Here is a 57,671-nt window from a genome sequence, read left to right on the forward strand (position 1 = left end):
AACGGCAAAATGACCAGCACCAACAGCAAACTGCGCAGAGCCGGTTGTGAGCGGGCAATGTAATACGCCATGGGGTAACCAATAATGGCACACCATAAGGTCGTAATGGCCGCCACCTTGATTGAGTTCAGATAGGTGGCGATATAAAGGTTATCGGTAAACAACAGCGCATAGGTGTTCAGGTGCAAGCTTAAGGTAATGGCTTGATCCTGGATTTGCGCAAACGAGGTATAGGGCGGAATACCGAACCGCAAATCGGCAAAGCTGATTTTCAATACCAATAGAAATGGCACCAGCAAAAACAGACCCATCCAGATGAATGGCGGCAATATGGCCATTCGCCTGGATAAAAGCCGACGCGACCAATCAGTGAACTTGCTCATGAAGGCAACACCGTCGCACTGTCATCGGACCAACTGACATACACCTCGTCATCAATAGCCGGCGCTTCAGCCTGAACCATCATGACGCCCGGCACGTTCGCCTCCACCATAAAACCGGAGTCCAGGCGAATTTGATAGCGCGCATAACTGCCCATCCACGCCACATGATTCACATGGCCATGCGCCCAGTTTCCTTCGGTTTCCGGCTGCGTGACATTCACCCTAATATTCTCAGGACGAATAGAAATATGCACATCCATACCCAAGGGTTCGCTAACCCCGTGTGCGACAACCAGCGGGCGGCTCAACTGCTCGCTTTCAATGACCACATGGTCGGGCTCATCTACCACTATGGTGCCGTTGAACATATTGGTTGAGCCGATGAAACCGGCCACAAACCTGGAGTTTGGAAACTCGTATACCTCTTGCGGAGTGCCGCATTGAACAATTTGGCCCTCGGTCATGACCGCCAAACGAGATGCCATGGTCATCGCCTCTTCTTGATCGTGCGTCACCATAATGCAGGTCACCCCCACCTGTTCCAGAATCTTCACCAGCTCAACCTGGGTTTTCTGGCGGATTTGCTTATCAAGCGCTGACATGGGTTCGTCGAGCAACAAGAGCTTTGGGCGTTTGACCAGGCTGCGCGCAAGTGCAACACGCTGCTGCTGGCCACCCGATAATTGATTGGGTTTACGGCGCGAATATCCCGCCATCTGCACCAGATCGAGCGCGTCAAACACGCGCTCGTGAATCTCGTGGCGTGGCACCCCCTCTTGCTTCAAACCGAATGCCACGTTCGCCTCTATTGTCATGTGAGGAAACAACGCATAAGACTGAAACATCATATTCACCGGGCGTCGGTAAGGCGGTAACAATGTGATGTCTTCGTTATCCAGGAAAATACGGCCCGAAGACGGCTCCTCGAAGCCCGCCAGCATACGCAGCAGCGTCGACTTTCCACACCCGGAACTACCCAGTAATGCAAATATTTCGTGGCGCCGTACCGACAAATTCACCGACTGAACGGCCACGGTATCGCCGAATATTTTGACGATATCTTCTACACGAACGAATTCTTCGGCATCGCCGGCCCACACTGCGTTGGTATTTCGATTGTCTGTCATGATTAGCGACCGGATTTAAGCTCGGCCCACATACGGGTTTGAATACGTTTTGATTTTAATGGCAAGGGCTCAATGACATACAAGGTGCGCGAGACCTCGGGCGGCGGATAGATCATGGGGTTGTTGGCTACCTCAGGGACAACAAATTCGCGTGCGGTTTTATTTGCATTGGGATAAAACAGTTCGTTAGTGATCGCCGCATGTACCTCCGGTGTTTCAATGTAATTAATGAACGCCATCGCTTCGTCGAAATGAGGTGCGTCTTTAGGCACTGCCATTGTGTCGAACCAGGCCGGCGCCCCCCCTTCCGGAATGAAATACGCAATTTCGTATGGACGATTGGCTTCTTTAGCGCGTTGACTGGCGATCATAATGTCGCCCGAATAGCCAAAAACCAGACAAAGATCGCCGGTTGCCAACTCATCGATATAACCCGATGAGCTGAATTGGCGAATAAAAGGACGAATTCCTTTAAGCAGATCAAGCGCAGCGCGAAAATCGCCGGTATCGCCACTGTTCGGATCCAGCCCCAGGTAATGTAACGCCGCCGGGAACACCTGAGCAGACTCATCCAGAATGGATATACCACACGACTGCAGCTTGCGCGCGTTTTCGGGATCGAACAACAGATCCCAACTGTCAAGCTTCACATCGGGCCCAAGCACTTCTCGCACACGGGTCACATTCACGCCTAAACCGTTGGTGCCATACCCCCATGGAACCAGATACTGGTTGCCCGGATCAATTTCCGCCAGCAATGCCATGATGTCTGGATCGAGATGCTTCCAATTGGGAATTTGCGATTTGTCGAGCTTGCGAAACAAACCGGCCTGCAATTGGCGGGCCGCATAGTGCGTAGACGGCACAACGATGTCGTAACCTGATTTACCTGTTAATAATTTGGCTTGCAGCGCGTCATTGCTATCGTAAACATCGTAGCGCACGCGAATACCGGTTTCCCGTTCAAAACCCGGTAAGGTATCAGGTGCAGTATATTCAGCCCAGTTATAAACGTTTACAACGCGCTGCTGGGCGTGCGCTGGTAACAACCCCCACAAACCCATGCACAACATGGCAAACGACAACAGCCCTTTCAATCGCATTGGTATTCACCCCGGCGAAATTTGAAATTGAAACGCGTGATCATAGCTTTTTTTTGGGGGCCATTCAGGACGCCGGTGCTATGCGTAATAGGCGTTGCTTAATGCCTGCCAAAAAATGTCACCCTGAGATCCGGCAACTTTTAACAAAGAGCGACGCAGGCGTAGCAGGTTCCGTCGACGCAACGACGCCGACATTGAACGAAAACGCCCCCGATCAAAATCGATGAGCCATACTTTTCCGCTTGAATCCAACAGAATGTTAAAGGCATTCAGATCGGCGTGCCAAACATTTGCATCATGAAATTGTTTCAAAACCGACGCAACTCGCGCGGCATTCTCGGGCTGTAATTGCATCGCTAAAGGCGCAGCATTCTCAATTCGCGCCACAACCAGCGCGGCCCGATAGCTTAAGCCCCGGCGCCAGTAACCGGCCGCCAATGGCTCGGGCACCGGCAAACCAAGACACATCATTTTATGCAGTATTGCGAACTCCGCCATGGAACGGGTGGCTTGAGGCCCTTGCCAAAAATAGCGATCTGCACTTATTTTGGCAACCCAACCGCCACGCCGATAATGGCGCAAAACAGCCGAGCCGAAAGGCCCTTGAACGAACCAGGCCGATTGACGCCCCCCTTTTTGTACCGCCTGAGCATGCAAAAGAGGGTTATTTGGGTCGAAAAGCAAACCATTAAATACCTTGGGATCTGCGCCACCCTCTTCACCATCAGGCATTAAACTCGTTGCAAATCGCAAACATCCCTGAGCCACAGAGATATCGATCCATGGCTTTAAACGCCCGTTCATGCCAATACCCGCAATGACGACAACGGCGGCGTATTCAATACGCCACGCAATGCCAGCAACCCAGCCAACAACGTTGCCAAAAGGCCCAAGCCGACCCCAAGTACCCAAGGCCACCAGGAAAAAATAAAATCAATCGACAATACGTAGTGTGCCAAAAGAGCCGCGACAGTCACCGCACCTGCAGCCGCCAACAAACCCGATAATCCACCCAACAACAACAGTTCAATTCTCATCGAACGACGCAGTTGCCCGGCATTGGCACCTAACATGCGTAAAACAGCCACTTCATGAAGGCGCTCCTCGCGAGTTGCGAAAAACGCGGTTGCCAAGACCAGCACACCGGCCAACAAGGTAAACACAAAAAGAATCTGGACGGCTCGAATAACCTGATCGAGAATCCGTTGCACTTGCGCCAACATAACGCCCACGTCAAAAACCGTAATGTTCGGGAAAGCCTGCACAAGCTCTTGCATCAACCCGACCCGGTCAGGCGGCAGATAAAAGGAAGTCAGATAAGAAGCGGGCTTATCCGCCAGCACGGACTCCGACATCAACGCAAAGAAATTTACATCAAAGGAGTCCCACTTCACTTCGCGCAGACTGGTAACGCGAACATCCACCAGTTCTCCGGCAATGTCGAATTGCAACTGGTCACCCACTTTCAGACCCAGCGTTTGCGCTACTTCATCTTCCAGAGACACTTCGGCTTTGGCCGGATCCAGCCATTGTCCACTGACAATACGATTACTGTCGGGCAAGTTGTCGCGATACGATAAATTGAATTCACGCTCAGACAAACGCCGCGCCCGACCACTCTCAAATTGATCGGGATCAACCGCCGAGCCATTGATCGCTACCAAACGCCCTCGTATCATGGGGGCCAGTGCCTCATTGACCAAACCCTCTTCACGCAACATGGCCTGCACGCCATTAGCCTGATCAGGCTGAATGTTGATAAGGAAAGTATTCGGCGCATCGGCCGGCACGGTATTTTGCCAACCTTGCAATAAATCAGTGCGCGTAATAGTAAGCAACAACAAAACCATCAGGCCTAGCGACAATGCACTGACCTGTGCAACCGTTAAGCTACGACGACGCGCCAGCCCTGCAAGGGCAAATCGCAGTATAGAAGGAGCGCCGGCATAATGGCGCAAACGCTCCAGCAGCCATAGCCCCAGCCAGGAAAGTGCGACGAAAAGCACAAGTGCCGCAAGAAAACCACCCACAACCGTCAACGTAAGGCGCGCATCACCCGACACCCAATACGTTAGCCCTACAAACGCCGACAAACCCGACAAGTAAGCCAGACTGCGATAGGAACTAAAACGGGGGGCTTGATCACGCAAAACCCGGGCGGGCGACACACGCCCCAATTCGAACAGCGGCGCCAGTGCAAAACCCAAAAGCAAAATAAGCCCCGCTATTGCGCCTTGTAAAGCCGGCCCCCATGAGGCCGGCGGCAATACCGTATTGAACACCGACGCAATCGTCATGACTAATAGCAAATGAACGGCATAACCAACGACAACACCAATTAAAGAAGCACATGCTGCAAGCAGCACAAACTCACTGCACAACAACCCACGCAACTGACTAGCGCTCCCCCCCAGGCAACGCATAACGGCAAAACCATTTTGATGCCGAAGCTGAAAACGCCGCGTCGCCAATGCGACCGCAACCGCTGCGATCATGACGGCAAGCAATGCAACCAACAACAAGAATTGCTGTGCTCGTTGAAGCGAACTACGAATTTCGGGGCGCGCCTCATCAATACTTTTCAAGCGTTGCCCCCGCTCAAGACGGGGTGTCAGCCACGCCTGAAAGGCCTCAACGTCAGATGGTGAGCCTGCCGCCAACAAGCCATAACGGGCGCGGCTACCCAAACCCAACAAACCGCTGGCATCAAGATCGAGCGTACTCATCATGATTCGAGGCGCCACATTGACAAACTGCACGCCGCGGTCAGGTTCGTAGGTAATGACACCAGCGATTGTTAATTGCAGATCCCCAAGCCCAACCTCATCGCCAATGTTCAAATTCAGCAAGCCCAAAATTTGCGGATCGACCCATGCTTGCCCAGACGCAGGTGCTGCGGAAACGATTTCTGAAGGGCCATTTGCACTCGTACGCAACGTTAACCCGGGCACCAAAGGATAATCGGGCGAAACCGCTTTCACCGAAGCCAGCTTTAACCCCGCCTGGGCACTGGCCATTGATGGAAACGACACCGTCTGGGCAACACGCAGCCCTAAATCGGTGGCTTGTGATTTTATTTGCGCGGAAATCGGCGAGTCGGCCTCCAGTGCCAAATCTCCGCCGAGCATTTGAGTGGTGTTGCGCCCCAGAGCCTGACTCACGCGATCAGTGAGAAATCCTACACTACTGATGGCCGCCACGGCGACAATCAGCGCCATGACGATCATTCGTAGCTCCCCCGAGCGCCAATCCCTAATCAACGCTCGATAACCCAGCCCAAAACCGGATAACCACCCGGCACGACGCAGTCCCACCATGCTTTTGACCTTTTCTATGTTTCCCGCAACCGGGAAATTGCTTCATCAATGCGATCAACCGCCCAAATCTCCAAACCTTCGATGGGTTGGCGCGGCGCATTGGCACGAGGAATCAACGCTTTGCCAAACCCCAGCTTGGCTGCTTCACGCAAACGTTCCTGCCCGCGAGGCGCCGGACGGATTTCCCCCGCCAGCCCGACCTCTCCAAACACCACCAATCCGTCGGGCAACGGTCGATTACGCAAGGAGGACAAAATCGCCAGCAAAACCGGTAAATCGGCGGCAGGCTCGGTGATTTTGACCCCCCCCACCGCATTGACGAATACATCCTGGTCGTGCGTCGCCACCCCTGCATGCCGGTGCAGAACTGCCAGCAACATAGCTAACCGCGTACTTTCCAGACCCACGCTCAAACGTCGCGGACTGGAAATATGGGTTGTATCTACCAATGCCTGAATTTCAACCAACAGCGGGCGCGACCCTTCCTGAGTGGCCATGATGCAAGTACCGGAAACCGCCCCGTTGTGGCGTGATAAAAACAACGCCGATGGGTTGCTGACACCTTTCAAGCCTTTGTCGGTCATGGCAAACACACCCAACTCATTCACGGCACCGAAGCGGTTTTTGAATGCCCGCACCAAACGATAAGCCGAATGCGTGTCGCCTTCGAAGTAAAGCACGGAATCAACAATATGTTCCAGCACACGCGGACCCGCTAACGCACCTTCCTTGGTAACGTGGCCAATGAGCACCAGTGTTGTACCGGTTTGTTTAGCTAAGCGCGTTAATTGCGCAGCACATTCCCGCACCTGCGATACAGACCCCGGCGCCGCCGACAATTCTGCACAATACAACGTTTGAATTGAATCGATCACCGCAACTTTCGGACGCGCCTGGGTTAACGTAGCCATAATGGCGTCGAGACGAATTTCCGCCAGCAAATTCACTTTTCCCGTTTCCAGCTCGAGACGGCGCGCGCGCAAAGCAACCTGCTCCGCAGACTCCTCGCCCGTAACATACAAAACCGGGACATTGCGCGATAAAGAGGCCAGGGTTTGCAGTAGCAAAGTAGACTTACCGATTCCCGGATCGCCCCCGATAAGTACCACCCCGCCAGGCACCAGGCCCCCACCCAGCACGCGATCAAACTCGTTAATCCCTGTAGGTTGACGCGGCAATTCACGCGCCTCAATGTCCGACAGCGCCTGGACCGGACTGGCGCCGGCCAATGGAGCGAACCGATGTGCGTCGGCCGGCGTTTGAACCACTTCATCCAGGGTGTTCCAGGCGTTGCAATGGGGGCACTTACCTTCCCACTTCAACGAGGTGCCGCCGCACTCCGAACAAACATAGGTACGTTTTGTTTTTGCCATGCGTGCCCCGTTTAACGCCCGGCCACGCTGCTGCCCCCGTCGACACCCAGAATCTGGCCGGTGATGAAGCCGGCGTCATCCGACAGCAGAAACTGCACGGCCGCTGCGACGTCGGACGGCTGCCCCAGGCGCCGCAAGGGTACTGAACTTAGCGCACGTACTTCAGCCTCGCTGCCAACCGGGTTGTGCTCTCGAAATGTGTGGGTTTCCACCGCTCCGGGAGACACTGCATTCGAGGTAATTCCGTATTCAGCCAATTCCAGCGCCCAGGTTTTTGTACAGGCAATAAGCGCATTCTTGGCGGCGGCGAAACTCGTTTGATTGGCTGAACCATGCGCTGCCGTACCGCAAATATTAATAATGCGCCCTTCACGGCGCGCCTTCATGGAGCCGACGAAAGCCTGTGTAACCTGAACCGCCACCCGCACAATGAGATCGTAAACGCTGTACAGCGACTCGAGTTCAACTTCACCCAAAGGCTCCGCCCGAATACCGCCTACATTGTTTACCACGCCATCAATGGGATATTTTTCACGTATGACGCGCAAAACCTCTTCGGTTTCACCTGCGTTCGACAAATCGCAAGCATATAGGTAACCGGGAAAATCAATATCGTTCACATGGCGCGCCAAGCCCACTACATGACACCCCTGATCAGCCAGGCGCTGGCTAATAGCCCACCCAATCCCTCGTGTCGCGCCCGTAACAAGTACACATTTATCTTTCACTGGCCGTCCTTTTCCAAATTACTTTCGACAACGATTCTGGCAACCCTTGGTGCCACTGCGCATAATAGCTCGTAACCGATCGTACCGGCGGCTTGCGCCACCTCGTCAACCGAAGGCCCGTTTTCGCCCCATAGAACGACCGGGCTTCCTACCACCGAATCAGGCATATTGGTTAGATCAACCGCCAGCATATCCATGGACACCCGACCCAACAAACGGGTTCGCACACCGGCAACGCAAACCGGGGTGCCGGTTGTAGCATGGCGCGGATAACCGTCGGCGTAACCACAAGCGACAATACCCACCATCATTGGTTTAGACGCTCTGAACATTTGACCATACCCTACTCCTTCCCCCGACTCGACGCGGCGCACACTGATGAGCTCTGAGCTAAGCGTCATGGCCGGCTTTAAGCCCAGCGCATCGGCACTTTGACTCACAAACGGCGTAGAACCATAAAGACAGATCCCAGGTCGGACCCATTGTGCGTTTGTATCCGGCAAAGCCTGCCAAACAGGCGGCGTAAGTGTTGCGGCGGAGTTGCAAACACTATCAGGCCCCGGTAAATCTTGCGTCATGCGTTGGTACTCCGCAAGCTGTTCTCCGGTGTAAGCACTGACTTCATCAGCTCGCGCAAAATGGGTCATTTTCCCAAGTTGAGCCAAGCGACCGCGGCTGCGCAACTGCTGCGCCTGTGCCCATGCCGCCCGAAACTCGGCCGGCTCGAAACCTAACCGATTCATCCCAGTGTCGAGCTTAATATAAGCGTTTAACGCGCACTTTGGCGCAGCGCGCTCCAACATGAGCAATTGCTCATGACAATGCAACGTTGCGTCCAGCTTGTATTGTTCATACAGCGGAATATCGGTTGGCTTAAAAAAGCCTTCAAGCATAAGAATAGGCCCCTGCCACCCCAACTCGCGGCATTGAATGGCCTCATCAAGGTCGAGCATCGCCAAGCCATCGGCCTGACTGAACGCCTGAACCGCATTGGTAATCCCATGACCGTAAGCATTGGCCTTGATCACCGCCCACACGAAAGGTCTTTTGCGGTTATTCTGACTACTGATACTATTGAGTTGGTGTGTAACCACACCTAAATTGTGACGTAATGACGGCAGAGATATCGTTGCCGTAATCGGACGTGGCATAACTTCCCCCTAATACCGAAAGTCTAATCCAACTCCGGTCGGTTCGCTCGGCCACTTGTAAAATTTGTCAACGACATTATGCCGGTCGACCACTACGAAAACTTTCCGGTTGCTTCTTTGCTCGTGCCACGGCATTTGCGACCCGCAGTCATCAATATTTACCGATTTGCACGCAGCGCAGACGATATCGCTGATGAGGGCAATGCAAACGCAGAAACACGACTGGCTCAATTAGACGCTTACCGCAGGCAACTAAGCGCCATTCAGGAAGACGCACGCCCCCTTAACGCATCGGTTGCTATCGCCGACATCTTTCTTCCCCTGAAACAAACAATTCAGACTCACCAACTGTCTATTGAGCCTTTTTTTGATCTCCTTTCGGCATTTTCGCAAGATGTTCAAAAAACGCGTTACGCCGACGATCAAGAGTTACTCGACTATTGTTCACGCTCAGCCAATCCGGTGGGCAGGCTGATGTTGCAGCTGTACCAGGCCGATACCCCTGCCAACCGCCCCCTTTCCGACGCAATTTGTACCGGCTTGCAGCTCACCAATTTCTGGCAAGACGTAACAATCGACTGGCGCAAGGAACGTATCTATTTACCACAAAGTGCCATGCAATCATTCGGCGTCACCGAAACCCACATTGCGCAAGGTCGCTGCGACGAGGCCTGGCAAGGACTTATGCAAGAGCGCACCCAACAAGCTCGCACTATGCTAAATAGCGGTTTCCCACTGGTGCACAATTTGGGGGGGCGCCTGGGTCTGGAACTAAAGTTCGTCATTCTGGGGGGCCTGCGCATACTTGAGCGCCTGGAACAATTAAACTACAACGTATTTAGCCGGCGTCCCACTCTGAACAAGGGCGACTGGATTCTTTTACTTGGCCGCGCCATAAGCCGCCGGGCCTCTACTTGATACCATTATTTATACATGAGTCCTGACGAATACTGCCAGAACAAAGCCGCCCAAAGCGGTTCAAGCTTTTACTATTCATTTTTGTTTTTGCCAAACGAAAAAAGGCGTGCCATTACAGCGCTCTACGCGTTCTGCCGCGAGGTGGATGACGTAGTTGACGATTGCACGGACACCGGGGTGGCCCGGCAAAAACTCGCTTGGTGGCATCAGCAGGTCTCCGCGCTCTTCCAAGATCGCGCCGACCACCCCGTCATGCAAGCACTCCTGCCACATCGCGACCGTTGCCAGCTCACTGCCGAACGCATGCACGCAGTTATCGAAGGCATGGAAATGGATCTGGACCAAAGCCGCTATCTTGATTGGCCAGGTCTTAAAAAATACTGTTGGCACGCGGCCAGCGTGGTTGGCCAGCTTTCTGTCGGTGTATTCGGCTACAACAACCCGGCTACCCTTGAGTATGCTGAAAAGCTCGGCATCGCATTCCAATTAACGAATATTATCCGCGATGTAGGCGACGATGCCCGCCGCGGCCGTATTTACCTGCCCGTTAACGAATTGCAAAAGCACGATGTAAAAGCCGCCGAGATCCTGAATGGAGAATATTCGGATCGCTTCAATGCGCTGATGCGCGATCAAACCGAGCGCGCAAAAACTTTTTATCGGGAAGCATTGGCCGCACTACCAGACGAAGACCGTCGCAATCAGCGTCCGGGTCTGGCGATGGCGGCAATTTACTATGCGTTACTGCTTGAAATTGAACGCGACCAATGGCAGGTGCTACATCAGCGCATTTCCCTTACGCCCATCCGTAAACTTTGGCTGGCTTGGAAAACCTGGGTCACGGGCGGGCGTCGCCTGGCAAATCAGCTAAACAAATGAATGTTGCAGTTATCGGTGCGGGCTGGGCTGGTTTAAGCGCGGCTCACACCCTGAAAAAAGCCGGTTGCGCGGTCACCGTTTACGAGTCCGGGCACCAACCTGGCGGGCGAGCCCGATCTGTTCAAAGCCCCGATTTATCCAAGCCAGTCGACAACGGTCAGCATATTCTTCTAGGCGCCTATACGGAGACCTTGGCATTGATGAAGTCGTGCGGAGTCGATGCCGCTGAGCATCTTCATCGCGAGCCCTTATACCTTGGCACGCCAAACAACACGTTTCGTTTGCGCCCGCCCCGGTTTCCCGGCGGGCGCGCTGGTATGCTTTTTGGCCTACTGGGCGCGCTGGGCTTGTCGTGGCAAAGCAAATATCATCTTGTTCGCTCGTTGTATCAGCTCGAGCGCAAGCACTGGAAAATTTCACCCGACACGCCAACCCTAAGCCAATGGTTACGCAACCAAAAACAAACACACGCAGCGTGCAAGTACTTTTGGCACCCCCTTTGCCTGGCGGCACTCAATACCCACCCCGATGAAGCAGACGCCCAGATCATGGCCAATGTGCTTAAAGACAGCTTGGGTAACCGACATAAAGGTGCCACCGATGTCCTGATTGCCAACGACCTTTTGACATCGTTATGGCCAACCCAGGTATGTCGCTCACTTAACCTTCATCTAAGTACACCCATACGCCGAATGACGCGCAGCAAAAACGGATTTTGCCTGAATGATCGTTATGAACATGCTGCTGTCATTCTGGCAACCTCTGCTCACAGTGCAAAAAAATTACTTGCTGACTTACCGGAATGCAATGACGGCAAAACGCTACATACCCAACTGTCGACATTCGAATACAGACGCATTGCAACCCTGTGGATCGAGCTGACGCAACCCTGGGAGAGTCTCCCCCCCCGTCCGATGCTGATGCTGGAAGATGACCCCAAGCAACACGCCTACGGGCAATGGCTGTTTAATCATGCGCATATCAAAGGCAGCCGTAACCGTAATTTACTGGCCATTGTTACAAGCGACGCAAACGTACTTGAGTCCTTACCCCGCGAGAAAGCGGTTCATTATTTATTGAATCAACTCGCCACTGAAACAGGCGATGCCTGCCCCATGCCGACGATACGCGGCCATACATTCGTCGTAGAAAAGCGTGCAACCTTTGCCGCTACACCGAATCTTGCGCGACCTGCCGCCCAAACACCATGGCGCGGCTTATGGCTGGCCGGCGACTGGACGGACACAGGGTACCCGGCGGTGCTGGAGGGCGCGGTAAGAAGCGGATTAACCGCCGCCAAACACGTATTGGTCGGCAGAGTTCAGAGCTGTCTTTAGAAAAAACGCTGGGCCGACCACAGCCCAAGAAAGGTCAGGGTTAACGAACCTGCCAGGCTAACCAGCGCGTAGCCCAATGCGGGAAAATACTCGCCCCGGGAAATAAGACCCACCGTTTCCGCTGAAAACGTTGAAAACGTCGTTAAACCACCCAACAAACCGGTGATAAGAAAAAGACGAAGCCATTCGGGTGAATCGGCAAAATGCATCAACACGCCAAGAAGCAAGCCAATAGCATAAGCGCCGATAAAGTTGGCGGCTAATGTACCCCAAGGCATAAACGCGCCCGCGTGATTCAACCACAGCCCCAACAACCAACGCGCGACAGCGCCAAAAGCCGCCCCCAAACCAACCGCAACAATATTGCTGAATGTCAGGGGCGTAGCCATTCGGCGATCCTTAATAAATTTTGGCGTGATCCTGAATGTATCGGCGTACCGCTTCAAGGCTACAATCCATCACCTCCACTTTCTGCGGCAACGAACCAAGATCGCGCAAGTGCTCTGGTGCCGGTGCGGGTTGGCCAATGGCTTCTTGTATTGTCTCACTGAACTTGGCCGGCAAAGCGGTTTCCAGTACCAGCATAGGAACACCGGGCTCGACAAAGGCACGCGCCACTTTCACCCCATCGGCTGTGTGAGGGTCAATTAGAACACCCGTGCCCTCATGAACCGCCTTAATGGTGGCCAGACGATCAGCATGAGTGCTAACCCCGCTGGCAAAGCCATAGCGAGACTCAAACTCCGGTTTCAAATTGCTAAGGTCAAAGTAACCCTTTTCACCCAGCTCTTTCCATAGTGCCGCAACTCGTGCTCCGTCTTGTCCGACAAGGTCGAACACGAAACGTTCGAAATTGGACGCCCGGGAGATATCCATGGATGGGCTGGAAGTGGCATGGGTTTGTGCAGCTGAACGGGGCCGGTATACCCCGGTGCGGAAAAATTCTTCCAAAACATTGTTTTCGTTGGTGGCCAACACCAAACGCCGAATCGGCAAACCCATTTGACGCGCCAGATGCCCAGAAAGAATGTTACCGAAATTGCCCGAAGGTACGGCAAACGAGACTGGCTGATCAGGGCCGGTCGTTACGCGCAACCAACCCCAGAAGTAATAAACTACCTGAGCGGCAATGCGGGCCCAATTAATAGAGTTAACGGCACCCAAACGGTACTGAGCCTTGAAATCGAGATCAGACGACAACGCTTTCACGATATCCTGACACTCGTCGAACACCCCCTTCACAGCCAGATTATGGATGTTTTCGTCTTGCAGGGAATACATCTGGGCGCGCTGGAAGTCGCTCATTCGGCCATGCGGCGAAAGCATGAACACGGCCACCCCTTTTTTGCCACGCAAAGCATATTCGGCAGCCGACCCGGTATCACCCGACGTGGCGCCCAGGATATTCAGACTGGTTCCACGCTTTTCAAGCACATATTCGAAAACCTGGCCCAGAAACTGCATGGCCATATCTTTGAACGCCAGCGTTGGGCCCTGCGATAACCCTAATAAACTCACACCGTGATCAAGCGGCTTGACCGGTACAATATCAACCGAACCAAAATTCTCAACGGTATAGGCCGCTGCGGTTAGCCTGGCCAAATCGGCCGGCGGAATATCATCGATAAACAAACCCAGAACCTGAGCAGCCAACTCGGAATATGACAGTGACCGCCAAGACTCAAGCGTTTGTGCCGATACCTGCGGCAATTGCTCAGGCAAAGCCAGGCCACCGTCAGGTGCCAGACCTTCAAGCAAAATGTCGGAGAACGGTTGGGGCGTCATGCCGCCCCGGGTTGAGCGATATTTCATAGCAGGCTTTCCACCCTTAACCGAATAACGTTTGAACGTACAAACGGCAGATTCTGGATTTCCTCAAGCGCGAGGTCGATATTGCCCTCACGCGCTTCATGAGAAAGGAAAATAATGTCGGCATCAGCCGGACCATGAGGCTCCTGAAACATGGAACCAATGGATATTTCGTGATTTGCCAAAATACGGGCCACTTCAGCCAATACGCCCGGACGATCGTCTACGCGCATGCGCAAATAGTAAGACGACACCACATCGGCCATGTCGAGTACCGGCGTATCAGCCATAGATCCAGGCTGGAATGCCAAATGCGGCACCTGATGGCCGGGATCAGCAAATTGCAAGCGCGTCACGTCGACCAGGTCGGCTACCACGGCTGAGGCTGTAGGCATTTCGCCCGCCCCTTGTCCGTAATACAACGTGGGCCCCACGATATCGCCTTGCACCTGCACGGCATTCATCGCACCTTCGACGCTGGCCAGGAGGCGTTCGATGGGAATCAAGGTGGGGTGCACACGTAATTCGATACCCTGACTGGTGCGACGCGTAATACCCAGGAGCTTGATGCGATAACTCAGACGTTCAGCATGTGCGATGTCTTCCTTGGCCAAAGTGGTGATGCCCTCTGTGTGCACTTTACTGAATTGCACGGGAATGCCAAACGCGAGCGAAGCCAGCAAACTCAGCTTGTGCGCGGCGTCTACCCCTTCGATATCGAAAGTAGGATCGGCTTCCGCGTAACCCAGGCGCTGAGCGTCGGCCAGCGCCTCGTTGAACGACAGGCCCTTAAGCCGCATTTCCGACAGAATATAGTTCGTGGTGCCGTTGATAATACCGGCCAACCATTGAATTCGATTGGCGGTTAAGCCTTCTCGAATAGCCTTGACAATAGGAACTCCGCCGGCCACCGCTGCTTCGAAAGCCACCATAGTGCCTTTCTTATGCGCAGCGTCGAAAATTTCATTGCCGTGTTTGGCAAGCAAGGCTTTGTTGGCTGTCACCACGTGTTTGCCCTGAACAATGGCTTCCATTACCCACTCACGCGCAACGGTTTCACCACCTACAAGCTCAACCACGATGTCGATATCGGGACGACGCACGATTTCAAGCCCATCTTGCGTTACATAGACTTGATCGCCAACCAAGGCCCGGGCTTTTTCGACATTGCGAACGGCTACCGCCACCACTTCTATTTTGCGACCGGCACGACGAGCGATTTCCTCTGCATTCTGAACCAGAACCTTCCAGGTACCACCACCAACAACACCCAGCCCCAGCAAACCCACTTTTACAGAATTCATTTAATCAACCCATCTTTACGAAACATTTCTTTAATGCCGCGCACCGCCTGCCGGGTGCGTTGCTCGTTTTCTATCAGTGCGAAGCGCACGTAATCGTCGCCGTACTCGCCAAAGCCAACGCCCGGCGAGACGGCCACCTTGGCTTCGGCAAGCAGCTTCTTGGAAAACTCCAGCGACCCCGATGAACGATAGGCTTCCGGTATTTTGGCCCAAATATACATTGACGCTTTTGGAATATCGACCATCCACCCCGCGTCATGCAAGCCTTTGGCCAGCACGTCACGGCGGCTGCGATATTGCTCAACCACCTCGTGCACACAGTCTTGCGGCCCTTCCAGCGCCGTAATGGAGGCAACCTGAATGGGTGTGAAAGTGCCGTAATCGTGATAGCTCTTGATGCGCGCCAGCGCATTCACCAGTTCGGCGTTACCCACCATGAAGCCCACACGCCAGCCGGCCATGTTGTAACTTTTACTCATGGTGAAAAACTCAACGGCAACGTCGCGAGCGCCTTCGACCTGCAAAATGGAAGGCGCAACATAACCGTCGAAAGTAATATCGGCATAAGCCAGATCATGCACCACCAAGATATTGTGCTCTTTGGCCAGCGCAACAATACGCTCGAAAAACGACAGTTCGACACACTGGGCTGTTGGATTGCTGGGGAACCCCAGAATCATCATTTTGGGCTTCGGAATACTTTCTTTCACCGCCCGTTCAATTTCCTCGAAGAAATCGAGGCCCGGCGTCATGGGAACAGAACGAATATTGGCCCCGGCGATCACCGCGCCGTAAATATGAATCGGATAACTGGGATTTGGCACAAGAACCGTATCACCGCGCTCGAGCGTGGCCAGCATCAAATGCGCCAACCCCTCTTTGGAGCCAATGGTCACGATGGCTTCGGTGTCCGGGTCGATTTGAACGTCGTAACGCCGCCCGTACCAGTCGGAAATAGCCTTGCGCAAACGCGGGATCCCTTTTGAAACGGAATAGCCATGTGTATTGGGCCGCGACGCAACCTCGACCAACTTGTCGACAATGTGTTTGGGCGTCGGGCCGTCTGGGTTACCCATCGACATATCAATAATATCCTCGCCACGACGCCGCGCCGCCATTTTGAGCTCGCCGGTAATGTTGAACACATAGGGCGGCAGGCGCTCGATACGAGGAAAATTCGTCATGATGAATCCTTGTTTTTTCTTAAGGGGTCAGATAAAGCAAATAACCTAGTAGTTTAGCCGATTGGATACTGCAATAAAAGCGAAACACGTTTGCACTGCGGGTTTCAGATTGCGATATGATCATTGGTGAATAAAGGAGTTTTTTGTGCAACTGCAAGCTGAATCGAATCCGGCACTGAATACCGTCACGGCCTATGGTGAGCGCTTCATTGAAATTAATGCGGTGTCCTACAAACATGCCGTGTATTTTGCCCCGGAAGGCCCGGTGAATACTTGGCAGGTCGGCAGTATTGCCGACATCAACGGCGCCTCGCTGCAGGCCATAGCCGGGGTGGAAAAACGCAAGCTGGACCCGCTTGACTTTCTTGACGGGCGTACCGGCCTAAGCAAAGCTGATAACGCACCCGAAGTACTGCTTATCGGAACGGGGCAAACCCAACATTTTCTGCCGTCACACATAACCCAACCGCTGCTTGACATTGGCATTGGTGTGGAAACCATGAGCACATACGCCGCAGCGCGAACCTACAATATTTTAATGAGCGAGGGGCGCCGTGTTGTTGCGGCGCTTTTACCACTGGAGCAAAAATGAGCGAAGTCACTTTAGGTAAAGCCATTCCCAAATTTTCCGCCGAAAGCACCGACGGCGTAGTCGACAATGCACGCCTGAAAGGCAAATGGACTGTGCTTTATTTTTACCCGAAAGACAACACACCGGGTTGCACCACGCAAGCGCAAAATTTTCGCGACCAGCTCAATGAGTTTGCGGCGCTCGACTGCCAAATCATCGGTGTTTCGCGCGACTCTCTTAAATCGCACGGAAATTTTATCGATAAGCAATCGCTGCCCTTCCCACTCGTTTCCGATCCTGAAGAAACACTGTGTGAATTGTTCGGGGTCATGAAACTAAAGAATATGTACGGCAAACAAGTACGCGGAATCGAACGCAGCACCTTTCTAATTAACCCTAAAGGCATACTTGTTCAGGAATGGCGTGGGCTGAAAGTGCCCGGGCATGTCGATCAAGTTTTACAGGCGGTGAAAGACGCCGCTTAAATCGCTCAAACTCAGCTTGTCGTTGCGAACTTTCGCATTTAACCATGCAGTTACTCCGGAGCCACTCCCCTTATGCCACTGCCAAAGTTGCCCTCCCGCATGGGAACTGTCGTTAGCGCCACCGAAACACCCTCAGCAAAATCTGCACCAGAGAGCAAGCCGGCCGCCCAGGCAGCCCAACCCGCCGCACGCCGCACGCAAAAAGCGCCTGCGGCGCCGGCCGCAACAAAACGTGCGGCCGATAAGCAGCCCGCCACCGGGCCCAAGCTGGCGGTGGTTAGCAGTAACGGTAGTCGCAAAAAGCGGCTACCCGAGAATCAGCGGAAACTTTTCGTACTCGATACAAACGTACTACTGCATGACTCGAACTGCATTTTCAAATTCGAAGAGCACGACATTTTCCTGCCCATGCTGGTTCTGGAAGAGCTCGACCACCAAAAGAAAGGCATGTCGGAGGTGGCGCGCAACGCGCGGCAGGTTAGCCGATACCTGGACGGCCTGGTAAGTGAACAAGGCAAACTCGATAAAGGCGTCCTGCTTGATAAGTTGGGCAATGTCGACGCACTGGGCACGCTGCACTTTCAGACGACGGCATTAAGTTCCGATCTGCCTATTTCCCTGCCCATCGGCAAAGCCGACAACGTCATACTAAGCGTTGTTCATGCTTTGCAAGCACGCCATCCAAAACGCGAAGTGACGTTGGTTTCGAAAGACATCAACATGCGTCTTAAAGCCCTCTCGCTGGGCTTGCGCGCGGAAGACTACTACAACGATCGCGTCATTGACGATTCCGACCTGCTGTACGAAGGCGTCATGCCGTTGCCCGATAACTTTTGGACCAAACACGGCAAAGATGTTGAGTCATGGCAACAAGGCGGCGTGACTTACTACCGCATAAAAGGGCCGCTTTGCTCGCAATTCATGGTGAATGAGTTCGTTTACTTCGAAGGCGAACTCCCCCTCTACGCCCAGGTCAAAGAGGTCAATGGAAAAAGTGCGGTACTCGCCACAATTCGCGACTATAGCCACGGCAAAAATAACGTGTGGGGCGTCACAGCCCGCAACCGTGAGCAAAACTTTGCGCTGAACCTGCTCATGAACCCCGAATGTGATTTCGTGTCATTGCTGGGCCAGGCTGGTACAGGCAAAACACTGCTTGCGCTGGCTGCAGGGTTAACCCAAACACTGGAAACCAAGCGCTATACGGAAATTATTATTACCCGCGCCACCGTGCCGGTTGGCGACGATATCGGTTTTCTCCCGGGTACGGAAGAAGAAAAGATGCTGCCTTGGATGGGCGCACTGGAAGATAACCTGGAAGTGCTTCATTTAGGCTCCGGCAATGCCGACAACAATCTGGATTGGAGTAAAAACCCAACCATGGAGCTCATTCGTTCGCGCATCAAGGTCAAGTCAATGAATTTTATGCGTGGGCGTACTTTCCTGAACAAATTCCTCATTATTGACGAGGCACAAAACCTGACTCCCAAGCAAATGAAAACCCTGGTTACCCGTGCGGGCCCAGGAACCAAAATTATCTGTTTAGGTAATATTGCGCAAATTGACACGCCCTACTTAACCGAAGGTAGCTCCGGCCTCACCTATGTGGTTGATCGCTTCAAAGGTTGGCCGCACTCCGGCCATATCACGCTGCAACGGGGAGAGCGCTCACGGCTGGCCGACTACGCCAGTGAAGCGCTCTAAAACCACTGGGTCGATAAATGAACGCTCAAGGCCGCCTTCACCACAAACCGATCGGTATCACTATGGGTGATGCGGCCGGCATCGGGCCTGAAATCATTGCCAAACTGTTCAGCCAACCATTGTCCGCACCGGCAGTGGTATACGGCGATGCCGGTGTTTTGAAACGAACGATCAAGCAGCTCGGACTCAACCCCTCACTTGCCGTGGTCGAGCTTGATGATATTGAATCTTTTTCACCTGGTCACAACCTTCAAGTGATCTCTCGCATCGCGCCGCTACCGGAATCCATACAAGCCGGCCAAATAAACGCTGACGCCGGGCGCGGCGCATATGAATATTTATGCCATGCTATTGACGACGCAAACTCAGGGCAGTTAAGAGCCATTGTGACGGCACCCTTGCACAAAAAGGCCATGCAGTTAGGCGGTGCCGATTTTCCCGGGCATACAGAAATTCTCGCGCAACGCACCGGAACCAAGCACTTTGCCATGATGCTGGCCAATCATGAATTGCGGGTTATTTTGGTCACGATTCACATACCGCTCAACCAGGTCAGCGCTAGCCTGACCCAAGAACGGGAACTGCAAACCATACGCCTGGCGCACGACGCCTGCAAGCACGCTGGGGTTGCCCACCCCCGCATCGCCGTTGCCGGCGTTAACCCGCATGCAGGCGAAAATGGACGTTTTGGCCAAGAAGAAAAAGAAATCATCACGCCCGCAATTCAGCAAGCACAGCGCGAAGGTATTAACGCCGGCGGCCCTTTCCCGGGCGATACCATTTTTATGCGGGCCCGACGCGGTGAGTTCGATATTGTGGTTGCCCAGTATCACGACCAAGGCTTGATACCCGTGAAATACCTGGGCGTCGACCACGGTGTGAATGTTACTGTAGGGCTCCCCTTCATTCGCACCAGTGTCGATCATGGCACTGCATTTGATATTGCCGGTAAAGGGGTGGCCGACCCCAGCTCGCTCAAAGCGGCTTTCAACTTAGCCGTTACCATGACGCCACCGAACTTACATTGACGCCGCTGAAAAATTCAGAAAACGCGTGCTGGAACCCTGGAAAGTTAAACGCGTGGTGCCAATTGGGCCGTTACGTTGTTTGCCAACAATGATTTCAGCTGTACCTTTGTCGGGAGAGTCGGGGTTATAGACTTCGTCGCGGTAAATAAAGAGAATCAAATCGGCATCTTGTTCGATCGCGCCCGACTCACGCAAGTCACTCATCACCGGGCGCTTATTCGGCCGTTGCTCAAGGCTTCGATTCAACTGTGACAGCGCAATCAGAGGGCAATTAAGTTCTTTGGCCAAACCTTTCAGCGATCGGCTGATTTCCGAAATTTCGGTTGCCCTGTTTTCACCACTTCCACTGGCCGACATCAACTGCATGTAGTCGATCACGATTAAGCCCAATTGACCGCATTGGCGAGCCAGCCTGCGTGAACGGGCACGCACCTCCATTGCACTTAGTGCTGGGGTTTCATCAATGTAGATTTGTGCTTCCTGCACCTGTTGCACCGCATGCGTAAGACGAGGCCAGTCTTCAGCCGTAAGCTTACCGGTACGCATACGATGCTGATCGAGCATGCCAACGGAACCGACCATACGCATGGCCAACTGTACCGCCCCCATTTCCATTGAGAACACGGCTACCGGTAAACCCTGCTCAATCGCAACATGTTCAGCAATATTCATCGAAAACGATGTTTTACCCATTGAAGGACGACCTGCAACGATGATAAGGTCTCCCGCCTGCAAACCTGAAGTCATGCGATCCAGGTCGACGAACCCGGTAGGCACACCAGTAACGTCGGAGTCTCCTTCACGATGATAAAGCTCGTCGATACGCTCCACAACTTGTGTAAGCAGGGGCTGAATTTCCTGAAAACCGGCTGCACCACGTGAACCTTCCTGCGCAATCTGGAAAACACGTGCCTCGGCTTCATCGAGTAACTGACGCGCTTCTTTACCTTGAGGGCTAAATGCCGCGGCGGATATTTCATCAGCTACCGACACCAATTTACGCAGCATCGATCGTTCGCGAACAATTTCGGCGTAGCGTCGGATATTGGCCGCCGAAGGCGTGTTGTGTGCCAACGCATTCAAATAGCTCAAGCCGCCGAGCTCTTCAGCTTTGCCGGCGCTGGCAAGCGACTCATGCACCGTCACCACGTCGGCCGGTCGTGCCAGGCTGATCAGACGCGTGATGTGCTGCCAGATAAGACGGTGATCGTAACGATAAAAATCATCATCACCCAAAAGATCAGTCACACGATCAAATGCCGCATTGTCCAGCAACAGACCGCCCAGAACGGATTGTTCTGCCTCGATTGAGTGCGGCGGCACACGTAAAGCCTCCAACTGAGGATCAAGCACCGAACCGGAGGTTTCCATATTTGCCATTAATTCATGTACCCAAAACAAAAAAGCCGGCTTGCGCCGACTTTTAACTGAAGCTCACGGCACCGCCCAAAAGGCAAATTTACCACGAGCTTCAAAATAGGCAGAATGCGCTGCTTAAGCCATTTCACCTTGAACATTAATGGTGATATCGGCAACGACGTCGGCATGCAATACGACCTGAGCGGGGAACTCGCCCACCGCTTTGATAGCGCCGTCGGGCAAGCGAACCTGCGACTTCTGAACACCCTCGAAGCCGGCTTCAACCAACGCCGCGGCAATGTCCATGGTAGTAACAGAACCGAACAAACGACCGTCGACACCCGCTTTTTGCGCAATGTTTAATTGATAGCCGTTCAGCTTCTGGCCTACGGCCTCGGCTGCAGCCAGGCGCTCGGCCTGCTGCTTTTCCAGCTCGGCACGACGCTCTTCAAACTCTTTGAGCGCAACCTGCGTTGCACGACGGGCGATTTTCTGGGGAATCAGGTAATTGCGTGCGTAGCCGTCGCGGACACGAACGACATCACCGAGGTTACCCAGGTTACTGACTTTTTCGAGCAGAATAACTTGCATAATGATGACCTCGGATTACTTGTGGTTATCGGTATAAGGCAACAAGGCCAGGAAGCGCGCACGTTTGATAGCTGTGTCGAGCTGGCGCTGGTAGTGCGCTTTGGTACCGGTTAAACGGGCAGGAATGATTTTGCCGTTTTCCTGAATGAAGTCACGCAGCGTATCGAGATCTTTGTAATCGATCTGTTCGGTACCCGCCACGGTAAAGCGGCAGAACTTGCGACGCTTGAACAGCGGGTTCTGCTGCGAAAATTTACGTTTTTCTTTGCCTTTCTTAAAGTAAGCCATAATGTGCCTCTTGAATGTTCGGGCGATCCGCCCTCGCAATTTTGTTGGGGCGCCGGCCAACGGGCCATACGCCGAGTGAATACCAGATCAGACTACAACCGTTCGATCGCCGGGATACCGCCTTGATGCCTGCTGAATATGCAGAACCAATTTGGTTGAACCTTTTCGGGCGGGAGCTAAAAACCCCTGTGCCTGCAAATGTGTGCCCAACGGTGTGTCGTGCAACATTAAAGCCGTATCACCCAAAGCCACCGCTGAAATCAACATGTTGATTTGGCGATCGTTGCCCGCCTCATTCACAACCGATTGATGCTCCAGCTGCATTTCCAGAACAGGCACACCCGCCGGGGTATGACGCAGTGGTGCAACTTCAATCACACTGCCCTGCAAGGAAACGTGGTTCACCCTGAAACCTGACCTGCGATCCGTTTACTCAGCCGATGCGTCGGAAGACGTATCGCTGGTTGTTTTACGAGCCTCTTCACGCTCGACCGACTTCATCATGACGGAAGGCTCAGTTTCAGCATTCTTGGTCTTGATGGCCATGTGGCGCAAAACAGCATCGTTGTAACGGAACGAATGCTCGAGTTCGTCGAGCGTGGGCTGATCGCACTCGATATTCATGCACACATAATGTGCCTTAACCAACTTCTGAATGGGATAGGCCAACTGACGACGGCCCCAGTCTTCCAGACGGTGAAGCTTGCCACCGTTGCCGGTAACCAAAGACTGATAGCGCTCGATCATGGCGGGCACTTGCTCGCTTTGATCGGGATGCACAATAAACACTACTTCGTAGTGACGCATACGATTTACTCCTTGTGGATGGCTTTTACGAGCAACGCGCCCGTAAAAGGGTCAGCCCGCCGACAAGAAGCGCAGTACGCAACCTTGCCGATCGAGCAAGAAACCGCTAATCATAGCATAAAAATGACAAAAGACCTGAAAAATCAGCCTTCTACCACAGCATAGGCGGAGTGATTATGAATGGACTCAAAGTTTTCCGCCTCAACACGGAAACGCTGCACGCCAGGCAAAGCCTGTAATTGAACAGCGACATCGCGCACCAAGTCTTCAACAAATTTGGGGTTTTCATAGGCGCGCTCGGTGACGAACTTTTCATCACCACGCTTCAATAACCCCCACAACTCACATGACGCTTGCTGCTCAACACGCTGAATGAGGTCGTCTACGCAAATATGGTCAACATCGTCGTAAACAACGTCAACCGTAACGTGGGAGCGTTGATTATGTGCCCCATATTGGGAAATTGCCTTGGAGCAAGGACATAAACTGGTAACCGGGACTTGAACCGTAAGATAAAACTGGACGTCTTCGCTGGTGGCAACCGCCTTCCAGGTCACTTCGTAATCCATTAGACTTTGAACTTCAGAAACCGGTGCTACTTTTTTCATAAAGTACGGAAACCGCGCACAAATGTCACCTTTTTCTGCATTAAGCAATGGCAGCATCTCTTGCGCCATTTCGCAAAACAAAGCCGGAGTCATGGCCGTGGAATGATATTGCTCAAGCAAAGCCACGAACCGCGACATGTGAGTGCCTTTTTCTTCCGCCGGCAGTGCAACTGTTAGCTCCCATTGGGCAACTGTAGGCAACGCTGCACCAGCAGCCTGAACCAACATAGGGTGGCGAACGCCGCGTACCCCTACACGTTGAATAGGCATGCTTCGGGTGTCAGCCGAGCTTTGGACATCGGGCATTACCGCTGCGGAATCTGTTATTGAGTTCATAATTCAACCTGTATTGACCCGAAATCGGGTGTGTGTTTAGTGAATCTGACGTTCATTATGGACCAGTTCGCCAAAAATCGGCAAAAACCCGCACGATTTATCCGGGAATGAGGCCTAATTAACGTGACACGACTTTGTCCTGGACAAAAAGTAAATCCGCAAAGCGTGCACGAATACTGTTTTCAATGCCAAAAGCATCTAAACCTTGCTGCTTCAATAACGTTTTCTGGTCGCCATGGTCGATAAACGCATCGGGCAAACCTAACTGTAAAACAGGACAAGACACCCCTTGTGAACCGAAAAACTCGGTGACAGCACTGCCTGCCCCACCCATAATCGCGCCTTCCTCAACCGTAACGAATGCGTCGTGCGTTGCTAATAATTCATTCAACAAGTCGGCATCAAGGGGTTTGACGAAACGCATATCGACCACTGTCGCATTCAAGGCATGGCCCGCCACAAGCGCCGCATTTGTAAGGGTTCCGAAACCTAAAATGGCAATTCGCCGACCTTCGCGCAACACATTTGCTTTACCCAGTTCAACGGCGTCGAATCCCGACGCTACCTCAGCGCCGCATCCTGCACCTCGAGGATAACGAACCGAAGACGGCCCGTTATATTCATAACAAGTATTCAACAACAAGCGTGCCTCATTCTCGTTAGAGGGCGTTGTTACGACCATATTGGGAATACAGCGCAAATACGCGATATCGTAGTTCCCGGCATGCGTCGCACCATCGGCCCCAACCAGGCCGGCACGATCAAGCGCAAAGGTGACATCCAAATTTTGCAGGGCAACATCGTGGATAAGCTGATCGTACCCGCGTTGCAGAAAAGTTGAATAAATAGCCAAAACGGGTTTCAGGCCCTCACAGGCCAAACCGGCCGCAAAAGTAACAGCATGCTGCTCAGCAATACCCACGTCGAAATAACGGCGAGGAAACCGGCGATGAAACTCAACCATCCCGCTGCCTTCACGCATGGCAGGCGTAATACCCACGAGTCGTGAATCCTGCTCAGCGCGATCGCACAACCACTGACCGAACACCTGAGTGAAAGTTTGCTTCGGCGGCGTAGCCGGCTTTTGCACCCCAATGGAAGGGTCGAATTTACCGGGGCCATGGTAAAGCACCGGGTCGGCTTCCGCCAATTTGTATCCCTGCCCTTTACGGGTGACGACATGGAGAAACTGCAACCCGCCCAATGAGCGTAAATTCTCAAGTGTCGGCAAAAGTGCATCAAGGTCGTGTCCATCGATCGGCCCGACGTAATTGAATCCAAGCTCTTCAAACAGAGTAGCAGGCGAAACCAGTCCCTTCGCATGCCCCTCCACCCTGCGAGCCAGCTCGAGAACCGGCGGCACATGTTGTAAAACTGCACGACCCATATTCTTCGCAGTGGCATAGAACCGACCGGACATCAGCCGCGCGAAATATCGATTCAAAGCACCGACGGGCGGCGAAATCGACATATCGTTATCGTTCAACACCACCAACATATTGATGTCGGGCGTCACACCCGCGTTATTCAACGCTTCAAATGCCATGCCGGCAGTCATTGCGCCGTCACCAATAACGGCAATATGCTGTCGCTCACTCCTGCCCAGGTTCCGTGAGGCAACCGCCATGCCCAAAATGGCTGAAATTGATGTCGAGGAATGCGCCGTGCCGAAGGCGTCGAACTCAGACTCACTTCGCTTTGGAAAACCCGAAAGCCCACCCAGTTGGCGCAGACTTCCCATTGCCTCGCGTCGACCAGTAAGAATTTTGTGCGGATAAGACTGATGCCCGACGTCCCAAACCAGGCGGTCGTCGGGTGTGTTAAACACATAATGCAAGGCAACGGTCAGTTCGACCGTACCCAGATTGGACGACAAATGGCCACCCGTTTTGGATACGGACTCGAGTATAAACGCACGCAACTGATCAGCGATCTGTTCAAGTTGACGGCGATCAAGGGCCCGCAAATCGGCCGGCGAATTAATCTGTTCTAGGTTGGGATTCGGCATACAAAAATTCAAAAAGGCGCTTCACGCCACAGGCATAAGCCTTATTTTAGTTGACTTGCATTATTCAAGGGTTACCTTAATGCGGACGCCCCACAATGTAGTCTGCAATTTCACCCAAACGCTGGCCCGCAGACCCTAATGGTCGCAACGCCTCATGGGCGGCCTCGCACAATTGGGCCAGGAAAGCACGTGCCCCATCGACGCCCAATAAAGAGACGTACGTGGGCTTGTTAAGCGCTTGGTCCTTGCCCGCTGTTTTACCCAGCGTTTGCGTGTCAGCGGTAACATCAAGGATATCGTCGGCGACCTGAAACGCCAACCCGATCGCATCGGAATACGCTTCCAACCCTTCACGCGTGGCCGACCCCGCGCCTACCACGACGCCACCCATCAGTACACTCGCTTGCAACATGGCACCTGTTTTCATGCCATGCATGGTTTGCAGCGCAGACTGACTTAATGCCAGGCCGACACTCGCGCAATCAATTGCCTGCCCACCCGCCATGCCCTGACTGCCGGCTGCGCGCGCTAAAACGTCAATTGACTGCACCGTGAGTGCCGGCGCAACCGGCATTCGCGCCAACAACTCAAACGCCAAAGGTTGCAAAGCATCTCCGGCCAGCATTGCCGTAGCTTCGTCGAACTGACGATGCACAGTGGGCCTGCCCCGCCTTAAATCATCATTGTCCATGCACGGCAAATCGTCGTGAACCAACGAATAAGCATGAATCAGTTCGACCGAGGCGGCCGCCAGATCAAGTGCCTTGGCTTGGGCGGACGACAAGGTGGTACCTTGATGATGCGCTGATGCTTCCCCGGCTGCATACACCAATGCGGCGCGCACGCGCTTGCCTCCCCCAAGCACGGCATAGCGCATGGCATCATGCAAATGCTCAGGTTCGTCGTTTGGGTCGGGCATGGCTTCATCCAGCACATGCTCAATGCGCGACGCCATGCTCGCTAACCACTGCTCAAAAGGTAGAGTTCCGCTCGTCATAACTGACTTTCATCCGGCGTGGCGTCAGCGTCAAGCGGTTTCAATAGGTTGCCCTGTAGCACTTTGACCTGTTGTTCGGCCGCATCCAGCAAACTTTGACAGCGCTTTGCCAATGCAACGCCGCGCTCATAAGCTGCCAGCGAATGTTCCAGCGGCATGTCGCCGTCTTCCATTTTCGCAACCAGCGTCTCAAGCTGCGTCAGTGCCGTTTCAAAATCGTCGGGCAAAGGCGCTGTATCCTTTGATTTCAGGTCGGACGAGGTCTTTTGCTTTTCAGCCATTCATATATTCCAATACTTTTTGCCATTGTCGATTGTACGAAATCGCATGAAGTTCGTACGAAACGCGCTCCGAGGCCTTGTTTTATAAGATAAAAACTAGGGTACAATAATCTCTTACATTGTACTGAACGCATCGGCCAGTCCGATTTTTTTTCTTCGCACCAGTGCCCGTTACGGTCCACGCCGCCACGGGTTTTTTGTTGAACTGGTATCAACCAAGCGGGGGGAATCATGACCGATATAGGTCGTGAAGCGCAGTTCGCGCTGGCACAATCTCAATTACCCGTCGGAAACTATTTCGACGAAAAAACGTTTGAACTTGAAAAAAGTCGCATTTTTGGCAACTCCGCTATTTATGTCGGCCACGAAAAACTTGTCCCGGAACGCGGCGACTGGTATGCGCTTGCCCACGAAAAGAACGGGCGGGCACTGGTTCGGTCAGCTGCCGGCGTTGAACTCATGTCGAATATCTGCCGGCACCGACAGGCTATCATGCTGGGGTTCGACACCCAACACCCCCAGGGCCACCAGGCCAAACAGGGTAATCTCAGAGATACCGGCGGCAATATCGTTTGCCCGATTCACCGTTGGACATACAGCCAAAACGGCCAGTTGCTGGGAGCGCCGCAGTTCCCGGAAACGCCCTGCATGAACCTGCAAACGTTTCCATTGCAAAATTGCCACGGCTTACTATTCGAAGGGCCACGCGACCCGGCAGCCGACATGGCACACCTGTTTGCCCGCCCGGAATTCGACTTCTCCGACTACGTGCTTGACCGCGTTGAGGTGCATCGCTGCAACTACAATTGGAAAACCTTTATTGAAGTCTACCTGGAAGACTATCATGTCGGGCCTTTCCACCCGGGCCTCGGACGCTTTGTTACCTGCGACGACCTAAGCTGGGAATTTGGCGACTGGTACAGCCTGCAGCGAGTGGGTGTGCACAACGCACTGGCGCAACCCGGTTCGCAAACATATAAACGTTGGCACGATAATCTGCTCAGTTTCCGTGAAGGAGAAACGCCCGACTTCGGTGCAGTGTGGGTCACCTATTTCCCAACGCACATGATCGAACTCTACCCTCACGTGCTGGTGCTTTCCACCCTGCATCCGGTTAGCCCGCAAGAAACCGTGAACATTGTTGAGTTTTACTACCCCGAAGAGATCGCGGCATTCGAACGCGACTTCGTCGAAGCGCAACAGGCTGCATATATGGAAACAGCTGTTGAAGACGATGAAATTGCGGAACGCATGGATGCCGGCCGACGTGCCTTGATGGAGCGCGGGGCTAATGAAACAGGCCCGTATCAATCACCCATGGAAGATGGCATGTTGCATTTCCATGAGTGGTATCGCCGCCTGATGAAAGCTTAACTTCAATTTAACCAACTAATTACCTGTCGCAACGGGGCGAGTGCTGTCACTGCACCACTCGCTCCACGAACCGGGGTAAAGGGCAGACCCTTCTAACCCGGCAATTTCCATAGCCAACAGGTTATGGCAGGCGGTAATACCTGAACCACACTGGTGAACCACCTCGTTGGGCTTAGTACCACCCAGTACATGGATAAAAGACTCATGCAAAGCCTGAGGCGAACGGAACCGCCCTTTCTCATCCAGATTCAAGGTATTGGGACGATTCAAAGCACCGGGAATATGACCCGCTACCGGATCCATAGGCTCAACCTCCCCTCTGAAACGATTTTCCGCGCGCGCATCAAGAACCGTAAATCGCGGTGCCTGTATATTTAGCAAAACCTCATCACAACTCACCGTCGGCATGGCCGGCTGCGATATCGTTTCCATTTGTTCAGACGTTTTCCCACTTGGTTGCTTGGGCACCTCTGTACTAACTGCACCACCTTGCTCCAGCCATGCCTGCCACCCACCATCAAGCACGCTAACGGGTTGATGCCCCATCCAACGCAACATCCACCATAAATGCGCGGCAAACATACTATTGCCGCCGTCGTAAATCACAACCTGCACGTCTTTGCGGACACCGTAACTGCCCATTAATGCCGCGAATGCGTTTAAGGGCGGCAATGGATGGCGACCATTTTTACCCGTTTTGGGAGCACTTAAATCTTCTTCATGATCAAGAAAAAAAGCGCCGGGTATATGACCCGCTTCATAAGCTCGGCGCCCTGCATCGTGATCGGCCAAATCATGCCGAACATCAAATACAACAGTATTGCCGTCATCGAGCAACGATTTCAACTGATCGACATTCACCAATAGCTTATACACTTTTACCCCTTTCAAACCTTTACTGTTTTTATGCCCTGCCGGCGAAGGTGACGACTTTCCATGTACGTACGCCACGTTGAAATTAAACCCGCACCGATAATCAGCGCCATTCCGACCCAGGCAATCAAATCGGGGTAATCGCCCCAAAAAACAATACCGATAATGGCCGCAAAAATAATAGTGGTGTATTGAAGCGCTGCCGTCAACAATGCTTTGCCCATGCCAAAAGCGCGCGTCATGGCCAATTGCCCGATCAAACCCGACAAGCCCAGACCCATTAAGGCCAACCAAGCCTCCAGGCCCAGACTATTCCAACCCTGCAACCACAAGCCGACCGCACTGGAGGCGCAAACACACGACGAAAAGATCATGACAGTGCGCCATTCGGCCTCACCCGCACGCCCCAATTGCCTTACCTGCATCATGGCGATCGCACCGAGTGCGCCCGAACCCAAACCTGTCATAGCGGCTAAAAACTCGTCGTTACCAATACTGGGCCGCAACACACCCAACACACCGACAAAACCGATGCAAACTGCAACAGCGCGAAGATAGTCTCGTTTTGCGCCCCCCCAAGCCAACATCCAACCGGTAATAAAAAGCGGGGATGTGTAGTTCAAGCTGACGGCGGTGGGCAACGGCAGATGCGATAACGCATAAAAACCCAACCACATGGCGCTGACGCCCGAGATATTGCGCCGGAAATGAAGTTTCCAGCTGGATGGGCGAATCACACGTTGTGTCAGCAACGCCCAACCTAATAACAGCAGTACTGAAGGGATACCACGAAACAGAACGATTTGTGCCAGGGACGCCCCAAAATCGGCAGCAATCTTAATGCAGGCGCCCATTAAGGCAAACATGGCGCAGGCCAGAATCATCCACAAAGACTGCATTTGGCGAATTCTCTTCCCGGAAAAATTGCAAAGACAATACTATACTGCGCCTGTAAGATTATTTTTCTTCAGCTGGTTGTCAGATTTTACGTTCAATACCTTTGAATTCAATGAACCTGACCCCATATTTTGTGTCAAACTTCGCGCATTCATATCTTGCAGGAACCTCCGAGCATGAAACGTATTTTCCTTTTTCTAATGACCAATATCGCCGTTATGGTTGTGCTCAGCATCACGATGAGTATTCTGGGCGTTGGGCGCTATCTGGATGAACAAGGGCTGAACCTGACTCAGCTACTTATTTTCTCGGCATTCATTGGCTTTGGCGGCGCTTTCATTTCTTTGCTGATCAGTAAATGGATGGCGAAACGCTCCACTGGTGCCCGCGTTATCGACCCCCAAGCGCCATCCAGCCGTCAAGAAGCATGGTTGGTGGAAACCGTTCATCAACTGGCTGACCGCGCCGGTATCGGCCATCCCGAAGTCGCGATCTACGACGGGCCACCCAATGCGTTTGCCACCGGTGCGTTCCGTAACAATGCGCTGGTTGCCGTCTCGACCGGGTTGCTCAGCAGTATGACTGAAGAAGAGGTCGCCGCTGTGCTGGGGCATGAAGTAGCCCACGTCGCAAACGGTGACATGGTCACACTTACGCTGATCCAGGGCGTTGTGAATACATTTGTGGTGTTCCTGGCCCGAGTAGTGGGTTATTTCGTTGACCGCGTCATTCTTAAAAATGAACGAGGTCTGGGCCTGGGGTATTTTGGTGTCGTTATTGTGTGCGAAATCATCTTCGGCTTGCTGGCATCGATTATTGTCGCCTGGTTTTCACGTCAACGTGAGTACCGGGCCGACTCAGGCAGTGCCAAATTAATGGGAGCTCGCGAACCCATGATGAAAGCATTGGCCCGCTTGGGAGGACTGCAGCCCGGTAAACTGCCGGAATCATTTGAAGCGGCCGGCATCTCGGGCGGCGGCGGAATTAGTGCCCTGTTTTCCACCCATCCGCCTATCGAACAACGAATTCGGGCGCTGCAAAATGCGCAGTTAAGCTAACGAAAATGGGCCCCACCACCGCGTAGGGGCCCATTTTCATTTAAGCCAGATACCGTTTAAACCAATTCAACGCGCGAGACCAGGCGTCTTTGGCATCCGCTTCGTTGTAACTTGGCCGATAATCTGCGTAGAACGCATGATTCGATTCAGGATACACAATAACCTCCGACGCCTTGGCCATATCATTTCCCTTTGCCAATGCATCTTGCATCCGGTGTACGTCATCTAACGGAATACCGGCGTCTTGCCCCCCATAAAGGCCCAATACCGGCGCTTTAAGCGTGTTGGCGACATCAATAGGATTGCGCTTTTGCAACGGCCCATGACCAACCGCCAGCTTCCCATACCAGGCAACGCCCGCCTTACAACTTGCATTATGTTCAGCGTACATCCAGGTAATACGCCCGCCCCAGCAAAAACCAGTAATACCTAAACGGCTCGTATCGGCCCCTTGCTGTTTAGCCCATGCAACACTGGCATCCAAATCAGCCAAAACCTGCTCGTCGGACACTTTCGAAACAATTTCCTGAATCAATGTCGGTACGTCGGTATATTTGGAGGCATCCCCCTGACGCTCATACAGTTCAACCGCCACCGCAAAATAACCTTCTTTTGCAAAACGGCGACACACGTCTTGAATATGCTCGTGCAATCCGAACACTTCTTGCACGACCAGCAATACCGGCGCATTTTTTTGACCGGCGGGCGCTGCATAATAGGCAGAAATCTCGCCATCGAATGTTGGCATTTTGATCGCACCCTGATCAAGGCCATCGGCTGGCGTATGAATCACGGTAGGTGCTGCACCGGTAATAGGTGAAAACGACATAAATCCTCCTTAATGAGCCTGTTCCCAATTGGGGCCGACGCCTACTTCAGCCAACAACGGAACATCCAGTTTAGCGACATGACACATTAGATCCGGCAACGACTTGGTTACCGTATCCACTTCTTTTTCAGGTACTTCAAACACCAGTTCGTCATGCACCTGCATCACCATTAATGTTTCAAGCTTCTGTTCATAAATCCATTTCTGCACAGCAACCATGGCCATTTTAATGAGATCGGCAGCCGTACCTTGCATGGGTGCGTTAATGGCTGCACGCTCTGCGCCTGCGCGCCGCGGCCCTTTTGCACCTTTAATATCCGGCAACCACAAACGACGCCCGAAAACTGTTTCAACATAACCCTGCTCATGCGCCCTGGCTTTGGTGTCCTCCATATACTGAGCCACACCCGGATAACGGGCAAAGTAACGATCAATATAAGAACGGGCGGCGTCGCGCGTAATACCCAGTGCGTTGGCAAGCCCAAACTCGCCCATTCCGTATATCAACCCGAAATTAATGGCCTTGGCTGACCGTCGCTGTTCCGAAGTGACATCGCCCAGCGCCACGTTAAAAATTTCGGCTGCCGTCGCACGGTGAATATCCAACCCATCGGCAAACGCTTTTTGCAGGCTTTTGTCACCAGACACGTGCGCCATGACTCTCAGTTCAATTTGCGAGTAGTCTGCCGACACGATCTTTCCGTTTCTGGATATAAACGCAGCGCGAACGCGGCGCCCTTCCGGCGTGCGAACCGGGATATTCTGCAGATTGGGGTCGGATGATGCCAAACGCCCAGTAATGACCGCCGCCTGAGAGTAACGCGTATGCACCCGGCCAGTATCCGGGTTAATCATCTTGGGCAGTTTATCGGTGTAGGTAGATTTAAGCTTGGCCAAGCCGCGATATTCCAGAATAACCTGCGGCAAAGGGTAGTCGTGCGCCAGCCTGGTTAAAACCTCTTCGTCGGTAGAAGGGGCTCCACCCGCTGTTTTACGCACCACCGGCAGCTTCATGGTGTTGAACAGAATTTCGCCCAACTGTTTGGGGGAGTTCAAATTAAACGGTTGCCCCGCCAATTCATGTGCCTTAGCTTCGAATTCGGCCATTTTCTTGCCAATTTCCCCGCTTTGCTCACCCAGCAATTTCGCGTCGATTAGAACGCCGTTGCGCTCGATTGTCGTGAGCACAGCCGATGTTTCCACCTCCAGCGTGTAAATACGCTCAAGTTCGGAAGACGCTTTTATTTTTGGTAACAACACCTCGTGAAGCTGCCAGGTAAAGTCGGCATCTTCTGCACCATAGAACGCCGCTTTTTCAACCTCCACCTGCTCAAAGCCAATTTGCTTGGCCCCCTTGCCGCACAAATCTTCATAACTGATTCCTTTGCGCCCCAGCCAACGCTCGGCCAGTTCCTGCATATTCACACGACGATGGGATTCAAGAACATAAGCTTGCAACATGCTGTCGTGCACGATACCGGCCAGTTGAATTCCTTCATTCATAAACACATGCGCATCGTACTTCGCGTTATGCAACAACTTGGGCGCTTTGTCGTTCTCCAGCCACGGGCGTAACCGATTCATGACTTCGTCAAACGGCAGTTGATCGACCTGGTCGGGGCCGCAGTGGCGCAAAGGTATGTAGCATGCTGTGCCCGCAGCAGTTGACATCGACATACCCACCAACCGGGCGGCCATCGGGTCAAGTGACGTCGTTTCCGTATCCAGTGCTACTAACGGGGCAGACTCAATTCGCTCCAACCAGGTATCAAAACCCTTCCAGTCAAGAATCGTATCGTATTCAACGTTATCGGGCGCCGCAGGCGGATCGGCCGCCACTCGGCTATCCTGGCTCGGCACCCGCTCGTCATCCCCTGTCAGTTCGCGCAACCAGGTTCTAAAGCCGAATTCATCGTACAGCTGCACCAGTTTTTCGCGATCGGGCTCTTTCGGAACCAAATCTGAGAAATCATCAGCCAGGAATGGGATATCGCAGTCGACCTTTACAGTCAGCAATTGACGCGTCATTTCGAAGTTAGGAATCGCTTCTCGCAAATTCTTGCCGGCTACGCCTTTGATTTCGTCGGCGTTCTTCACTATTTCATCGATTGAGCCATATTGGTTGAGCCATTTGGCCGCCGTTTTGGGTCCTACTTTTTCAACACCGGGAATGTTGTCAACAGCATCTCCTGTCAGCATCAGATATTCCACGATTTGATCCGGGCGGACCCCAAACTTTTCGGTCACTCCCTGGACATCCTGCTTCCCGCCGGTCATGGTGTTAACCAGCTCTACGTGGTGATTAACCAACTGGGCCAGGTCTTTATCACCGGTCGATACAACGGTGTATACCCCTTTCTCGGTGGCGCGATGCGCCAATGTGCCAATGACATCATCGGCCTCAACCCCCGACACCGTTAACACGTGCCAGCCCATGGCTTTCACGGCTTCATGAATCGGCTCGATCTGCAAAGCCAGGTCTTCAGGCATGGAAGGCCGATGCCCTTTATACTCAGGGTAGATTTCGTCGCGAAACGTACTGCCTTTGGCATCAAAAATGCAGGCCGCGTAATCTGCCTTGTAATCCTGAGACAGCCTCCGTAACATTGATATGACACCATACAAGGCTCCGGTTGGCTGACCCTTGGCGTTTCTAAGGTCAGGCAGCGCGTGAAACGCCCGGTACAGATAACTGGAACCATCAACAAGTAACAAGGTTTTTTTCATGAGTCGTAATAAAGTCGTACGTACGCCGGTTAGCCGGCAGATTCCCGTGATTATGTCAGAGATGCAGACCGCTGCCGACACGCTTCAGGAAATTGGCTGGGGCGTAAGCGTTTTTGGCAGTGCCCGTATTAAACCAGACTCGCCATACTACGCCATGGGCGAAGCCTTGGGTACCCGGCTGGCCCAAGCCGGCCTACCCGTTATTGCAGGGGGTGGCCCGGGCATTATGGAGGCCGCAAATAAAGGGGCTTACACGTCGGGCGGACAAAGCATTGGCCTGAATATCAAACTACCCAAGGAAACCAAGAACAACGACTACCAAACGCATAGCCTGCATTTTGAGTATTTTTACTCCCGTAAAGCAACCTTTTTCATGCACAGTGCGGCGTTTATCGCTTTACCCGGCGGCTTTGGTACGCTCGATGAACTATTTGAGGTTCTTACTTTAATACAAACCGGCAAAATTCCGCACGCCCCAATTATTCTAATGGGCAGCGATTATTGGTCCGGCCTGCTGAAGTGGATCGCCAACGAACTCGAACCACGTCAGTTAATTGGTCCGAACGACCTACAACTGATGACCATGACCGACGATATCGACGAGGCCATGCATGCAATTCAGACATTCATGCAAAGCCAGGCCGATCAATTGGGATATGCCGCAATTATTCCTGAATAACTCCCCCACTCTCAACCCAAGCGGGAAGCCGACCCGAGTGTTTTCGCCAAAATGAAAAACACCCCAAAACTTGAAACGATGTTCAGTTTTTGGGGTGTGGTTCAGCTTAGTTTGGTCCGGCGTCTTTCTTCTTGCCTGCCCAATGCATTAAGTTAGCTTGTTACGGTTTCACGTGCCATGCGACGGCGCTCATGCTCTTGCAAATAGCGCTTACGCAAACGAATCGATTTCGGCGTCACCTCAACCAACTCATCGTCATCGATAAATTCAACGGCGTATTCGAGCGTAAGCTTAACAGGCGGCACCAAGTCGATATGTTCATCTTTACTGGTCGTACGAATATTGGTTAGCTTTTTTTCCTTGATGGGATTAACCACCAAATCGTTGTCCCGGCTATGAATGCCAATAACCATGCCTTCATATACTGCCTCACCCGGGCTGACGAACATACGGCCACGCTCTTGTAACTTCCAGAGCGCGTAGGCAACGGCATTACCATTATCCTGACTGATCAATACACCGTTGCGTCGTTCACCAACCCCTCCTTCACGCATGGGGCCATACTCGTCGAAATTGTGGCTCATCAAGCCGGTACCGCGGGTCAGTGTCAGAAACTCGCCCTGGAAGCCAATAAGCCCGCGAGCGGGGATGCGATATTCCAGACGCGTGCGACCGCGGCCATCCGATTGCATGTCAAGCAGATCACCCTTTCGACGCCCCAACTCTTCCATAACGCCGCCCTGGTGTCCCTCTTCAACGTCGACCGTCAGCAGCTCAAAAGGCTCCATTTTCTGCCCATCGACCTCTTTAATCAGAACCTGTGGCCGTGAAACAGCCAGCTCGTAGCCCTCGCGGCGCATGTTTTCGAGCAGAATCGTCAGGTGTAATTCACCACGGCCACGTACCTCGAACACCATATCGTCGTCGGTTGGATCCATGCGCAACGCGACATTCGATTTCAACTCCAGCTCAAGACGATCGCGCAACTGGCGGCTGGTAACGTATTTCCCCTCGCGGCCGGCCAAGGGTGAACTATTTACCATAAAGTTCATGGTTAGCGTCGGCTCATCGATGCGCAACAAAGGCAAGGGATCGGGTTGGGCGGGATCCATGACTGTACAACCAATACCGATTTCTTCAATGCCGTTAATCAGCACAATATCACCGGCCTGAGCTTCGTCAACCAATTCGCGCTCCAGACCTCGGAACTTCAGCACTTGGTTGATGCGCCCCTTGATGGGCGCACCTTCAGGGCCAAACTGAACCAGCACATCTTGAGCCGCTCTCACCCGACCACGATTAACACGGCCCACGCCGATCTTACCTACATAACTGTTGTAGTCCATCGAGATGATTTGCAACTGTAATGGGCCATCGGCATCGTCATCGCGCTCTGGAACATGCTTCAGAATCGCTTCGAACAACGGCCGCATATTGCCCTCGCGCACATCGGGTTCGAGCCCGGCATAACCCGACAGACCCGATGCATAAACAATGGGGAAATCGAGCTGCTCTTCAGTTGCGCCTAATTTGTCGAACAAGTCGAACGTGGCGTTAATAACGTGATCAATACGGGCACCGGGACGGTCGATTTTATTAACCACCACAATCGGTTTAAGACCCAATGCCAGTGCCTTACGGGTTACAAAGCGTGTTTGCGGCATCGGCCCTTCAACGGCATCAACCAGTAGCAACACACCATCGACCATCGACAGAACCCGTTCGACCTCTCCGCCGAAATCGGCGTGACCGGGGGTATCAACAATATTGATATGCGTACCTTCGTACTCCACCGCACAGTTCTTCGACAAGATCGTGATACCTCGCTCGCGCTCAATATCGCCTGAATCCATCACGCGTTCAGACACTTGCTGGTTATCACGAAAAGTACCCGACTGACGCAGTAGCTGGTCAACCAGTGTCGTCTTCCCGTGATCAACGTGGGCAATAATGGCAACATTACGCAACGCACGGCTCATAAATTCATCCTTTCTGTTTAGTGCCCGACGGCAGCAGGCCCTCGGGTAAATTTTCCGGCAATATCAACGCAGTTTGGGGCGTAGGCATCGCCTGTAAAGTATCCAAATCAACCGCATCCTGTAACTGAAACGGCCCGACGCTGGTGCGTCGTAATGCAACTAAATGAGCGCCACAACCCAACATACGCCCAATATCCTGCGCCAATGTCCGTATATACGTGCCCTTGCTGCAATGTACGTAAATGGTGGCTTGGCGCCCATCAAAAGCACGGGTTACAAGCTCTCGGATTACGACCTGACGTGGCGGACGCTCTATTTCCACCCCTTTTCGGGCGTACTCATACAGCGGACGCCCATCTTTCTTCAATGCTGAATACATTGGGGGGATTTGCGAAATTTCTCCCCGAAACGCGTCCAGTACAACCTCGAACCGGGCACGCTCAACCTCTTGAAAGTCTGATCCGGCCTGGCTAACAATATTTCCGGTCAAGTCGCCGGAGTCGGTCTCTTCACCGAACAACAACGTGGCTTCATATGCCTTATCGGCGGCAAGCATGTTGCCGGCAATTTTGGTGGCACGACCCAAACAACAAACAAGTAATCCGGTAGCAAAAGGATCCAGCGTACCAGTGTGTCCGGCTTTGCGCGCATCCAATGTACGCTTAGCCCGCTGTAAGGCGTGATTACTCGACAAACCCTGAGGTTTATCAAGCAACAATACGCCATCGAGCAACTGCCCGCGTCGGGATGCCATCGTTAATAACTCTAAAGAAAATACGACAGCCCGAATCAGGACCGTTCGTCGGGTTCGTCGGGCTCGGCCCCAGCTTCCTGGGAACGCGGCGCATTGGCCTGATCAATAAGCCGCGAGAGCGCCAGGCCCCGCGCAAGCTGATCATCATGATGAAAGTGCAATGTAGGCACAGTATGAATGTGCAACATTTTAAATAACAGCGAATGCAACCAACCGGCTTTTTCGTCGAGCACTGCTTTAGCCGCATCAGGCTCGGCACCCATCACGGTAAAATATACCTTAGCATGAGCGTAATCGGCAGACAGCTCAACGCCGGTTAGCGTAATAAGCCCCGCCCGCGATACATCAACCTCGCGTTGGATCAGAATCGCAAGATCTTTTTGTATCTGGTCGGCCAACCGCGTGTTACGGCTGGTGGCGGGTTTTGACTTGTGACGTCCCATATTTACAGCGTCCGAGCAACTTCCTTGATTTCAAATACTTCAAGCTGGTCGCCCACCTCAAGATCAATACTACTCTTCAAAGTAATACCGCAATCAAAGCCGGCTTTAACTTCTTTAACGTCGTCTTTGAAGCGACGCAAGGAATCGATTGCACCTGTCCAGATGACAACATTGTTGCGCAACAAGCGTACTTGCGCGTCGCGGCGAACGACACCATCGGTAACCATACAACCGGCAATATTGCCGACTTTGGAAATAGTAAACACTTCGCGAATGTCGACCGAGCCGATCACCTCTTCACGCTGCTCAGGGGCAAGCATGCCCGACATGGCTTTGCGAACATCGTCGATAGCGTCGTAAATGATGTTGTAGTAGCGCAAATCGATGCCGTTGTTTTCAGCCAGCTTCTTCGCACTTTGTTCCGCGCGCACATTGAAACCGATGATGACGGCATTCGAAGCGATCGCCAGGTTCACGTCACTTTCAGAGATACCACCCACAGCAGCATGCACAACCTGAACCCGAACCTCTTCGGTTGAAAGTTTAAGCAATGACTGCACCAATGCTTCCTGCGAACCTTGAACGTCGGTTTTAACGATAAGCGCTAACGTTTGGCTGCCTTCGCCCATGTTTTCAAACATGGATTCAAGCTTGGCTGCCTGTTGACGTGCCAGTTTGACATCACGGAACTTGCCCTGACGGAATAAGGCGATTTCACGTGCCTTGCGTTCATCGGCCATCGCAATCACTTCATCACCGGCGGCCGGCACTTCCGTTAAGCCCTGAATTTCAACTGGAATGGACGGGCCTGCGGTGTTTACCGGCTTACCGTTCTCATTCAACATCGCGCGAACCCGACCATAGCTGGCTCCTGCCAAAATGGAATCGCCACGGGTTAATGTGCCGCTTTGAACCAATACAGTCGCAACCGGTCCTCGGCCCTTATCGAGTCGCGCCTCAATGACGATACCCTTGGCAGGCGCCTCTATAGGTGCCTTAAGCTCAAGGATCTCCGCCTGCAATAACACATGTTCAAGCAGATCATCGATGCCTTGACCTGTTTTGGCCGACACCGGTACGAAGGGCACATCACCACCATATTCTTCCGGCACAACTTCTTCCGAAATCAGCTCTTGCTTGACACGATCTGGATTAGCTTCCGGTTTATCGATTTTGTTCACCGCAACAACCAACGGAACGCCAGCAGCCTTGGCATGATGAACAGCTTCTTTGGTTTGTGGCATCACGCCGTCGTCGGCGGCCACCACCAAAATCACAATATCAGTCGCCTTGGCGCCACGCGCACGCATAGCCGTAAATGCCTCGTGACCGGGGGTGTCAAGAAAGGTAACCATGCCACGATCTGTTTTGACACTGTATGCACCAATATGCTGCGTAATACCGCCTGCCTCACCGGAGGCCACCTTCGCGCGTCGAATGTGATCAAGCAAAGATGTTTTACCGTGGTCAACGTGACCCATCACCGTGACAACAGGTGCGCGCGGCAAGGACTCGGCCTGCACGTCCACCTCAGGCGAAACAAGGAAAGCCTCGGGATCATCGAGTTTCGCCGCAATAGCGGTGTGACCCAACTCCTCAACAACAATCATGGCCGTTTCCTGATCAAGAACCTGATTGATGGTCACCATTTGGCCCAGCTTCATAAGATGCTTGATAACCTCGGCCGCTTTAATTGCCATTTTATGTGCCAGATCGCCCACTGTGATGGTTTCAGGCACATGTATTTCACGTGCAATAAACTCAACGACTTGCGGCTCTTTGCGCTCGGGTTGAGCTTGACGGCTATTACGACCGCGACCGCCCTTGCCCGCCTTGCCGCCGGCACGCCATCCCTCACGGCCTGGCGGAGGCGCAGCAACTGCTTCGCGAGCCGCGGGCTTCTTGCGAGCACCGCCTTCTTCAACCCAACCGGCATCACCTGCACGACCTTTCTTGCCGTCGGCCGCTTTGCCGTCTTTCTTGCCTGCTTTACCTGCAGGCTTGTGCAAAGTACCGGATATGCCACCTTCGTCTTCAGGTGCCTTAAGCACTTTACGCGGACGATTTAACATTTGGCGCAGTGCTGCGGCTTCAGCTTCAGCCGCCTTACGGGCACGGTCACGTTCCTCATCGGGCGCATCGGTATCGTCTTGCGCAGCAGCGCGTTTCCCCGCGGGCGCCTTGGCCGCCACTCTCTTGGCGGCGACTTTTTTACCGGGCCCGGATGAGCCGACCTTATCATTCTCAGATTTAGCCCGGCGCTCAACCGCTTTTTGGGCCGCTTCTGTGTCCGCATCGGGCACTTCAGCAGTTGGCTCCACAGCCTCAGCCTTTGCCACCACCTCGGCTTCTTTAGCCTCGCCGGCGCTCTCTTGCTGACCTGTTTCGGTGACCTGATCGGAAACAGATGTCTCAGCCGTGTCGGCCGTCGGCTCAGTGATGTCTTTAGGTTTAGCGTCAGCTTCCTCGTCTGTACCGGCAGCAACATCGTCACGAGCGTGATCATCAGCGACAGGCTGACTGGGCAACGACTTTGCTTCGTCTACGTCCTTTTCCTGCCCTTTGGCTGCGGTAGCGTCTGCATCAGACGCTTCAGGCGTAGATGCTGCACTTTCAACAGCCGCAGAACTTGTAGCTTGCTCTTGTGACACAGGAATATCGGTTACCGGCGCCGTCGTTTGCGCATTCTGATCGTCGTCTTTCCCTACTGTCGTCGCATCAGTTTCTGAGCCGGCCACCTCGGCCGCTTTACGTGCGCTTTCAAGGTCAGTAGGTTCCCGCTTCACAAAAACCCGCTTCTTACGGACCTCAACCTGAATGGTGCGCGAACGACCGGAACTATCAGCTTGACGAATTTCTGACGTTTGACGTCTGGTAAGCGTAATTTTCTTTCCATCGCCGGCTCCTTTGGAGCGACGCAACGAATCGAGCAGTTTCGCCTTGTCTGCATCGGTGACACTATCGTCAACCGATTTCAAATCAACGCCTGCAGCGCGTAACTGCTCCAGCAGTGCGTCTGCGGGCATTTTCAGTTCAACGGCGAACTGGGCGACGGTGTTACTCGACATTCGACTCTCTCTTATACGACAACTTTATTCAATACATACGGGCTCAAAAAGGAAGCGTACAAAGCTAGGCTTCATCGCTGAACCAATGCGCTCGCGCTTTCATGATCAATTCACTGGCTTCTTTTTCATCAAGTTCGCACATTTCCGACAACTCATCGGTAGCGAGTTCCGCCAAATCATCACGCGAAAACACTTCATGCTCAGCCAGGCGGGCAGCCAGCTCTGGGGTCATCCCTTCCAGCTCAAGCAACTCAGGTTCGGTACGCTGCACGCGCTCTTCCTGGGCGATTGCCTCGGTAAGCAAGGCGTTTCGGGCCCGGGAACGCAACTCATTGACCGTATCCTCGTCGAACGCCTCGATATCCAGCAATTCCTGGATCGGCACATACGCCACTTCCTCAAGGCCGGTAAACCCTTCATCTATAAGGATATCGGCCACTTCTTCATCAACATCTAACCTGCTCATAAACATCTGACGCAACTCGGTACGCTCTTGCTCAAGGCGGCTTTGACTTTCTTCCGGCGTCATGATGTTGATCTGCCAGCCCGTCAGTTCCGAGGCCAAACGAACATTTTGGCCACGAGACCCGATTGCCTTGGGCAGGTTCTCTTCATCCACCACAACGTCCATGGCATGTTTGTCTTCATCGACAACGATCGACTCAACGGTTGCCGGTGCCAACGCACCAATGACAAATTCGGCGGGGTCTTCCGACCACAAAACGATGTCTACTTGCTCGCCGCCCAGTTCATTACGAACTGCGGTTACACGAGAACCACGCATTCCCACGCACGTGCCGATTGGATCGATACGTTTATCGTAGGCCACCACCGCAATCTTGGCCCGCACACCCGGGTCGCGAGCGGCGGCTTTAATTTCAAGCAAACCTTGTTCGATTTCCGGCACTTCGTTCTCAAACAACTGACGAATGAAGTCGGGCGCCGTGCGCGACAAAATAACCTGCTGCCCTCGTGCTGAATGATCAACGCGCAGCACCCAGGCACGAATACGATCGCCCACACGGATGTTTTCTTTCGGGATCATTTCAGAGCGGGGCAGGCGCGCTTCGATTTTGCCGGCCTCGATAATGACATCACCTTTATCGATACGTTTAACCGTACCGGAGATAATGGTTTCGCCGCGCTCAAGGAAATCATTCAACAATTGCTCACGCTCCGCATCGCGGATACGCTGCAAAATTGCCTGTTTGGCAGCTTGGGCGCCAATACGCCCGAACTCCACAGGCTCAAGCGGCTCTTCAATATACTCGCCCACTTCAATATCGGGCACGATTTCCTGAGCTTCGGAAAACAACTCCTGTTGATCCGGCTCTTGAAGACCGGCCTCGTCGGGCACAACCAGCCAACGCCGATACCCCTCGTGCGAACCTGTGTCCCTATCAATCGAGACACGAATGTCGGCGTCTTCCTTGAAACGCTTTTTCATAGCCGAAGCCAACGCGTTCTCAAGCGCACCAAAAACCACTTCGCGTGGTACGTTTTTCTCACGCGCCAAGGCGTCAACCAACAGAAGAATTTCGCGACTCATCGCTTTTTACCCTTGAAATCAAGTACGGGATCCAGTTTGGCACGATCAATGTCGTCCAACGTAAAACTAAGCTCCTCAGCCGGGCTTTTCTTTGATTTTGGCTCGAGTTCGAGCCGAAAAGCCAACGGGGAAGAACCACCTGCATTCTCATCGACACGCAAAATTCCGGCAAAAACCTTGCGATTATTAACCGGCTGGCGCAACCGAATTTCGATTCGTTCGTTAGCGAATCGAAAAAAATCCTGTTCCTGGCGAAGCGGCCGGTCAACGCCCGGCGACCCCACCTCAAGACGTTGATAATCGATATTTTCAACTTCGAAAACGCGGGACAGCTGCTTGGAAACCATTTCGCAGTCTTCTATTCGCACACCACCCGGTCGGTCGAGCGTGATACGCAACAAACCCATGGGCGCACGTTCGATGTCGACGAGCTCCAAGTCGGTACCATGCAAGACTTCCTGCGTTAATGCGAACAGATCTGCCATAAATTCAAAAAAAAAGGGCTGTACACCAGCCCACTGTTATTACGCCTTCAAAAGGTTCGAGCAAATATTTTGCCCAACCTATAAGACCCATAAGACACACTCAAAAATGCGTCGCTATACGATCGCCTGTTGCGGCCGAAAACTATATAGCTGGTAAAGCCCTATATTCTAACAGATTTTCATAGAAATTCCTGTTTTCACGAAGGCTTACGCAAAAAAACTTTATTTCAGCACGCCCAGACGAGACTCATGTGCCGACGCACCTTTGGGCTGCCAATCATCTCCCTTCGCCGGCCCGCGCCCGCCTTTGTTCCCGCGACCGGGACGAGCGGCTTTGGGTGCCCCTGGGCGCGCATTGCGCGGTGCCGCTTTGCGAGATGATGTCGGCCCTGCGACCGCAGCGGGCTGCTTACGCCCTTTACGTTTTTTATTCTTATTGCCTCCTAGGCCTTCAGGGTGACCATTGGGCAACCCACCGGATAACGTTAAGCCCGTGCCGTAGGGATCCGAAGGATACGAGGCACCCGTTGCCGCCGCCACGCGTCCTCCGGACAATTTGCCCCGCCGGCTGATTTTCGCTCCGCTTAAACCATTGCGCTCCAATGTGCCAAACCCGGGCGGTAATGCGCTATCGTGCGAGATAGGCTGTTGCGAGCTACGCCCGCGCCGGCCTTGAGGCTGCTCTTCGCCATCGCGAATCAGGCCAAACTTAACCATCAACGCAGTGACCAACGTTGCGTCAAGCTCCTCCCAACGGCCCCGGCGCAAATTGCGGGGAAGGATAATTTCACCAAAACGCGTACGAATAAGGCGGCTGACTGTCACACCGACCGCTTCAAACATACGTCGCACTTCACGATTCCGGCCTTCGGTTAGCGTAACGCGGTACCAACGGTTACTGCCCTCACCGCCAAGAAACTCGAGCGAACCAAACTTTGCTTCACCGTCGTCTAACTGAATTCCCTTCACCAGCGACTTTTGTTGCGCTTCATCCAACTCACCCAAAACGCGCACGGCATATTCCCGCTCTGCACCATAACGAGGATGCATCAAACGATTAGCCAAGTCACCGGACGTCGTCAAAATAAGCAGACCCTCGGTATTTAGGTCGAGCCGCCCGACAGACAGCCATTTACCTACTTTCATTTTGGGCAATCGGGCAAAAACATTGGCACGACCCGCGGGATCATCATGACTGACAATCTCACCGGCAGGTTTATGATAAAGAATGACGCGCGGCGGCTTGGCCGGATTCCTGCGCGTAATGGGTTTCCCATTAACCCGAACCTGGTCGTTTGGCTTGACGCGCTGGCCGATATGGGCCGGTTCGCCGTTAACCGAAACACGACCTGCAATAATCAGTTCCTCCATTTCACGGCGGGACCCGATGCCGGCATCGGCCAGCACCTTGTGCAGCTTCGGCGCAATAGCATCGCTACCTAAATACTTGCTGAGACGCTGCTCGGTTTTCTGTGCGGTATCAAGATAAGCTAGCGCGTTGTCGCTGTCTCCGTCAGGAGCATCAACCTTTTTACGCGGTTTGCGGGGCGTACGTTTATTTGTACTCCTGGGTTGCTGGGGTGCGCTCTGCTCGGCTTTCGGAGGCGCCTCACCCGCTTCAACCGTCGAATTTTGATCGGTTACTTCCGCATCGCCCCGACGACGTCGAAAAGGGGTACGCAGCTTTCGCCCTCGCCCTTTCGCGTTCGACGTGTTTTCTTTATTTTCGTTTTGGACGTCGATACCCTGCTTGGGCATCTCGGTGGTGGATTCGTTCATAAGTAAAAAGCAAACTCCGTTTTAATCAGAACTGCGTGTCGGCGAATCGGCTTCGCCTGTTTGTGATAAATCTTCTGAAGTGTCTGTCTCGATTTCATCAGCCCTTTCCATCGCCTGATCCGCCTGCTCACCAAGATCAAGACCCTCAAGAACATCCAGCGCCTCGTTCGACTCAACGGCAGGTAACTCGTCGAGCGAGCGTAAACCGAGATCATCCAGAAACTGTTTTGTCGTGCCAAACAAAGCCGGGCGACCGGGAGCATCACGATGCCCCAAGACTTCAATCCAACTGCGCTCCTCGAGCGTACGGATGATCTGAGACGACACTGTGACACCACGAATGTCTTCGATGTCGCCCCGGGTGACCGGTTGACGCCAAGCGATGATCGCAAGCGTTTCCAGAACCGCTCTGGAATAACGAGGAGGCTTCTCGGGATTAAGGCGTTCAAGGTATCGCTGCATTTCAGGGCGGCTTTGAAAACGCCAGCCACTTGAAAGAGATACCAGTTCAAGACCCTTTTCTGCCCAGTCTAGCTGCAACAGAGACAACAACCTGCGGATGTCATCGGGAGAGACTTCCTCCGATGCAAAAAGTTTTCGCAGCTCTGTTGTGGACAACGGTGCATCGGCACACAATAGCGCCGTTTCAAGCACCCGTATGATTTCGTTATCTGTCATGTATTTGAATGAATTTAATTTTACGCTGTAATTGAAATAAGTGCACAACATTCAATAAAACATTGTGCACTATTTACCACGCGACTTGCTATGACCGTAATAGTACGTTAATATTATGTTTTCCAGACGCGGGGTGGAGCAGTCTGGCAGCTCGTCGGGCTCATAACCCGAAGGTCGTAGGTTCGAATCCTGCCCCCGCAACCAAGAATCTGCACTAAAGCCTGCTTAACAGCAGGCTTTTTTGTTTGCAGCGTTACCGGCGAAAGCAACGCACGGTTCATTACTAATAAAAATTTATAAATCAGAAGGCGTGCCAGGCCCCTGCCGCTCAAGCGCCCGCGCTTTGGCAAGTGCAACCCCCATTACTCCCACACAAGCGGCAGGAGTTTGACCGGCTTCACCATACTCATATCTATCGGCCAAAAATGGGTCCAACACGAGCGCCCGTGCCAAAGAAATAGCATCCAGCGGCTCCGTTGTATGAACAACCACATCCGTGAAGGGCGCGATCTTCCGGTGCAACGCCTGTAAAAACACGTCGCGCAAAAGAGCCAATACCGGTCCTTGCGCCTTACAGCAAAAGCAAACATACTCATTCAGCGAAAGCTGACGCTGGTAATGCCATGCGGCACCCTTGGCGGTTTCAACCAACGACTCCGAGCAAGACAACAAGATGGCCGAATGCGCATCACCGTTTTCAAACCATTGCCAAAGCGGATCAGCGCGTGCCTGGCCGTCGCTCTGGGCAACCAACACATGCACCTTTATTCGCTTCATTACACTTACATCCAAAAAACAAGAGGCAGGCACTTTGCAGGCCGGCGCGCCATTCTAAAATAGACCCATCTTTTTACTATTTGCCAACCGAGCCAACTATTGTCTGAACAATACTCTTTAATTCGCGACCTGACAAAGCTGAACCGCCAAAGCTGGAATAAATTAGCAGGGAATCAACCCATGCTTCAGCTTGAGTTTCTGCAATTACTCACTCAAACACAATGTGCCTGCGAACAAACAGGCTGGGCGCCCCACTTCCTCGTGCTGGAACGACATGGTGAATTGGCTGCCGTCATGCCAATGTACGTTAAGTCGCACTCGCGCGGCGAGTACGTATTCGATTACGCATGGGCGCGGGCATTCATGCAGCATGGCCTGGAGTATTACCCAAAACTGTTAAGCGCCATCCCTTTTACCCCCGTTCCCGGACCAAGGCTCCTGGCCACTTCGCACGAAGATCGCGTCAAACTGGCTATCGCGGCACAATCCATCGCACAACAAAACAACCTGTCGTCAGTGCATATTCTTTTTCCAAACGATGATGACCGGGCGGCATTGCTTGAGGCGGGCTACATGCTCCGTGAGACAGTACAGTTTCATTGGCTGAACCAAGGCTATGCGTCGTTCGACCAATTTTTAGCGTCGATGAACCAAAAGCATCGAAAAAAAATTCGCCAGGATCAGAAGAAAGTACAGAATGCCGGCGTTACGTTCAAATGGCTCAGTGGGTCAGACATCAACATGGCCGACCTGTCTTTCTTTTATCAATGCTATGAAAAAACCTATTACGAGCACGGTAATCCGCCCTATCTGAGCTTCGATTTTTTCCAACAACTACATAACGCGATGCCAAACAGCATCATGCTGGTACTTGCAGAACGCGCCAATAAGCCAATCGCTTGCGCGCTTAATCTGAAAACGTCCAACCGCATGTACGGGCGCTACTGGGGTAGTATGGAATTTATTCCAGGCCTGCACTTCGAAACCTGTTATTTGCAATCGATTGCTTATTGCATTGAAAACGGCATTGAAGTTTTCGAGGGCGGAGCACAAGGCGAACACAAACTTTCGCGAGGGCTGTTGCCTGTGAAAACGTGGTCGGCACACTGGGTTGGCGAACCTGGTTTTGCAAAAGCCATTGCCCGATTCCTCGACGAAGAAACCCAGGCGGTGGATCATTACGCCCAGGTATTATCTACGCATAGCCCTTTTCGCAAAAGTACCTGATTACTGCGCCCTGCCGTTTGCGACCCCTCAGGAGTCATCGTTTTTCTTGTTTTGCGGCGCCGCAGGATTAAACGGAAACGTGGAAAACAAATTGCGGGTTTGATCCTGCATTTGATCCTGCATTTGCACGAATAAATTTTTACTTTGATCGATGTACTGGCTCATCATGTTTTGCAACACCGGCGTTTGCACACTCATGAATTGAGTCCAGGCTTCAGGCCCTGCAGCACCACCGTACAAGTTTTTCGACTGTTCGGCCATCCCTTCCTGGATTTCAATGAAGGCTTTAATGTTCTTTTCCAGGAAAACACCCATCACCGACTGCATTGAGTTGCCGTAAAAACGAATAATTTGCGCCAGTGCATCGGCGGAAAACATCGGCATACCGCCGGTTTCCTCTTCAAGAATGATTTGCAGCAGAATACTGCGGGTAAGGTCTTCACCCGACTTGACATCGACCACAGTAAAAGACTCGTTGTCGAGCACAAGTTGCTTGACGTCGGCCAACGTAATGTAGGCACTGTTACGTGTATCGTACAACCGCCGATTGGGATATTTTTTAATTAACCGGCTTTTCGATTCGGCTGATTTTGCTGCTCTTGCCATAGTTGCTCATTATGAATTGAACTTAACCCATGTGCAGGCCGCCGTTCAGGGAAAAATCAGCACCGGTTGCAAAGCCCGCGTCATCAGACGCGATCCATGCAATGATGGAACCAATTTCCTCTGGTGTGCCAAGGCGACGCACTGGAATCGTATTAACGATTTTCTCGAGAACATCCGGGCGCATTGCCCGAACCATATCTGTACCAATATAACCCGGCGACACCGTATTCACAGTGACGCCCTTGGCAGCGACCTCTTGGGCCAAGGCCATGGTGAAACCATGAATACCCGCCTTAGCGGTAGAGTAGTTGGTTTGCCCGAACTGCCCTTTCTGCCCGTTAACGGAACTTATATTAATGATGCGACCCCACTGCCTCTCGACCATGCCTTCAATCACCTGCTTGGTGACATTAAACAAGCTATTCAAATTGGTGTCCATGACAGCGTACCAATCATCGCGTGACATTTTGCGAAATAGCCCATCACGCGTAATACCGGCATTATTCACAAGCACATCGATCGGCCCAAGTTCAGTCTTAACCTTATTGAAAGCGTCAACCGTCGAGTCCCAATCGGCCACGTTCCCCATTGAGATATGAAACTGATAACCCAGCGCGGCTTGCTCTTCGAGCCACTGTTGATAGTTACGTTTCGGACCGCAGCCGGCCACCACAGTAAACCCCTCTTTCGCCAGGCGCTGGCAAATGGAAGTTCCAATGCCGCCCATGCCCCCGGTTACATACGCTATTTTTCCGGCCATTTTTATCCCCTGCTTTACCCTTTCGAAATCCTACACTGCTCGCAACCGGACGTAACGACCCGGCGCAGCTTCAACAGGACGATGTCTGGCATTACCCATTCGTTTGGTCGCGCGCTTCCTAACCCCGGAATGGCTTGCCAACCAATCAGACCAATCGGGCCACCAGCTTCCGGGATTCTCCTTTGCCTGGTCAAACCATTGTTGCGGGTCACCGGGTTTTTGAGGTAAATCGGCCGTCCAGTATGAGCGCTTTTGTCGGGCGGGCGGATTAACGACCCCTGCGATATGCCCAGACGCCCCGAGCACGAATCGCTGGGTATTGGGCAACCATTTGGCACTGGCATAGGCTGATCGCCAGGGCACAATGTGGTCCTCGCGCGATCCATACAAATACACCGGCATATCGACTTTGCCCAAATCAACCGGCGTGCCGTCGACCGTCACCTTCCCCGGTTGAACCAGACTGTTTTCCAGATAAGTGTGACGCAAATACCAGGCAAAGAACGGGCCTGGCAAGTTGGTACCGTCGGCGTTCCAGTAGAGCAAATCGAACGCGGGTGGGGACTGCCCTTTCAGGTAATTGCTTACCACATAGTTCCACACCAGTTCATTGGGGCGCAAAAACGAAAACGTGGACGCCAACTCGCGCGCCGACATTAAGCCGCCTTGCGCAAGCTGCAGTTCGCGGTACGCCACATGCGCGTCGTCGACAAAAATATCCAGAATTCCCGTATCTGAAAAATCCAGAAAAGTCGTGAGCAAACTTAGGCTGTTAACCGGGTTCTCGCCGCGCGCACGCGCCACGGCCAAAGCGCTGGCCAACAAAGTTCCCCCCACGCAAAAGCCCAGTGCATTGATTTTGTCTTCACCGGAAATATCGCGCACAACATCAATAGCCTGCAATACACCATGCTGCAGGTAATCGGCCCACGTGGCTTTATCGATGCCATCAGTATCATTGGGTTGTGGATTACGCCATGAAATCATGAACACCGTAAAGCCTTGTTCGACCGCATACTGAACAAAAGAATTATCGGGCTGGAGATCGAGAATATAGTATTTGTTGATGCAGGGCGGCACCATGAGCAATGGTGTTTTGTATACCTGTGCGGTTTGCGGTGCGTATTGAATTAACTGAAACAGCGTATTTTCGTAGACGACCTGGCCGGGTGTAACCGCCAGATTCACACCAACCTCGAAACGACTTTCATCCGTTTGCGACATGCGCCCTTTTTGCATGTCTTCAAGGAAGTTCGTCATCCCCTGAAGCAATGACATTCCCTTGGTCTCGAGCAGCGTTTGCTGTACATCGGGGTTTGTCGCCAAATAATTCGACGGCGCTACGGCATCAAGCCATTGCATGGCTGAAAATTTCAAGCGCTCACGCTGATCTTCGGGTAAGTCGGCGGCCTCAATCATGCGTTGCATGGTTTGTGTTGCCAGTAAATGCGCGTGCGCCAGAAAAAGAAAATTGGGATGCGCCTGCCAGGCTGAACTGCTGAAGCGGCGATCTTTGGGAACCGGTAAAGAGCCTGACTGTGCCTGCGCCAGCAAATCTTGCCAGCCAGACATGAATTCGCCCTGGAGTTGGGCCAGACTATCGGGGAAACGAGGTGAATTCATTACGACGACCTGCCTGCATTTTATGATGTACCGGTTTCATAGGGATAGTGACCGTCATTGATTCATGTGTCAATTCGGGTTAGTCGGTAGCGCCGCTTAACCAGGCCACCGTCGCCATTCGGCCGGTATGCGGCGTACGACGATAAGAGTAGAAAAGCGCCGACTCACGAAATGAGCAATGGCCGCTTAATTCGATATTGGCCACGCCCGCGGCCCACAGGCGATGACGCGCCAGCCCCGGTAAATCGGCCAGCCATTTTTGGCCGGCACCAGGATATTCGGCATAACGCTGCACAAAATAAACCGACGTCGACGCATCAGGGTCGACAAAAGCCGCGCGCACTTCAGGCCCAACCTCAAACGCAGCTTGAGAAATACCGGGCCCAATCCAGGCTCTTAGGACACTTTGGGGCTTTAAATGTTTTCGCATCGCCGAAATGGTATTTTCCAACACGCCGGCAGCCAGACCACGCCAGCCCGCATGCGCAACCCCCAAAACCGAGCCGGCCTCATCGGCCAGCACCACCGGCAGACAATCGGCCGTCAGTATGGCAAGCACGCATTGTGAACGGGTGGTCACTGCAGCATCGGCACACACAACAGACGACCTGCACTGAGTTGGGGCGTCACCGTTGAACTCCGCCACATCCACTCCGTGGATCTGCTCCAGCCATTGAGGAGGCCCTGGCAGCAAAGCCTCAAGACGCGCCCTGTTTAGAGCCACTTTCTCAACGTTATCGTTAACATGCGTTGCCAGATTCAGACTACTGTAGGGCTCCGCACTCACTCCGCCCTGTCGGGTCGAGCAGAAATAATGAACACCGGACCAAGGTGTGCCGGTAATGCGTAACAGGCGCCCATTCATTTCTTCAACCATTTACCTCACCCACCTCGGTTTGTTTGACTTCACCTGGTATTACCTATTGCACATCCCACGACAGTTGTTCCATTACAGCCTTGAAGTCAGACGGTAAAGGCGCCTCAAACGACACCAAAGCATTGGAAGCGGGATCAACAAAACTCAAGGCGTGTGCGTGCAACATTTGTCGCTGCGCGCCGGCAACACACTTGCCACCGTACAACACGTCTGCGACAAGGGGATGACGAATACTTGCCATATGGACGCGGATTTGGTGCGTGCGCCCGGTCTCCAACTCGCACTGAACATGCGAAACAGCCTGGCCGGCAAGATCGCTGCCATGCGCAAGAGGTGCGTAATGAGTAATGGCCTCTTTAGGCGCAATAGGTCGTTCCACAGTCATCTTCACCGGGACATGGGGGTCGCGCCCAATCGGACGATTGACCGTTCCTTTTTTTATGACATTTCCGTGCACCAAAGCAGCATAAACGCGTTTGACTGATCTGGCCTGCAAAAGACGTACAAGATGTGTTTGGGTTGTTTCATTGCGTGCTACAACCAATAGGCCGGACGTATCTTTGTCGAGCCGGTGAACAATGCCTGCCCGGGCCACAGACGCAAGTTCGGGAAAACGGAAAAGCAAACCATTCAGCAGCGTCCCGCTCCAGTTGCCCGCGCCGGGGTGTGTAACCAGGCCGGCAGGCTTGTTTACAACAACCCAATCCGGTGATTGCGCGACCACCTCGAAATCCACGTTTTCAGGCGTAAATGCCTGCTGTTCAGGTGCCGGTTGCACATGAACTTCGATATGATCCCCCGGCCCCACTTTCTGTCGCACCTTAGCCGGGGTACCATTGACCCAAACCTGACCCGCCTCAACCCAACTTTGCAAGCGACTGCGGGAGTGCTCCGGAATATGTTGCGCCAAAACCTTATCCAACCTGTCGGGGCCGGCCGTAATGGGTAGCCGGAAAGTCAAAACCTCGGGGCTGGAATCAACGCATTGCATAATCTTTAGTAATATCTGTGTCAGGCATATCGACAAATCATATAATCTGCGTGCAATGCTAACACCAAGGATGCTTTTGTGACTCGCTCTACTCTGATGTTTTCTTTACCCCTGGGAATGTCCCGACTGTTCCGGCTGGCCGCGCTGTTCGCGTTTTCCGTCTTGCTCGCCGCCTGCGGATCGCTCAGCAAACCCGACGCCGACCCTACCGCCGGTTGGAGCGCTGAACGGCTTTACCGCGAAGCACGCATGGAAATGAGCGATTCAAACTGGACCGACGCGCGAACGCATCTTGAATCACTGGAAGCACGCTATCCTTTTGGGGGCTACGCCCAACAAGCGCTCATCGACCTTGCCTACGTAAACTGGAAGGACGACGAGCCCGAACAGGCTCTGGCGGCAATCGACCGCTTCCAGCAACAGTACCCGAACCACCCCGGTACCGACTATATGCTGTACCTGAAAGGGCTGATTACCTTCACTCCGCCCAGCGCGATATTTTCTTCTATCACCCAGCAAGACCCCAGCGAGCGTGACCCCAAAGGCCTGAGAGAGTCTTACGAAGCCTTCACCGAACTTATTCGCCGCTACCCCGACAGCCGCTACACCCCCGACGCAGAAAAGCGCGTAACGTGGCTGGTGAACACCCTGGCTGAAAATGAGGTGCATGTTGCCCAGTACTATTATGAACGTGGCGCTTACCTGGCTGCCATTAATCGCGCACAAACCGTCATTACCGACTTCAAAGGGGTACCCATCTCCGAGAAAGCCTTGTACATCATGTACATGGCATACGACAAGCTGAATATGCCCGAGCTGCGCGATGACGCCAAACGTGTACTGGACACCAACTTTCCAAACAGCAAATACTATGAACAAGGCCTAGACGCCTCACAAGGCAGTTGGTGGAATCCTCTTTACTGGTTCTAGCGCTTCAATTGATTTCGGCGCAATGTTGTTTTGCCATGAACACAAGAACCTGCTCAGGGTCTCGTGTTCGGGCAAACGGCGGTAAACCCCGCCACAATAGTTTTCCATAAGGCTTATCCACCAGCCTGCGATCAGCCACCATCAGCACGCCCCAATCAGACTCTGAACGAATTAAACGCCCGGCCCCTTGCTTCAACGCGACAGCGGCCTCCGGAAGCTGATATTCCATGAACGGATTCCCGCCCTCTTCACGACATGCATTAAGCCGGGCCTCCAAGACAGGGTCGTCGGGCGGCGCAAACGGCAATTTGTCGATGGCCACCAAAGTAAGCGCGTCGCCTGGTACGTCGATCCCTTCCCAGAAACTGGCACTCCCCACCAACACAGCATTCTTCGACGCTTGAAAACGCTCCAACAAGCCACGTCGCGAACCCACTCCTTGCTGCATTAGCAAGCGATCAATACCGCGTTCGTCGAAAGCTTCTTTCAGCAACTCAGTGATACGATCTACCGCCCTTAAGGTTGTACACAACACCAACACCCCTCCGGGCGAGGCTTCGATGAGCGGCACCAGCTGCTGAACAAACTGCTCAGTAAAGGCGGGAGAATTAGGCAACGGCAAACTGGACGGCACAAACAACATACCCTGCGTTGCGTAATCGAATGGAGACTCCCAGCGCTCGGTGGCGGCGTCGTATAAACCCAACTGACGCTGGAAATAAGAAAAATCGCCGTTAACCGACAAAGTGGCCGAGGTAAAAACCCACGATTGGTCTGGGCGGCGAAAACGCGAGAACAATTGTGCCACTGACAGCGGGGCGCTATGCAAGCGAAAATGCTGAGGGCTGGTTTCAACCCATCGAACCAGCGTTGTCGTTATTGGTTCCTGAGCACTCCCCGCGTTCGCGGCCGCACGAGCCCACTGGAACAAACGTGCCGCCAAATCTGTGCAGGTTCGATGCAAGGTCTGCAAATCAGGATGCTTTTCAGCGACAACAGCAAGTCGTTCATTGCACGCAGCAAGAACCTCATGCAATTGAGTCAAACCCTCGTGCACAGACTCTGCGGAAGGCATGGACTCGTATGTCGCTCTCTTTGCCGGCAAACGATCCACCGGGTCGACACGCAAACGCAATTCACGCGTCGCCTGCTGAATTTTCACATGCCATTGCGGCCAGTCAGTGGCCTCCCGCGCCTGAGCCAGCCCTACCGCCTCAACCTGACGTGCCAACTCAAGCAACTGATTTGACGACACACTACTACCCAGAAATCGCGTCGCGATGTCGGGAAGCTGATGCGCTTCGTCGAACACGACTAACTGCACCTCGGGTAGCAAATCAGTAATCCCTTCGTCGCGCAAAGCCAAGTCGGCCATGAACAGCGCGTGATTTACAACGATAACGTCTGCTTCCTGCGCTTGTCGTCTGGCCTTATAAACAAAACACGACTTCAAATGCGGGCACGTCTGACCCAGGCAGTTATCACGCGTTGAAACCACGCGGTTCCAGATATCTGCGTTATCGGGCACTTGCGTCAATTCAGCCTTGTCACCGCTTTGGCTTTGAGTTGCGAATACTTGTATATGCCTTAACTGGGCGACCTCCTGACGCGACTTTAAAGCCCGGTCGTCGTCTTGCAGACGTTCAAGATGATAGTGACACACGTAATTGCTGCGCCCTTTCAATAGCGCGGCCCCAACCGGCAACGCCAGCGCCTCCCGCAAACGCGGCAAATCACGCCGATACAACTGATCCTGCAATGTACGCGTGCCAGTTGACACCAACACTTTGGCGCCGCTTAAAAAGGCCGGTACGAGATAAGCCCATGTTTTACCCGTACCAGTCCCTGCCTCCGCAATCAGAACGGAATGATCATGAACCGCCTGTTCAATTGCCTGCGCCAGCGCCAACTGCGCCTGACGCGGACGATAACCGGACACCGAACGAGCAAGCGGCCCACCGTCGGCAAAGGTTGTAGCAAGTGCGTCGTCCAACATCAGGCAATCCTGTTTTACTCTGTCAAGACATAATCATAACTGGCGAAAAAGACTGGATTGCGCCCAATGTGGCAAAATGCCCCGCTTGAAGTTAATAAAGCCGTATCCAAAACATGTCGACAATTGCTGAAAACAAAACTCCCGCCACCCAAACCCACCAGAGCGCCGGCCCGGATTTCATTATTGCGTTATTGGCTGAAGAGCTTCGTGTGCGCCCGGCCCAGGTACGCACCGCTGTCGAACTCATGGATGGCGGCGCCACCGTTCCGTTTATTGCCCGTTATCGCAAGGAAGCAACCGGTGGTTTGGACGACGGTCAGCTACGACAGCTGGAGGTTCGCTTACTATATGTGCGCGAACTCGAAGACCGCCGTCACACGGTTCTGGAATCGATCGAGCAGCAAGGTAAGCTAACAGAAGCGCTAAAGCAAGACCTTTTGTCTGCCACGACAAAACAGCGCCTGGAAGACTTGTACGCACCCTACAAACCGAAACGTCGCACTCGCGCGCAAATAGCCATTGAAGCGGGGCTGGAACCTCTGGCAGACGCGATTCTGAACGATAAAAGCAGCGATCCCTTTGCACTGGCAAGTGCTTATTTCAACGCTGAGGCGAATATCAATGATGACAAAGCCGCGCTAGACGGTGCGAGAGATATTCTGGCCGAGCGCTTTGCCGAGAATGCCGACCTATTGGCTCATATGCGTTCATACATAGAAGCGAACGGCATGCTGTACGCGAAGGTCATTGACGGCAAAGAGCAGGAAGGCGCCAATTTTCGCGACTGGTTCAACTTTCATGAAACGCTCAAAAGCCTGCCTTCGCATCGTATTTTGGCGTTATTGCGTGGTCGCCAACAGGGTGTACTCGATTTGCGTATCGGCTTGAGTCCCGACCTGGACGAACAATCGCCCCATCCCTGCATTACCCGCATCGCCGAGTTTCTTCATCTGGGCGCCCGCTTCGACAACCAGGCGCCCGCTCGCGCCAAATGGCTGGGCGAAGTATGCCGCTGGTCGTGGCGAGTAAAGTTGCT

The 57,671-nt window shown here is 53.1% G+C and carries 52 protein-coding genes, 1 tRNA gene and 1 pseudogene (2 of these 54 running past the window's edge); 14 read left to right on the plus strand and 40 right to left on the minus strand.

The features are described 5' to 3' along the window. The 8 genes from G9Q38_RS12670 to alr all read right to left on the minus strand — a co-directional run. On the minus strand, window positions 1-383 hold the 5' end (the start) of the coding sequence (locus G9Q38_RS12670; protein ID WP_114421867.1) for an ABC transporter permease subunit. 532 nt of this gene lie to the left of the window's left edge; 383 of the gene's 915 nt are visible here — the first part of the coding sequence; the start codon lies at window positions 381-383; its stop codon lies beyond the left edge, outside the window. Then, window positions 380-1,510, minus strand: coding sequence for an ABC transporter ATP-binding protein (locus G9Q38_RS12675; RefSeq protein WP_166131599.1), 1,131 nt, complete (start codon window positions 1,508-1,510; stop codon window positions 380-382). Before G9Q38_RS12675 ends, G9Q38_RS12670 begins: the two co-directional genes overlap by 4 nt. 2 nt (window positions 1,511-1,512) lie before the next feature. Next, a complete protein-coding gene (locus G9Q38_RS12680) occupies window positions 1,513-2,619 on the minus strand; it encodes a polyamine ABC transporter substrate-binding protein (protein WP_370523893.1) in 1,107 nt (368 codons plus the stop codon). A 72-nt stretch (window positions 2,620-2,691) separates the two neighbouring features. Next, window positions 2,692-3,417: a 3-deoxy-D-manno-octulosonic acid kinase gene (locus G9Q38_RS12685; RefSeq protein ID WP_228276131.1), complete on the minus strand. Its 726-nt coding sequence runs from the start codon at window positions 3,415-3,417 to the stop codon at window positions 2,692-2,694. Beyond that, on the minus strand, window positions 3,414-5,930 hold the full coding sequence (locus G9Q38_RS12690; RefSeq protein ID WP_166131605.1) for an ABC transporter permease: 2,517 nt from the start codon (window positions 5,928-5,930) through the stop codon (window positions 3,414-3,416). Before G9Q38_RS12690 ends, G9Q38_RS12685 begins: the two co-directional genes overlap by 4 nt. Window positions 5,931-5,944: 14 nt before the next feature. After that, entirely contained in the window at window positions 5,945-7,303 is a 1,359-nt protein-coding gene (radA, locus tag G9Q38_RS12695; protein ID WP_166131608.1) for a DNA repair protein RadA, read from the minus strand. A gap of 11 nt (window positions 7,304-7,314) precedes the next feature. Further along, window positions 7,315-8,031: an SDR family oxidoreductase gene (locus G9Q38_RS12700; RefSeq protein WP_166131611.1), complete on the minus strand. Its 717-nt coding sequence runs from the start codon at window positions 8,029-8,031 to the stop codon at window positions 7,315-7,317. Continuing rightward, window positions 8,028-9,182 (minus strand): alanine racemase, encoded by a 1,155-nt coding sequence (gene alr, locus G9Q38_RS12705; RefSeq protein ID WP_166131614.1) that lies wholly within the window; start codon window positions 9,180-9,182, stop codon window positions 8,028-8,030. Before alr ends, G9Q38_RS12700 begins: the two co-directional genes overlap by 4 nt. A 78-nt stretch (window positions 9,183-9,260) precedes the next feature. Here alr and hpnC point away from each other — a divergent pair, with 78 nt between their 5' ends. Genes hpnC through hpnE form a run of 3 tightly spaced genes read left to right on the plus strand, consistent with a single transcriptional unit; the run spans window position 9,261 to window position 12,316 of the window. Next, the gene (gene hpnC, locus G9Q38_RS12710) at window positions 9,261-10,100 is read left to right on the plus strand and encodes a squalene synthase HpnC (protein WP_166131618.1); all 840 of its coding nucleotides are present in this window, start codon (window positions 9,261-9,263) and stop codon (window positions 10,098-10,100) included. Window positions 10,101-10,115: 15 nt separating this feature from the next. Then, window positions 10,116-10,979 (plus strand): presqualene diphosphate synthase HpnD, encoded by an 864-nt coding sequence (gene hpnD / locus G9Q38_RS12715; RefSeq protein WP_166131621.1) that lies wholly within the window; start codon window positions 10,116-10,118, stop codon window positions 10,977-10,979. After that, a complete protein-coding gene (gene hpnE / locus G9Q38_RS12720) occupies window positions 10,976-12,316 on the plus strand; it encodes a hydroxysqualene dehydroxylase HpnE (RefSeq protein WP_166131624.1) in 1,341 nt (446 codons plus the stop codon). Before hpnD ends, hpnE begins: the two co-directional genes overlap by 4 nt. Here hpnE and crcB read toward each other — a convergent pair. The 4 genes from crcB to alaC are packed head-to-tail and all read right to left on the minus strand — an operon-like array spanning window position 12,313 to window position 16,613. Beyond that, window positions 12,313-12,705 (minus strand): fluoride efflux transporter CrcB, encoded by a 393-nt coding sequence (gene crcB, locus G9Q38_RS12725; protein ID WP_166131627.1) that lies wholly within the window; start codon window positions 12,703-12,705, stop codon window positions 12,313-12,315. The two genes, hpnE and crcB, sit on opposite strands and share 4 nt — an antisense overlap. Window positions 12,706-12,715: 10 nt before the next feature. Further along, window positions 12,716-14,128 carry a threonine synthase gene (thrC, locus tag G9Q38_RS12730; RefSeq protein WP_166131630.1) on the minus strand — a complete coding sequence of 471 codons (1,413 nt, stop codon included), beginning with the start codon at window positions 14,126-14,128 and terminating at the stop codon, window positions 12,716-12,718. Further along, on the minus strand, window positions 14,125-15,429 hold the full coding sequence (locus G9Q38_RS12735) for a homoserine dehydrogenase (protein ID WP_166131634.1): 1,305 nt from the start codon (window positions 15,427-15,429) through the stop codon (window positions 14,125-14,127). Before G9Q38_RS12735 ends, thrC begins: the two co-directional genes overlap by 4 nt. Continuing rightward, a complete protein-coding gene (alaC, locus tag G9Q38_RS12740) occupies window positions 15,426-16,613 on the minus strand; it encodes an alanine transaminase (RefSeq protein WP_166131637.1) in 1,188 nt (395 codons plus the stop codon). The genes G9Q38_RS12735 and alaC overlap by 4 nt, the downstream gene beginning before the upstream one ends. 145 nt (window positions 16,614-16,758) lie before the next feature. Between alaC and G9Q38_RS12745 the strand changes: the two genes are divergently transcribed. The 4 genes from G9Q38_RS12745 (at window position 16,759) to pdxA (ending at window position 20,401) form a co-directional block, all read left to right on the plus strand. Continuing rightward, window positions 16,759-17,205 (plus strand): Mth938-like domain-containing protein, encoded by a 447-nt coding sequence (locus tag G9Q38_RS12745; protein ID WP_166131640.1) that lies wholly within the window; start codon window positions 16,759-16,761, stop codon window positions 17,203-17,205. Beyond that, on the plus strand, window positions 17,202-17,669 hold the full coding sequence (locus tag G9Q38_RS12750; protein WP_166131643.1) for a peroxiredoxin: 468 nt from the start codon (window positions 17,202-17,204) through the stop codon (window positions 17,667-17,669). Before G9Q38_RS12745 ends, G9Q38_RS12750 begins: the two co-directional genes overlap by 4 nt. A 72-nt stretch (window positions 17,670-17,741) precedes the next feature. Continuing rightward, the gene (locus G9Q38_RS12755) at window positions 17,742-19,373 is read left to right on the plus strand and encodes a PhoH family protein (RefSeq protein ID WP_166131646.1); all 1,632 of its coding nucleotides are present in this window, start codon (window positions 17,742-17,744) and stop codon (window positions 19,371-19,373) included. A 17-nt stretch (window positions 19,374-19,390) separates the two neighbouring features. Then, window positions 19,391-20,401, plus strand: a complete 1,011-nt coding sequence (gene pdxA, locus G9Q38_RS12760) for a 4-hydroxythreonine-4-phosphate dehydrogenase PdxA (protein ID WP_166131649.1) — start codon at window positions 19,391-19,393, stop codon at window positions 20,399-20,401. On the opposite strand, the gene G9Q38_RS12765 is transcribed toward pdxA, so the two are convergent. The 9 genes from G9Q38_RS12765 to G9Q38_RS12805 form a co-directional block, all read right to left on the minus strand. Further along, entirely contained in the window at window positions 20,393-21,772 is a 1,380-nt protein-coding gene (locus G9Q38_RS12765) for a replicative DNA helicase (protein ID WP_166131652.1), read from the minus strand. The genes pdxA and G9Q38_RS12765 overlap by 9 nt on opposite strands. A gap of 123 nt (window positions 21,773-21,895) precedes the next feature. Next, a complete protein-coding gene (gene rplI, locus G9Q38_RS12770) occupies window positions 21,896-22,351 on the minus strand; it encodes a 50S ribosomal protein L9 (protein WP_114421849.1) in 456 nt (151 codons plus the stop codon). A gap of 15 nt (window positions 22,352-22,366) precedes the next feature. Then, entirely contained in the window at window positions 22,367-22,639 is a 273-nt protein-coding gene (gene rpsR, locus G9Q38_RS12775) for a 30S ribosomal protein S18 (protein ID WP_114421848.1), read from the minus strand. An 87-nt stretch (window positions 22,640-22,726) separates the two neighbouring features. After that, complete coding sequence (gene priB, locus G9Q38_RS12780; RefSeq protein WP_114421847.1) at window positions 22,727-23,044, minus strand: primosomal replication protein N; 318 nt, start codon at window positions 23,042-23,044, stop codon at window positions 22,727-22,729. Window positions 23,045-23,068: 24 nt separating this feature from the next. After that, window positions 23,069-23,446: a 30S ribosomal protein S6 gene (rpsF, locus tag G9Q38_RS12785; protein ID WP_114421846.1), complete on the minus strand. Its 378-nt coding sequence runs from the start codon at window positions 23,444-23,446 to the stop codon at window positions 23,069-23,071. Window positions 23,447-23,589: 143 nt separating this feature from the next. Beyond that, a complete protein-coding gene (gene folE2 / locus G9Q38_RS12790; protein WP_166131655.1) occupies window positions 23,590-24,390 on the minus strand; it encodes a GTP cyclohydrolase FolE2 in 801 nt (266 codons plus the stop codon). A 118-nt stretch (window positions 24,391-24,508) separates the two neighbouring features. Beyond that, window positions 24,509-26,398 carry a 1-deoxy-D-xylulose-5-phosphate synthase gene (gene dxs, locus G9Q38_RS12795; RefSeq protein ID WP_166131658.1) on the minus strand — a complete coding sequence of 630 codons (1,890 nt, stop codon included), beginning with the start codon at window positions 26,396-26,398 and terminating at the stop codon, window positions 24,509-24,511. Between the two features lie 76 nt (window positions 26,399-26,474). Beyond that, on the minus strand, window positions 26,475-27,395 hold the full coding sequence (locus G9Q38_RS12800; protein ID WP_119516551.1) for a polyprenyl synthetase family protein: 921 nt from the start codon (window positions 27,393-27,395) through the stop codon (window positions 26,475-26,477). Further along, entirely contained in the window at window positions 27,392-27,676 is a 285-nt protein-coding gene (locus G9Q38_RS12805) for an exodeoxyribonuclease VII small subunit (RefSeq protein ID WP_166131660.1), read from the minus strand. The genes G9Q38_RS12800 and G9Q38_RS12805 overlap by 4 nt, the downstream gene beginning before the upstream one ends. A 231-nt stretch (window positions 27,677-27,907) precedes the next feature. Here G9Q38_RS12805 and G9Q38_RS12810 point away from each other — a divergent pair, with 231 nt between their 5' ends. Further along, entirely contained in the window at window positions 27,908-29,050 is a 1,143-nt protein-coding gene (locus G9Q38_RS12810) for an aromatic ring-hydroxylating oxygenase subunit alpha (protein WP_166131663.1), read from the plus strand. 15 nt (window positions 29,051-29,065) lie between these two features. Here the strand turns inward: G9Q38_RS12810 and G9Q38_RS12815 are convergent, their stop codons facing one another. Both G9Q38_RS12815 and G9Q38_RS12820 read right to left on the minus strand, forming a co-directional pair. Next, window positions 29,066-29,926 (minus strand): sulfurtransferase, encoded by an 861-nt coding sequence (locus tag G9Q38_RS12815; protein WP_166131667.1) that lies wholly within the window; start codon window positions 29,924-29,926, stop codon window positions 29,066-29,068. Between the two features lie 11 nt (window positions 29,927-29,937). Then, on the minus strand, window positions 29,938-30,822 hold the full coding sequence (locus G9Q38_RS12820) for a DMT family transporter (RefSeq protein WP_166131670.1): 885 nt from the start codon (window positions 30,820-30,822) through the stop codon (window positions 29,938-29,940). 174 nt (window positions 30,823-30,996) lie between these two features. Between G9Q38_RS12820 and htpX the strand changes: the two genes are divergently transcribed. After that, window positions 30,997-31,878, plus strand: a complete 882-nt coding sequence (gene htpX / locus G9Q38_RS12825; RefSeq protein ID WP_166131673.1) for a protease HtpX — start codon at window positions 30,997-30,999, stop codon at window positions 31,876-31,878. 40 nt (window positions 31,879-31,918) lie between these two features. Here htpX and G9Q38_RS12830 read toward each other — a convergent pair whose 3' ends face one another. Both G9Q38_RS12830 and polA read right to left on the minus strand, forming a co-directional pair. Then, window positions 31,919-32,707, minus strand: coding sequence for a dienelactone hydrolase family protein (locus tag G9Q38_RS12830; RefSeq protein ID WP_166131676.1), 789 nt, complete (start codon window positions 32,705-32,707; stop codon window positions 31,919-31,921). A gap of 9 nt (window positions 32,708-32,716) precedes the next feature. Further along, on the minus strand, window positions 32,717-35,434 hold the full coding sequence (gene polA, locus G9Q38_RS12835) for a DNA polymerase I (RefSeq protein ID WP_166131679.1): 2,718 nt from the start codon (window positions 35,432-35,434) through the stop codon (window positions 32,717-32,719). On the opposite strand from polA, the gene G9Q38_RS12840 reads away from it, so the two are divergent. Next, window positions 35,433-36,113: an LOG family protein gene (locus G9Q38_RS12840; RefSeq protein ID WP_166131682.1), complete on the plus strand. Its 681-nt coding sequence runs from the start codon at window positions 35,433-35,435 to the stop codon at window positions 36,111-36,113. The genes polA and G9Q38_RS12840 overlap by 2 nt on opposite strands. A 152-nt stretch (window positions 36,114-36,265) precedes the next feature. Here the strand turns inward: G9Q38_RS12840 and typA are convergent, their stop codons facing one another. The 8 genes and pseudogenes from typA to scpB all read right to left on the minus strand — a co-directional run. Continuing rightward, a complete protein-coding gene (gene typA / locus G9Q38_RS12845) occupies window positions 36,266-38,092 on the minus strand; it encodes a translational GTPase TypA (RefSeq protein WP_166131685.1) in 1,827 nt (608 codons plus the stop codon). 4 nt (window positions 38,093-38,096) lie between these two features. Continuing rightward, window positions 38,097-38,846: a tRNA pseudouridine(55) synthase TruB gene (gene truB / locus G9Q38_RS12850; protein WP_166131687.1), complete on the minus strand. Its 750-nt coding sequence runs from the start codon at window positions 38,844-38,846 to the stop codon at window positions 38,097-38,099. A gap of 35 nt (window positions 38,847-38,881) precedes the next feature. Continuing rightward, window positions 38,882-39,289 carry a 30S ribosome-binding factor RbfA gene (gene rbfA / locus G9Q38_RS12855; RefSeq protein WP_166131690.1) on the minus strand — a complete coding sequence of 136 codons (408 nt, stop codon included), beginning with the start codon at window positions 39,287-39,289 and terminating at the stop codon, window positions 38,882-38,884. Window positions 39,290-39,291: 2 nt separating this feature from the next. Continuing rightward, window positions 39,292-42,357 (minus strand): translation initiation factor IF-2, encoded by a 3,066-nt coding sequence (infB, locus tag G9Q38_RS12860; protein WP_166131693.1) that lies wholly within the window; start codon window positions 42,355-42,357, stop codon window positions 39,292-39,294. A 64-nt stretch (window positions 42,358-42,421) separates the two neighbouring features. Beyond that, window positions 42,422-43,906 carry a transcription termination factor NusA gene (gene nusA / locus G9Q38_RS12865; protein ID WP_114421830.1) on the minus strand — a complete coding sequence of 495 codons (1,485 nt, stop codon included), beginning with the start codon at window positions 43,904-43,906 and terminating at the stop codon, window positions 42,422-42,424. Further along, a complete protein-coding gene (rimP, locus tag G9Q38_RS12870) occupies window positions 43,903-44,391 on the minus strand; it encodes a ribosome maturation factor RimP (RefSeq protein ID WP_166131696.1) in 489 nt (162 codons plus the stop codon). The genes nusA and rimP overlap by 4 nt, the downstream gene beginning before the upstream one ends. 222 nt (window positions 44,392-44,613) lie before the next feature. Continuing rightward, complete coding sequence (gene rluB, locus G9Q38_RS12875; RefSeq protein ID WP_166131699.1) at window positions 44,614-46,170, minus strand: 23S rRNA pseudouridine(2605) synthase RluB; 1,557 nt, start codon at window positions 46,168-46,170, stop codon at window positions 44,614-44,616. A gap of 27 nt (window positions 46,171-46,197) precedes the next feature. Further along, window positions 46,198-46,848: pseudogene (gene scpB, locus G9Q38_RS12880) on the minus strand (SMC-Scp complex subunit ScpB); the annotation flags it as partial. A gap of 127 nt (window positions 46,849-46,975) precedes the next feature. Between scpB and G9Q38_RS12885 the strand changes: the two are divergent. Continuing rightward, window positions 46,976-47,052 (plus strand) — tRNA-Met (locus G9Q38_RS12885). A gap of 90 nt (window positions 47,053-47,142) precedes the next feature. Here the strand turns inward: G9Q38_RS12885 and G9Q38_RS12890 are convergent. After that, window positions 47,143-47,625: a hypothetical protein gene (locus G9Q38_RS12890; RefSeq protein ID WP_166131702.1), complete on the minus strand. Its 483-nt coding sequence runs from the start codon at window positions 47,623-47,625 to the stop codon at window positions 47,143-47,145. A 99-nt stretch (window positions 47,626-47,724) separates the two neighbouring features. Between G9Q38_RS12890 and G9Q38_RS12895 the strand changes: the two genes are divergently transcribed. Continuing rightward, a complete protein-coding gene (locus tag G9Q38_RS12895; RefSeq protein ID WP_166131705.1) occupies window positions 47,725-48,852 on the plus strand; it encodes a GNAT family N-acetyltransferase in 1,128 nt (375 codons plus the stop codon). 27 nt (window positions 48,853-48,879) lie between these two features. On the opposite strand, the gene phaR is transcribed toward G9Q38_RS12895, so the two are convergent. The 5 genes from phaR to G9Q38_RS12920 form a co-directional block, all read right to left on the minus strand. Next, window positions 48,880-49,458 (minus strand): polyhydroxyalkanoate synthesis repressor PhaR, encoded by a 579-nt coding sequence (gene phaR, locus G9Q38_RS12900; protein WP_114421824.1) that lies wholly within the window; start codon window positions 49,456-49,458, stop codon window positions 48,880-48,882. A 22-nt stretch (window positions 49,459-49,480) separates the two neighbouring features. Then, window positions 49,481-50,218: an acetoacetyl-CoA reductase gene (gene phbB, locus G9Q38_RS12905; protein ID WP_166131708.1), complete on the minus strand. Its 738-nt coding sequence runs from the start codon at window positions 50,216-50,218 to the stop codon at window positions 49,481-49,483. Window positions 50,219-50,248: 30 nt separating this feature from the next. Next, the gene (locus G9Q38_RS12910) at window positions 50,249-51,841 is read right to left on the minus strand and encodes a PHA/PHB synthase family protein (RefSeq protein WP_166131711.1); all 1,593 of its coding nucleotides are present in this window, start codon (window positions 51,839-51,841) and stop codon (window positions 50,249-50,251) included. A 79-nt stretch (window positions 51,842-51,920) separates the two neighbouring features. Beyond that, window positions 51,921-52,718, minus strand: a complete 798-nt coding sequence (gene pgeF, locus G9Q38_RS12915; protein WP_205962298.1) for a peptidoglycan editing factor PgeF — start codon at window positions 52,716-52,718, stop codon at window positions 51,921-51,923. 43 nt (window positions 52,719-52,761) lie between these two features. Further along, window positions 52,762-53,709, minus strand: a complete 948-nt coding sequence (locus G9Q38_RS12920; protein ID WP_166131714.1) for an RluA family pseudouridine synthase — start codon at window positions 53,707-53,709, stop codon at window positions 52,762-52,764. A 117-nt stretch (window positions 53,710-53,826) separates the two neighbouring features. Between G9Q38_RS12920 and G9Q38_RS12925 the strand changes: the two genes are divergently transcribed. Further along, window positions 53,827-54,639: an outer membrane protein assembly factor BamD gene (locus G9Q38_RS12925; RefSeq protein WP_228276234.1), complete on the plus strand. Its 813-nt coding sequence runs from the start codon at window positions 53,827-53,829 to the stop codon at window positions 54,637-54,639. Between the two features lie 4 nt (window positions 54,640-54,643). Here the strand turns inward: G9Q38_RS12925 and yoaA are convergent, their stop codons facing one another. After that, window positions 54,644-56,635: a DNA repair helicase YoaA gene (yoaA, locus tag G9Q38_RS12930; protein WP_166131717.1), complete on the minus strand. Its 1,992-nt coding sequence runs from the start codon at window positions 56,633-56,635 to the stop codon at window positions 54,644-54,646. Window positions 56,636-56,748: 113 nt separating this feature from the next. On the opposite strand from yoaA, the gene G9Q38_RS12935 reads away from it, so the two are divergent. After that, a protein-coding gene (locus tag G9Q38_RS12935; protein ID WP_166131720.1) for a Tex family protein crosses the window boundary here: on the plus strand, window positions 56,749-57,671 show its 5' end (the start). The gene runs 1,465 nt beyond the window's last position; the window shows 923 of its 2,388 coding nt (coding positions 1-923); its start codon is at window positions 56,749-56,751; its stop codon lies off the right edge, out of view.

This window comes from Pusillimonas sp. DMV24BSW_D, assembly GCF_011388195.1.
GTDB classification, from domain to species: Bacteria; Pseudomonadota; Gammaproteobacteria; order Burkholderiales; family Burkholderiaceae_B; genus Neopusillimonas; species Neopusillimonas aestuarii.

Excerpts from the sequence above, each read along its gene's own strand:
- G9Q38_RS12675 (WP_166131599.1), bottom strand. The coding sequence starts at position 1,510 with ATGACAGACAATCGAAATACCAACGCAGTGTGGGCCGGCGATGCCGAA.
- G9Q38_RS12685 (WP_228276131.1), bottom strand. The coding sequence starts at position 3,417 with ATGAACGGGCGTTTAAAGCCATGGATCGATATCTCTGTGGCTCAGGGA.
- G9Q38_RS12690 (WP_166131605.1), bottom strand. The coding sequence starts at position 5,930 with ATGGTGGGACTGCGTCGTGCCGGGTGGTTATCCGGTTTTGGGCTGGGT.
- radA (WP_166131608.1), bottom strand. The coding sequence starts at position 7,303 with ATGGCAAAAACAAAACGTACCTATGTTTGTTCGGAGTGCGGCGGCACC.
- alr (WP_166131614.1), bottom strand. The coding sequence starts at position 9,182 with ATGCCACGTCCGATTACGGCAACGATATCTCTGCCGTCATTACGTCAC.
- hpnC (WP_166131618.1), top strand. The coding sequence starts at position 9,261 with ATGCCGGTCGACCACTACGAAAACTTTCCGGTTGCTTCTTTGCTCGTG.
- hpnD (WP_166131621.1), top strand. The coding sequence starts at position 10,116 with ATGAGTCCTGACGAATACTGCCAGAACAAAGCCGCCCAAAGCGGTTCA.
- hpnE (WP_166131624.1), top strand. The coding sequence starts at position 10,976 with ATGAATGTTGCAGTTATCGGTGCGGGCTGGGCTGGTTTAAGCGCGGCT.
- crcB (WP_166131627.1), bottom strand. The coding sequence starts at position 12,705 with ATGGCTACGCCCCTGACATTCAGCAATATTGTTGCGGTTGGTTTGGGG.
- thrC (WP_166131630.1), bottom strand. The coding sequence starts at position 14,128 with ATGAAATATCGCTCAACCCGGGGCGGCATGACGCCCCAACCGTTCTCC.
- G9Q38_RS12735 (WP_166131634.1), bottom strand. The coding sequence starts at position 15,429 with ATGAATTCTGTAAAAGTGGGTTTGCTGGGGCTGGGTGTTGTTGGTGGT.
- alaC (WP_166131637.1), bottom strand. The coding sequence starts at position 16,613 with ATGACGAATTTTCCTCGTATCGAGCGCCTGCCGCCCTATGTGTTCAAC.
- G9Q38_RS12750 (WP_166131643.1), top strand. The coding sequence starts at position 17,202 with ATGAGCGAAGTCACTTTAGGTAAAGCCATTCCCAAATTTTCCGCCGAA.
- G9Q38_RS12755 (WP_166131646.1), top strand. The coding sequence starts at position 17,742 with ATGCCACTGCCAAAGTTGCCCTCCCGCATGGGAACTGTCGTTAGCGCC.
- pdxA (WP_166131649.1), top strand. The coding sequence starts at position 19,391 with ATGAACGCTCAAGGCCGCCTTCACCACAAACCGATCGGTATCACTATG.
- G9Q38_RS12765 (WP_166131652.1), bottom strand. The coding sequence starts at position 21,772 with ATGGAAACCTCCGGTTCGGTGCTTGATCCTCAGTTGGAGGCTTTACGT.
- rplI (WP_114421849.1), bottom strand. The coding sequence starts at position 22,351 with ATGCAAGTTATTCTGCTCGAAAAAGTCAGTAACCTGGGTAACCTCGGT.
- rpsR (WP_114421848.1), bottom strand. The coding sequence starts at position 22,639 with ATGGCTTACTTTAAGAAAGGCAAAGAAAAACGTAAATTTTCGCAGCAG.
- rpsF (WP_114421846.1), bottom strand. The coding sequence starts at position 23,446 with ATGCGTCACTACGAAGTAGTGTTTATTGTGCATCCCGATCAAAGCGAG.
- folE2 (WP_166131655.1), bottom strand. The coding sequence starts at position 24,390 with ATGAACTCAATAACAGATTCCGCAGCGGTAATGCCCGATGTCCAAAGC.
- dxs (WP_166131658.1), bottom strand. The coding sequence starts at position 26,398 with ATGCCGAATCCCAACCTAGAACAGATTAATTCGCCGGCCGATTTGCGG.
- G9Q38_RS12800 (WP_119516551.1), bottom strand. The coding sequence starts at position 27,395 with ATGACGAGCGGAACTCTACCTTTTGAGCAGTGGTTAGCGAGCATGGCG.
- G9Q38_RS12805 (WP_166131660.1), bottom strand. The coding sequence starts at position 27,676 with ATGGCTGAAAAGCAAAAGACCTCGTCCGACCTGAAATCAAAGGATACA.
- G9Q38_RS12810 (WP_166131663.1), top strand. The coding sequence starts at position 27,908 with ATGACCGATATAGGTCGTGAAGCGCAGTTCGCGCTGGCACAATCTCAA.
- G9Q38_RS12820 (WP_166131670.1), bottom strand. The coding sequence starts at position 30,822 with ATGCAGTCTTTGTGGATGATTCTGGCCTGCGCCATGTTTGCCTTAATG.
- htpX (WP_166131673.1), top strand. The coding sequence starts at position 30,997 with ATGAAACGTATTTTCCTTTTTCTAATGACCAATATCGCCGTTATGGTT.
- G9Q38_RS12830 (WP_166131676.1), bottom strand. The coding sequence starts at position 32,707 with ATGTCGTTTTCACCTATTACCGGTGCAGCACCTACCGTGATTCATACG.
- G9Q38_RS12840 (WP_166131682.1), top strand. The coding sequence starts at position 35,433 with ATGAGTCGTAATAAAGTCGTACGTACGCCGGTTAGCCGGCAGATTCCC.
- polA (WP_166131679.1), bottom strand. The coding sequence starts at position 35,434 with ATGAAAAAAACCTTGTTACTTGTTGATGGTTCCAGTTATCTGTACCGG.
- typA (WP_166131685.1), bottom strand. The coding sequence starts at position 38,092 with ATGAGCCGTGCGTTGCGTAATGTTGCCATTATTGCCCACGTTGATCAC.
- truB (WP_166131687.1), bottom strand. The coding sequence starts at position 38,846 with ATGGCATCCCGACGCGGGCAGTTGCTCGATGGCGTATTGTTGCTTGAT.
- rbfA (WP_166131690.1), bottom strand. The coding sequence starts at position 39,289 with ATGGGACGTCACAAGTCAAAACCCGCCACCAGCCGTAACACGCGGTTG.
- infB (WP_166131693.1), bottom strand. The coding sequence starts at position 42,357 with ATGTCGAGTAACACCGTCGCCCAGTTCGCCGTTGAACTGAAAATGCCC.
- nusA (WP_114421830.1), bottom strand. The coding sequence starts at position 43,906 with ATGAGTCGCGAAATTCTTCTGTTGGTTGACGCCTTGGCGCGTGAGAAA.
- rimP (WP_166131696.1), bottom strand. The coding sequence starts at position 44,391 with ATGGCAGATCTGTTCGCATTAACGCAGGAAGTCTTGCATGGTACCGAC.
- rluB (WP_166131699.1), bottom strand. The coding sequence starts at position 46,170 with ATGAACGAATCCACCACCGAGATGCCCAAGCAGGGTATCGACGTCCAA.
- G9Q38_RS12890 (WP_166131702.1), bottom strand. The coding sequence starts at position 47,625 with ATGAAGCGAATAAAGGTGCATGTGTTGGTTGCCCAGAGCGACGGCCAG.
- phaR (WP_114421824.1), bottom strand. The coding sequence starts at position 49,458 with ATGGCAAGAGCAGCAAAATCAGCCGAATCGAAAAGCCGGTTAATTAAA.
- phbB (WP_166131708.1), bottom strand. The coding sequence starts at position 50,218 with ATGGCCGGAAAAATAGCGTATGTAACCGGGGGCATGGGCGGCATTGGA.
- G9Q38_RS12910 (WP_166131711.1), bottom strand. The coding sequence starts at position 51,841 with ATGAATTCACCTCGTTTCCCCGATAGTCTGGCCCAACTCCAGGGCGAA.
- pgeF (WP_205962298.1), bottom strand. The coding sequence starts at position 52,718 with ATGGTTGAAGAAATGAATGGGCGCCTGTTACGCATTACCGGCACACCT.
- G9Q38_RS12920 (WP_166131714.1), bottom strand. The coding sequence starts at position 53,709 with ATGCAATGCGTTGATTCCAGCCCCGAGGTTTTGACTTTCCGGCTACCC.
- G9Q38_RS12925 (WP_228276234.1), top strand. The coding sequence starts at position 53,827 with ATGTCCCGACTGTTCCGGCTGGCCGCGCTGTTCGCGTTTTCCGTCTTG.
- yoaA (WP_166131717.1), bottom strand. The coding sequence starts at position 56,635 with ATGTTGGACGACGCACTTGCTACAACCTTTGCCGACGGTGGGCCGCTT.